The sequence below is a fragment of the Nonomuraea sp. ATR24 genome, from assembly GCF_041950485.1.
GTDB classification, from domain to species: domain Bacteria; phylum Actinomycetota; class Actinomycetes; order Streptosporangiales; family Streptosporangiaceae; genus Nonomuraea; species Nonomuraea ceibae.
In genome coordinates this window covers 139,525-194,652 of sequence record NZ_JBGNUU010000014.1, presented here as the reverse complement: position 1 = coordinate 194,652, position 55,128 = coordinate 139,525, and the positions used below count along the sequence as shown (strand labels likewise).

Here is a 55,128-nt window from a genome sequence, read left to right as displayed (position 1 = left end):
GACCGCCCGGGCGCTCGCCGTCATCCGCGAGGCGGTCGCCGACGCCGAACGGGCCGCCGCCACCGGTGACTGGCACGCGGTCGGCACCGCCAACATCCGCTTCCACCAGGCCCTGGTGACCCTCAACGACAGCCCCAGGCTGGACGAGGCCATGCGGCAACTGCTGGCCGAGCTGCGCCTCGTCTTCCATGTCATGGAGAACCCCCGCGCCTTCCACGAGCCGTTCGTGGCGCGCAACCGCGAGCTGCTCGGCCTCATCGAGGCCGGTGAGCCGGACCGCGCCGCCGCCTGCCTCGACGCCTACCTCGACGACGCCGAACAGCTCCTCGTCCACGCCTACGAGCCCAGCCGATAGCGTTCCGGCATGGAACACGGCAGCGAGTACGGCGGCGCGTACGGCAGCGAGCCCGGCAGGGCGCACGGCGGCGAACGGACCTTCACCCCCGGCGAGGCCCGGGCCCTGATGCCGGCCATCCTGCGCGAGGCCGCCACCCTGGTCGCCGCCCGCGCCGACCTGGCCGAGATCGCCTTCGACCGCCGGACGACCGGCTCCTCACCCCTCGGCGGCGTGCCCGAGCTCAAGGCCGTCGAGGCCCGCATCGAGGAGATCGTCAGCACCTGGACCGGGCGCGGGCTGGAGGTCAAGGGCATCGCGCCCGTCCTGCTCGACTTCCCCGCCGAGCTCGACGGCGTCTCGGTACGGCTGTGCTGGATCGAGGGCGAGCCGGAACTGCGCTGGTACCACCGCACCGACCTGGGCTTCGCCGGGCGGCGCCCGCTGCCGTAGAGGCTGGGCACAGGAACTGTGCAGTCGTGGCCAACGACGTGCCGGGGGGCCGTCCGGCAACCTGATCTCCGTCTGACCCCCGTCTTTCAGGAGAGCAGAACATGTCCTCGATCAGCAGGATCGCCACGATCGCGATGGCCGCCGTGGCGCTGGCCGGCGGCACCGCCCTCACGGCGCCCCCGGCCCAGGCCGCGAGCTGGAACTGCCATGCCTCGTGGAACGAGAAGAGCTTCAACCTCCCCGGCAAGCCGGACATGACCGTGTGGGCGCGCTCGTGCGTCTACAAGGACGGCAACACCCGGCGGGCCCGCATCGAGCTCAGGTGGGACCAGGCCGAACCGGTCTACGGGGAGAGCTTCGACAAGTTCGCCGTCCAGGTGCGCCTCGAACGCGACGACACGGTCATCACCTCAGGGTGGTGCGAGTTCAAGCAGACACTCAACGACAACCCCGACGGCTTCGGCTCGTGCACCTCCCGGTACGTGACCAGCAGCGCCCAGTACGGCTGGACCGGCGACGGCAAGGTCGTCTACAACATCAACAACGACGGCAACGGCGACTACACCTGGAACCTGCACGGCTCCGGGGAGGTCAAGATCGCCCCCAACGGACTGGAGGTCGGTGACGAGCCGGAGCCGGAGCCGCTGCCCGACCCCGCCGACACGCCCGAGCCCGCCGACACGTCCGAGCCCGTGCTGTGACGAGCCCCCCGCCCCGGGCCGGGGACCGCTAAAAGGGGCGCGGGGGATTCCATCGCCCTAGCCAGCTGTGGCGGTTGACCCCGTCAGGCCGCCGCGCTGGTGATGACCGCGAACCGGGCGCCGTGCGGATCGGTCAGGAAGGCCATCCGGCCCACGCCCTCGATGTCCGTCGCCGCCTCCGCCACGGTGCCGCCCAGCTCCTGACACCGGGCGACGGTCGCGTCGCAGTCGGGCACCTCGAAGTAGAGCAGCCAGTGCGGCCGGCCGCCGTCACGCAGCTCGACGAGGCCGGCCATCGCCGTGTCGGCCTGGTCGCCCTCGGCCGGCGAGGCCACCGGGTAGGTGTAGTCGCCCATCGGCATGTCCTCGAACCGCCAGCCGAACACCGTCCGGTAGAAGCCGCGCATGCCCTCGACGTCGGGCGTGTAGAGCTCCACCCAGCCGAGCGAGCCGGGGTCGGTGACCAGGTCGAGCCCGCGCAGGCCGCCCGGCTCCCACAGCGCGAACTCCGCCCCGGACGGGTCGGTGAGCTGGGCGAAGCGGCCCTGCCCGCCGATGTCGCCGGGCCCGGACCGGACCGTGCCGCCCGCCTGCTCGACGGCCTTGACGGCGGCGTCGCAGTCGGTGGTGGCGAAGTAGAGCATCCAGGCGGGCGAGTCGCCCTCGTCGGTCAGCGTGCCGATCGCGGCGACGGTCTTGCCGTCGGCCCGGCACACGCCGTACTCCATGTCGGGTCCGAACGACTCGAACCGCCAGCCGAACAGGCCGGTGTAGAAGGCGGCCGTGGCCTCGAGGGCGGGGCTGCCGTAGTCGATCCAGCACGGGGTGCCCGGCAGGAACTGGGTGGTGAGCATGACGTGCTCCTTCACGCGGTGTGCATGGGTGGCCCCGTCTCCACGGCGACGCCGAATCCGAGCCTCGCACGCCCCGGCCCGCGATGCCGGGCACGACACGCAGTCGAATCTTTGTTTGAACAATAACGTACACTCGACGCCATGAGCGCGGTATTCCAGGCATCTCTGCTCGGCATGGACGAGGAGCTCGGGCTCGGCCCGCTCGGCTCGACGGTCCGCCGCACCGATCTCGGCCGCGGCGCGTGGCTCGACGTGCGTCCCGGCTGGCTGTCGGGGGCCGACCTGCTGTTCGAGCGGCTGGCCGAGCGGGTGCCGTGGCGGGCCGAGCGGCGCCGGATGTACGACCGGGTGGTCGACGTGCCCCGGCTGCTGAAGTTCTACGAGGAGGGCGAGACGCTGCCCGACCCGGTGCTCGCCGACGCCATGCGGGCGCTCGACGAGCACTACGCGGCCGACCCGTTCCGCACCGCCGGCCTGTGCTTCTACCGCGACGGGCGCGACAGCGTGGCCTGGCACGGCGACACGATCGGCCGGGGCGCGACCGAGGACACGATGGTGGCGATCCTCTCGGTCGGCAGCCCGCGGCCGCTGATGCTGCGCCCGCGCGGCGGCGGCCCCTCCCTGCGCCACGACCTCGGCCACGGCGACCTCGTCGTCATGGGCGGCAGCTGCCAGCGCACCTGGGAGCACGCCGTGCCCAAGACCACCCGCGCGACCGGGCCGCGGATCAGCGTCCAGTTCCGCCCGCGCGGCGTCCGCTGACCGGCCGGCTGGCTGCGCCGAGCGGCCGTTGACCGACCGGGGCTAACGGTGGCCGAGTTTGAGCCGGGCGACCCGGCCCTGCTCCCCGGCGGCCCAGCACGACAGGTCGCGGGTGCACGACACCGTGTCGTACGAGCCGGTGTCGAACGTCCGCCACGTCCGCCCGCCGGTGTAGGTGATGTCGCTGCCGGTGGGCCCGACCGCGACGGCCGCGAACGGCAGGTGGGGCAGCCACGTCACCCCCGACCTGTAGGCGGGCGGCGGCGTCGAGGCGGTCCGCCAGGTGCGCCCGCCGTCCCGCGTCACCGCGCCCGCGCTGGGCGAGGGCTCGCCCGGACGGTAGTCGCCGCCCACCGCGAGCCCGTGGCGGGGGTCGCGGAAGGCCAGCGCGAACACGCCGCGCGCCGGGTCGCCCGCCGGGATCGGCGTGTCCGCCACGGTCCAGGTGCGGCCCCGGTCGCGCGAGTGGAAGACGCGCGCCCGCTCGGCCCCGCCGGCGGCCAGCCACACGTCCCGGCCGCCGGCCGTCACCAGGCACTGCCCGCTCGCCGCGAACCCCGCCTCGCCCGGCAGCGCCGGCGGCATCCCGTCGGCGGGCAGCACCTGCCAGCTCCGCCCGCCGTCCTCGGTCGCCAGGATGCGGAACCGGCCGTCGACCGGGTCGCTCATCGCCAGCCCGCGCCGCCGGTCGAAGAACGTCACGCAGTCGTAGAACGCCTGCGGCTCGTCGTTCCTGAACGTCTCGGTCCAGGTACGGCCGCCGTCCTCGGTCCGGTAGATCCGCGAGTCGGCGCCCGCGCCGATCGACAGCACCACGGCCCGGTGCGCGTCGAACGCCTCCACGTCCCGGAACTGCAGCGCGCCGGTGCCGGGCGGTGACACGTTCTCCCAGCTCCGGCCGCCGTCGACGGTGCGCAGCACGGTGCCTTCCGAGCCGGAGGCCCACACCACGTCCCGGCTCACCGGCGCGAGGCCGCGCAGCCGCGCGGTCACGCCGGTCTCCTTCAGCTCCCAGCCCGGCAGCTCCCAGCCCGGCGCTTCCCCGCCCGGCGCTTCCCCACCTGCGGACGGGACCACGGCGTGGACGGGCGCGGGCGCGGCGGCGAGCACGCAGGCGGCGGCCGACAGGGCGCTGATCGCGAAACGAAGCCTCATGCCGCGCAAACTAACCCAAAGGATCACAGCCGTCCATGCCTCGAGTCAGAAAGAACGCGCGCCCCGCCCGCCTCGGCGGTGACGCCGCCGCCATCATCGGACCCGCCCACCGACGGCGGCTGGGTGTGGCCGGGTGTGGCCGGGTGGGCCGGGTGCGGCCCGGTGCGCCCGGGTGTGGCCGGGTGTCGCCGGGTGAGGCCCGGTGTGGCCCGATGCGGCCGGGTGTGGCCGGGTGAGGCCCGGTGTGGCCTAGTGCAGCCTGGGGCGGCCCGGTGCGGCTGGTCAGGCGACGGCCGCCACCAGGTGGCGCAGGACGCGGCGGGTCTTCGACTCCTCACCCGAGCTGATCTCGACGCCGTGGCCCCGGACCAGCTCCTCCAGCGACGCCTGCGCGGCGACGGCGCTCTCCGGGGAGACGCGCAGCGACAGCTCCAGGAAGTCGAGCTCGTCGCCGACCACCCACCGCTCGGCCAGCGCGGTGAGCTTGCGGCCGGACGCGTCGAGCTCCAGCGGCCCCCAGCGGGTAGCCTCGACCGGTGGCAGCAGCCGCAGGGTGCGCAGGTTGACGTGCAGGCCCGCGCACGTCCTGAGGAAGCGTTCCTGCTTGTCGGTGAACAGCCCCTTGATCGACCGGTTGCCCGTGTAGACGGCCTCGATTCGTTCCGGCGACCGGCGCGCGGTGCACGAGGCGGTGAGCACCTTGCGCGGCCCGGACCAGTCGGCCTCCAGCTTGAACTCCCATCCGTCGCCGTCGGTCGCGCCGAGCCAGTAGTCGTTGAGCTGCGAGCGCCGGCAGGGGCGCAGCTTGATGGTGGAGTCGCTCTTGCGGTTGCCGGTGTCGCGCACCCGCAGCACCACGCCGGCGTCGAGCAGCGGGGTGCCGGGGGCGAGCCCGTCGGCGGTGTCCTCGCAGAAGTAGATCTTCAGATCCTGCCCGTCGTCCGGCTCCAGCCCGAACGCGCGCATGGCCGCCCGGACCCGGGGGCCGTCAACCGTTAACTTGATCTCCACTGTGTTGGGTCGCATGCATGCAACAATCCCCCTCCACCGCGCGCTGACACCGCCGTGCGCCTCACTGAGAGGTCCGAAACATCGGAGGTCTGGTCGCTCGCGGCGACGATCCCGCTCCCGGGAGCCCGCATGACCGGGCATGAACATGATGGTGGACGATACTGGGATTGAACCAGTGACCTCTTCCGTGTCAGGGAAGCGCTCTCCCGCTGAGCTAATCGTCCTTGGAGGTGGAGACGGGATTTGAACCCGTGTGGACGGCTTTGCAGGCCGCTGCCTCGCCTCTCGGCCACTCCACCAGGAGAGTAGAACTCCGAGCGGAAGACGGGATTCGAACCCGCGACCCTCACCTTGGCAAGGTGATGCTCTACCACTGAGCCACTTCCGCGTTGCCCGCCCAACTCTAGCGGGTTTTCCGAGCGGATGCTCACCCGTCAGCTCTTGCGGAGCTGACGGGCGACGCTGCGCTCGGTCGCCGGCAGGCTGAGGAAGATCTCCAGGATGCGCGTGAGGCGGTGGACCTCGGTGCGATGGAACGCCGGGCCCTCGGAGCGGGCCAGCATCAGCGTCAGGGCCAGCGGCGGCAGCGGCGCGTGGATGAGGTGCGGGCCGCCGTCGAGCGTGACCGCCGTGGGACGGGCCGGGATGAGCTCCGGGAGCGTGATCTCCTGCGGGGCGCGCCAGCTCGCGTAGACGACGCCGCGCTCGGTGGCCGTCGCCGCCCAGTCGGCGCTGAACAGCACCGGCAGCGAGTCGACGAGCGTGGTCAGCGCCCGGTCGCCCGCCGTGGTGATGTACTTCAGGATCTCCAGCTCGGGATAGGTGCCCGGGGCCTCGCGGGTGGTCCAGACGCCCTCGACCGTCACGTCCGCGACCGACTCCAGGCTCTCACGGAGCTCCGGCTTGGAGATGTCCTCGGGACAGAAGAGGGTCAGGTCGTCGACGGCCATGCCCGCGCCCCTGTCGAGAACCGTCACCTGGGTGATGTCCGCCCCCGCGGAGCCCAGGACCGTGGTGATCTGCGCGAGCGAACCCGGCTTGTCGGGCAGCGCCAGGCGGACTCGAAGAAGCATCCATCACTCCCCACGCGAGATGCCGTGTCACAGACTATCCGCGAATACCGCTCCCGGCCCGACCTGCGCTACAACTGACGGGATGAAGATTGGGCCCATCGGGGTGTGGCCGCCCGTCGTGCTGGCGCCGATGGCGGGCATCACCAACGCGCCGTTCCGGGTGCTCTGCCGCGAGCAGGGCGCCGGGCTGTTCGTGTGCGAGATGATCACGACGCGGGCGCTGGTCGAGCGCAACCCCAAGACGCTGCGCATGATCAGGTTCGCGGAGTCGGAGAAGCCCAGGAGCATCCAGCTGTACGGGGTCGACCCGGCGATCGTCGGCCGGGCGGTCCGGATGATCGCCGAAGAGGACCTGGCCGACCACGTCGACCTCAACTTCGGCTGCCCGGTGCCCAAGGTGACCAGGCGCGGCGGCGGCTCCGCCCTGCCGTACAAGCGCAACCTGCTGCGGCGCATCCTGCGCGAGGCCGTCGCCGGGGCGGGCGCGCTGCCCGTCACGATGAAGATGCGCAAGGGCATCGACGACGACCACCTCACCTACCTCGACGCCGGCCGCATCGCCGTCGAGGAGGGCGTCGCCGCCATCGCCCTGCACGCCCGCACCGCCCGCCAGCACTACGGCGGCGTCGCCGACTGGGACGCCATCGCCCGCCTCAAGGAGGCCGTGCCCGAGATCCCCGTGCTCGGCAACGGCGACATCTGGTGCGCCGACGACGCCCTGCGCATGGTCGCCCGCACCGGCTGCGACGGCGTCGTCGTCGGCCGCGGCTGCCTGGGACGGCCGTGGCTGTTCAAGGACCTGGAGAACGCCTTCCGCGGCAGCGCCGAACGCACCCGGCCCACCCTCGGCGAGGTGGCCGCCGTGATGGCCCGCCACGCCGAAGGGCTCACCACCTGCTTCGACATCGAGCGCTACGCGATCGCCGACTTCCGCAAGCACGTCGGCTGGTATCTCAAGGGCTTCACCGTCGGCGCAGAGCTGCGCCGCGAGCTCGCCACCGCCGAGTCGCTCGACGGGCTGCGCGCGAGCCTCGCCAAGCTCGACCACGACCAGCCGTGGCCGCCCAACACCGACACCCCGCGCGGCAAGTCCGGCGAACGCACCAAGGTCCAGCTGCCCGACGGCTGGCTCGACGACCCCTGGGACACCGTCGTCCCCGAGGACGCCGAGTCCGATCACTCCGGCGGCTGACCCGGCCCCCGGCCGGCCCGGCTCCGACTGGCCCGGCTCCGACTGGCCCTCGCTAGTGCGGGCCCGCGGGCGTGCCCGCCTCGGTGCCGCACGGGCCGCCGCCCGTGGCCGCCTCCAGCGTGACCGGCTCGCCCGACATGGTGAGCGTCGGGTAGTAGGCGGCGATCCGCTCCGCCGAACGGCCGACGTAATGGCAGATGAAGCTGCGGCGGAACCGGTCGGCCGTGCTGTTCGGCTCCGAGCCGTGCACCAGGCTGCCGTTGAAGAACAGCACGTCACCCGGCTCCATGTCGACCGGCACGCGCTCCAGGCCGGGGGGCGGCGGCACGTACTCCCTGGTGAAGGAGACGTCGTGGTCCGCCTCCTCCGGGCAGAACAGGTCCATCAGGTGCGTGCCGGGCACCACCTCCAGGCCGCCGTTCGCGCGGTCCACCCGGTCCAGCGCCACCCACGCCGCCACGCACGTGCCCGGCTCGACCCGCAGATAGAAGTTGTCCTGGTGCAGCGCCTGGCCGCGGGCGCCCGGCGGCTTGAAGTAGAACATGCTCTGGGCTGCTATCGGCTCCTCGCCCAGCAGGTCCGCCAGGATGGCGCCGATGCGCGCGTCCAGCAGGTAGCGCAGCGCCACGTCGTTCACCTGGTGCGGGTGCATCACGCGGGGATAGTCGCGCAGGATGTCGTACGGGCCGCCGGGCTCCTGCGGCGTCGGCGTGAAATGCCCGGGAATGGGGCCCGCGGCGTGCAGCGCCATGAACTCGTCACGCAGCTCCGCCACCTCCTCCGGAGCCAGCAGCGCGGGGACGATGACGAAGCCCCGGTCGTGGAAGTCGTTGAGGTTCATGCCGTTCACGCTAGGCGGCGAGGGCGTGCGAGGGTATGACGGTGACCGCTGACGACATGACTGTTCCTGCTGCCGAGCTGATCGTCCTCGGACACTACGACCAGCCGCCCGGCTACGCCACCCGCCGGGCCTCCGGGGCGCCCAGCTGGCTGCTCATGTGGACCCAGGCGGGGGAGGGGCTCGTCGAGCAGGGCGGCGCGGCGCTGCGTGCCGGGCCCGGGTCGCTGGTGGTGCTCGCGTCGGGGGAGCCGCACCACTACCGGGTGGCGCCCGGGGCCCGGCGGTGGCGCTTCTGGTGGGTGCACTTCCAGCCGCGCCCGTCGTGGACCGGCTGGCTGGCGCCCCACGCCCTCGCGCCGGGCTGCCACCTGGTCGCCGACGTCCCCGAGGCGGTACGCGACCGCATCGACGCCGCCTTCCGTCGCGCCCTGCACGACGCCCGCTGGCTCCCCCCGGCCTCCTACGCGCCGGCCCCTGCTGCGCCCCAGGAAGGACCCCGGAGCCCGTACGACCCCAAGGACCCCGCCCCGACGCTGACGGACGCACCAACGGCGGCCGGCGAGACGGCGCTGCGTGAGGCGATGGGCGGCGGGACGCGCCCGGCCGAAGCGCGGGGGGCGGTGGAGCGCGTGAGCGCCGCTCCCGCTCCGGAGGGCGCACCCGAGGAGAGCGGTGGGACGGCGGCGGGCGCACCCGGGGGGAGCGGTGGGACGGCGGCGGGCGCACCCGGGGGGAGCGGTGGGACGGCGGCCGCTGGCTGGGCGGGCGAGACGGCGGCCGGGGAGGTGGCGGTGGTGGCGGGGGTGGGGGCGGCGCGGGAGTTGGTGATGGGGGCGGTGGAGGAGGTGCTGGTCGTGGCGACCGCGTCGGTGCGGGCCGGGGAGGAGGGCGGCGACGGGCGGGTGCGGCGGGCGCTGGCGTTGATCGCGGCCGAGCCGGGGGCGCCGCACACCGTGGGGTCGCTGGCGCGGGCCGTCGCGCTGTCGCCGTCGCGGTTCGCGCACCTGTTCGCGGAGGAGACGGGGCGGTCGCCGATGCGGGCGGTGCGGGAGGCTCGGCTGCGGCATGCGGCGATGCTGCTGGAGGCGACGGACCTGGACGTGGGCCGGGTGGCGGCGGCGTCGGGCTTCGTCAGCCCGTTCCACTTCAGCCGCGCCTTCCGCAGGGAGCACGGGGTGCCGCCGCGCGCCTACCGGGCCCGCGTGCGGGGATGAGCGGCGCACCGCCGCGCCGACCGGACGGCGTGCGGCGGCCGGCGCCGCGCGCGGGTGGGCGGGTCAGCGGGAGAGGGGGAGGGGGCCGGCCTCGGGGGTGAAGAAGCGGCGTTCGACGTGCTCGACGGCGTAGTCGATGGCGCCGACCACCACGCATTCGTCGCCGAGCGTGGAGGCGCGGATCTCGGGGGTGCGGATGCAGCGGCGTTCGAGGCGGTCGCGGAGGGGGCCGAGGAGGACGTCGGCGGAGCGGGAGAAGCCGCCGCCGAGGACGACGACCTGGGGGTCGAGGAGGAGGACCATGGCGGCGGTGCCGACGGCGAGGTCGTCGAGGTAGCGGCCGACGGCTTCGAGGGCGACGGGGTCGCCGTCGCGGGCGGCGGCGAGGGTGTGGCCGGCGGCGTCCTCGGGCGGGGTGCCGGGCGGCACGGCGGCGCTGGTGTTGAGGTGGTCGGGGGCGTCGAACCAGCGGGCCTCGGGCAGCATGGCGATCTCGCCGGCGGCGGCGCCGAAGCCGCGGTGGACCTTGCCGTCGATGATGAGCCCGGTGCCCATGCGCCTGCCGACGTGCAGGAAGACGACGTCGCGGGCGTCGCGGGCGACGCCGCGGCGGGCTTCGGCCAGGGCGGCGAGGCGGCTGTCGTTCTCGACGAGGATCTCGCACGGGAACATCTCCCGCAGGCGGCCGGCCAGGTCGAGGCCGGTCCAGGCGGGGACGGCGGCCGAGAAGGAGATGCGGCCGTCGGGGCTGATCACGCCGGTGGTGCCGGCGGCGAGGACCCACAGGTCGTCGGGGGTGCGGCGGCTGAGGGTCAGGCAGCCGGAGACGGCGCGTTCGATGGCGTCGAGGCGTTCGTCGAGGGGGGCGTCGGGCTCGACCGGCTGCCGGGTCTCGGCGAGCACGCGGCCGTCGAGGTCGGACAGGGCGGCGCGGACGTTGTGGCCGCCTATGTCGACGCCGACGAGGTGGCCGTTCTCGGCGCGGAAGCGGTAGCGGCGCGCGGGGCGGCCCATGGTGCCGGGGCTGGGCGGCACCTCCTCCACCCAGCCGAGGGAGCTGAGCTCGTCGACGACCTCCTTGGTGGAGGGGCGGGAGAGCCCGGTCCGTTCGGCGAGGGCGGAGAGGGTGAGCGGGCCGGTCTCGCGCAGCGCCCGGATCGCGGTCAGCGAGTTGAGCTGCCTGAGCCGGGACAGGTCGCCGCCGCGTAGGTCTGCCAACGCCCCGTCCTTATGTAGGTCTCCTTTGTATGCGCCGATTATGCCAGCCGCCGGGCAACAGCAAGACCATCAAGAACCCCCACATGACCCGGTAATCCACCATTGACCCACAGAACTCAACACTGCTACTAATGAAGCGCTCCTTCGTAAGTGAGATGAGGTTCGAGTGTCTTTCGCAGACATCGGCGAGGTCGCGTGCGCGCCGGAGAAGGCCCGGGTGTTCGAGCACGGCTGGCAGTCGTGGAGCCCCACCGGCGCGTACCGGCTGGACGACACCCCTCCCCGCCCGGCCGACGGCAACATCCAGACCCTCTGTTACCGCCCCGGGACGCCGGTCCCCGCCGGCTCGTTCCAGGGCGAGGGCCTGCTCGCCGTCGACCCGGGCGACGGCGGCCCGGTCGAGCTGTGGTCGGCGCCCGGCCCGCTCGCCGTGCCCTCCATCCGGGCGCGGCCGGTGGACGGCCGGCTGGTGATCTCCGCCGACGGACCCGTACGGCACGAACGCGTCGAGGGCGGCCTGGACCGCGCGCTGCGCCACTGGGCCGACAGCCTGGCCCCGGGCCGCGCCTTCCCGGCGGTGCCGCCGATGTGGTGCACCTGGTACGGCTACTTCGACAAGGTCACCGAGGCCGACGTGCTGGAGAACCTGGCGCTGGCCGCCGAGCACGAGCTCGGCGCGGACATGTTCCTCATCGACGACGGCTACGAGGCGGGCATCGGCGACTGGCTCGACCCCAGGCCGGGCTTCGGCTCGCTGGAGCGGGCCGTCGGCGAGATCACCGCGACCGGCGCCCGCGCCGGGATCTGGACCGCGCCGTTCCTCGCCGGGCACGACAGCCGCCTGTTCCGCGAGCACCCCGACTGGCTCGTCGGCGGAGCGCACGCCGGGCACATGTGGGACCAGGACCTGGCCGTGCTCGACGTCACCCACCCCGACGCGGCCGCGTACCTGGTGGGGGTCTTCGCGCGGTTCGCGGAGATCGGCATCAGCCACTTCAAGCTCGACTACCTCTACGCCGGCGCGCTCGCCGGCCGCAGACACGACGCCGGCCTCGACCCGATCGCCGCCTACCGGCGCGGCCTGGAGCTCGTCCGCGAGGGCGCCGGCCCGGACGCCACCCTGCACGGGTGCGGCGCGCCGATGCTGCCGAGCATCGGCCTGGTCGACATCATGCGCGTCAGCCCCGACATCGCGCCCACGCTGCATCCGAGGAAGGGCGACATCAGCCAGCCGTCGCAGCTCGGCGCCAGGCTGACCGGCGCGGCCCGCGAGTTCCTGCACGCCCGCTGGTGGGTCAACGACCCCGACTGCCTCATCGTCCGCCCCGAGGTGGAGGCGCGCGAGGAGTGGGCCGCGCACGTCGGCGCGACCGGCGGGCTGCGCGGCTCCAGCGACCCGATCGCCGCCCTGGACGCGTGGGGCCTGGAGACCACCCGGCGGATCATGAGGCCCACCAGCACGGAGCCGTCGTGAGGCGCCGCGGCTCCTGGTACGCCTACCTGTTCGTCGGGCCGAGCCTGCTGGGCGTGGTGGCGTTCCTGCTGCTGCCCGTGGTCATCGTCCTGGTCCTCAGCTTCTTCGACTGGGAGCTGCTGTCGGACCCGTCGTTCGCGGGCCTGGACAACTACGCCCGGCTGCTCGGCGACGGCGAGGCGTGGCACTCGCTCTGGGTGACGGTGCTGTACGTGGCGCTGTGCGTGCCGTTGCAGACGGTGATCGCCCTGGGCGCCGCCATGCTGCTCAACCAGCGGGTCAAGGGCGTGCGGTTCTACCGGTCGCTGTTCGTGGTGCCGTGGATGGCCACCCCGATCGTGCTCGGCCTGGTCTGGAACTGGATCTTCGACCCGCGTGACGGCGCCATCAACCGGGCGCTGTCGATGGTGGGGATCACCGGGCCCGACTGGCTGTCGGACTCGGCGTGGGCGCTGCCGGCCGTCGCCCTGGTCACCGTGTGGCAGTACAGCGGATACAACATGCTGTTCTTCCTCGCCGGGCTGCAGGGCATCCCGCAGGAGCTGTACGACGCGGCGGCCACCGACGGCGCCACCCCGCGCCAGCGGTTCTGGCGGCTGACGCTGCCGCTGCTCAACCCCACGATGTTCTTCGTCATGGTGACGAACATGATCGGCGCCTTCCAGGTGTTCGACACCGTCTACGTGATGACGAACGGCGGCCCCTCGGGCAGCACCGCCGTCCTCAACTTCACGATCTTCGAGACCGCCTTCCGGCAGTTCGACTTCGGCTACGCCTCCACGCTGTCGATGCTGCTCTTCGTGATCATCCTGGTGGTCACGCTGGTGCAGGTCAGGTTCTTCGGCAAGCGCACCACCTACGACCTGAGCTGAGAGACAGATGACGAAGCGGATCCTGCTCTACGCCGCGCTCGTGGCGGGCGCGTTCATCTCGGTCTTCCCCTACCTGCTGGTGGTGCTGACCGCGTTCAAGACCAAGGCGCAGCTCAACTCCACCGAGCCGTGGCTGCCCGGACTGCCGCCGACGCTGGACAACCTGGGCCAGATCCTCGGCGGCGACTTCCCCCGCTACATCCTCAACACGCTCGTCATGACCGTGCTGCTGACGCTGGGCCAGCTCGCGTTCACCACGTTCGCCGCCTACGCCTTCGCCCGGCTGAACTTCCGCGGCAGGGACGTGCTCTTCTGGCTGTACGTGGCCACGATGATGGTGCCGAGCGCGGTGACGATGATCCCGCTGTTCCTCATCATGCGCGAGCTCGACCTGGTCAACACCTGGTACGGGCTGCTGGCCCCGTACATCCTGGGCACCCCGTACGGCATCTTCCTGATGCGGCAGTTCTTCAAGGGGCTGCCCGCCGGGCTGGAGGAGGCCGCGCGGATCGACGGCGCGGGGCCGCTGACGGTGCTGGTGCGCATCCTGCTGCCGCTGTGCAAGCCCGCGATCGGCACGCTGACGATCATCACGGTGATCTCGTCGTGGAACAGCTTCCTGTGGCCCCTGATCATCACCAGCGGCGACGGCACCAAGGTCATCACGGTGGCCATCGCCGCGCTCAAGGTCGGCATCGGCGTCGACCACAACCTCATGATGGCCGGCGGCCTGATCGCTCTCGTCCCCATGGTGGCGATCTTCATTTTCTTCCAGAAGTACATCGTCCGGTCGGTCGTCCTCACCGGCCTCAAGTAGGAGAGCCCCATCATGCGAACCCCCCGAACCCGCCAGGCCGCCCTGCTGGCCGCCGCCGCCCTGCTCACCCTGACCGCCTGCGGCTCCGGCGACGCCGGTGGCGGCGACGGCGGCGGCGGCGAGAAGGTCACGCTCACCTACCGGCTCTGGGACGAGCAGCAGAAGGCCGGCTACGAGAAGGTCATGGCCGCCTTCGAGAAGGCCAACCCGACCATCGACGTGCAGATCGAGCTGCTGCCCTACGACCAGTACTGGACCAAGCTGACCGCCGACGCCGTGGCGGGCAGCGCGCCCGACGTGTTCTGGATGACCCCCACCCAGTTCCCCGAGTACGTCACCAAGGGCGTGCTCGCCGAGGTCAAGGTCGACGCCTCCAAGTACCACCCGACCGTCGTCGGCTCCTTCACCTACGAGGGCAAGCTGTACGGCGTCCCGAAGGACTGGGGCACCGTCGGCCTGCTCTACAACAAGGACCTGTTCAAGAAGGCCGGCGTCGAGATGCCGGACAAGCTCACCTGGAGCCCCGACGGCGGCGGCACCCTCCTGGAGGTCGCCCGCAAGCTGACCGTCGACGAGGCCGGCAAGCACCCCGGCGAGGACGGCTTCGACCCGGGCAAGGTCAAGACGTACGGGTTCGGCTCCTGGAACCACTACCAGACCCAGTGGATGAACTGGGTGAACTCCAACGGCGGCAAGCTCCTGGAAAAGCCGTTCGGCAAGTACACCTTCAACGACGAGGCGTCGGTCCAGGCCCTGCAGTGGGGCGTCGACCTGGTCAACAAGCACCACGTGTCGCCGCCCGCCAGCCAGACGAACCCGCCCACCGGCAAGATCACCGACATGTTCACCGCCGGTGAGGTGGCGATGTTCCCGGCCAACAACGCGCTGCTGCCGTTCGTCGCGCCGGGCGCCGGGTTCGAGATGGGCGTCGCGCTCATGCCGGAGGGCCCGCAGGGCCGCTCGGTCAACCTCAACGGCCTGTCGGAGGCCGTCTACGCCAAGAGCGAGCACCCCAAGGAGGCCATGAAGCTGGCCGCCTACCTCGGCACCGAGGAGCCGCAGAAGCTCATGGCCGACGGCGGCTACGTCTTCCCCGCGATCAACGGCCTCGCCCAGGGCTACGTCGACTACTGGAAGGCCAAGGGCCTGGACGTCTCCCCGTTCCTGGAGGAGGCCGAGGGCACGACCTTCCCGCTGCCGGTCACGACCGGCTTCACCGGGTTCGAGACCAAGCTGAACCAGATCTTCAACGAGATGTACCTCGGCAAGCTCACCCCCAAGCAGGCCGCGGACCAGGCGGTCGCCGAGGGCAACGCCACCATCGAGTAGGGAGCCCCCCACCCCATGATCACCCGGCGTGCGTTGTTCGCCGGGGGCGCGAGCGTGGGCCTCGCCGCCGCACTGGGCCCCGGCCCGGTGCGCGCGGCGGCCGCTCGCACCCCCCTGTCCGACCCCTTCCAGCTCGGCGTCGCCTCCGGCGAGCCCGCCTCCGACGGCGTGGTGCTCTGGACGCGGCTCGCCCCCGATCCCCTCGCCCTCGACGGCTTCGGCGGCATGCCGTCCCGTCCCGTCCCCGTCCAGTGGCAGGTCGCCAAGGACGAGAACTTCAAGCACGTGGTGCGGCACGGCGTCGAGATCGCCCGCCGCGAGGAGGCGCACAGCGTCCACGTGGAGCTCGACGGCCTCGACTCCGGCGCCGAGTACTTCTACCGCTTCCGCACCGGCGGCGAGATCTCCGAGACCGGCCGCACCGTCACCGCCCCGGCCCCCGGCGGGCGCAGCCGCGACCTGAACCTGTCGTTCACCTCCTGCGCCGACTACCAGAGCGGCTGGTTCACCCCGTACCGCAGGATGGCCGAGGACCAGCCCGACCTGATCGCCTTCCTCGGCGACTACATCTACGAGTACGGCGACTACAAGTACCCCGTCCGCGACCAGGCCGGCGGCGAGTGCCTGGACCTGGCCGGCTACCGGCTGCGCCACGCCCAGCACAAGGCCGACCCGGAGCTGCGCATGGCCCACGCGATCGCCCCCTGGGTGGTGGTGTGGGACGACCACGACATCGAGAACGGCTGGGCCGGCGACGTCCCCGAGCAGCCCGACCCGCCCTTCCTCAAGCGCCGCGCCGAGGCCTTCCAGGCGTACTACGAGAACATGCCGCTGCGGCGCGCCCAGCGGCCGGACGGGTCGTCGCTGCGCCTGCACCGCTCGATCCGCTGGGGCGCCGTGGCCAACCTGCACCTGCTCGACACCCGCCAGTACCGCGACCTGTACGCGTGCACCGGCCGCAGCGGCACCGTCGGCCCCGACTGCGCGGAACGTTTCGCGCCCAACCGCACCATCCTCGGGCAGGAGCAGGAGGCCTGGCTCGACGGCGAGCTGAAGGGCTCGCGGGCCACCTGGGACCTGCTCGGCCAGCAGGTCTTCATGATGGAGATGGACTGGACGAACGGCGAGGGGAAGGGCTACTCCAACGAGGGCTGGGACGGCTACGTCGCCTCCCGCGACCGCCTGGCCGCCGCCGTCGACACGTACGGGCGCAACGCCGTCGTGCTCACCGGCGACGTGCACTCCCACTGGGCGGGCGAGATCAAGCGCGACTACCGCGACCCGGAGTCGAAGTCCGTCGCCGTCGAGCTCGTCACCACGTCGGTCACCAGCGCGGGCAACGGCATGGACGAGTATCCCGACACGCGGAACCTGCTCGCCGAGAACCCGCACGTCAAGTTCTTCAACGGCCGCCGCGGCTACGTCCGCACCCGCATCAGCGAGCGCGAGATGAAGGTCGACTTCCGCTCGCTGTCGCGCGTGACCGAGCCGTACGCCCCGGCCTACACCTCCGGCTCCTTCGTCATCGAGCCGGGCACCCCCGCACTCAACCCGACCTGACGGGACCCCCATGCGCACCGCACCGGCCGCCCTCGCGGCGGTCCTCCTCACCATGCTCTCCGTCCCCTTACCCGCCGCCGCCCAGGCCCCCGCGGCGGGGCCGCCGATGGGCTGGAGCAGCCGCTCGCTCGGCTGCTCGGTCTCCGAGACGTCCGTCAGGGCCGCCGCCGACGCGCTCGCCCCGCTCGCGCCGCTCGGCTACCGGTACGTCATCCTCGACGGCTGCTGGCTGGCCCCGCAGCGCTCCGGCGGCGCGCTGGCCGCCGACCCGGCCCGCTTCCCCTCCGGGATCGAGGCCCTGGCCGCGTACGTGCGCGGCAAGGGGCTCGACCTGGGCGTGAGCCTGTCGGCGGGCGCCAAGGCGTGCGCCGGCGGCGGCCCGGGCTCCTACGGCTCCGAGGCCGCCGACGCCGCCCAGGTCAAGGCGTGGGGCGTCGGCTACGTCAAGTACGACTGGTGCGACATCCCCAAGGCCGACTTCCCCGGCCAGAACGTCGAGCGGATCGCCCGGACGCTCTACCCGCGCATGCGCCAGGCGCTCGGCGACGGCGTCGTGTTCGCGATGAACAACGAGGACGGCAGCACCGTCCCGTGGCTGTGGGGCAAGGAGGCCGGGGCCACCACCTGGCGGACCAACGTCTTCAACCGGCCCATCGCCGACAGCTACGCGACCATGGTCGACATCTGGGAGTTCAACCAGCTGCGCGCCGAGTACGCGGGCGCGGGAAGCTGGGCCGACCCCGACCTCATCCAGGCCGGGCTCGGCGGCATGACCGCCACCGAGTACCGCGCCCAGTTCTCCCTGTGGGCGATCGGCGCTGCCCCGCTGATCCTCCAGGCCGACCCGGCCAGGGCGCCGCGCGAGATCGTCGCCGACCCTGAGGTGATCACCGTCGCCCGGGACCCGCTCGGCGCGCACGGCGCCCTGGCCCGCTCCGACGGCTGGTACCACGTGCTGGTCAAGCCGCTGGCGGGCGGCGACCGGGCGATCGTGCTGTTCAACGAGAGCGACCGGGCCGCGACGATCTCCACGGACCTCGGCCCCGGCCGCCACCGGATCGAGGACCTGTGGACCGGCGCGGTGACCGGCAGCACCGGCGAGCTGGCCGCCCAGGTCCCCGCGCACGGCGCCGCCATGTACCGGGTGTCGGACGGCCGCGCCGGTACGCCGCTGGTCACGTTCGAGGTCGACCCAGCCGCGCTCGGCGACGACCGGCCCTCCGTGCTGGAGCCCGGCGCGACCGGCGAGATCGTCACCCGGGTGGTCAACACCGGCGCCACCGGCGCGCTGCGCGACCTGACCGTGACGCTGGCCGTACCCGAGGGGTGGCGGGCCGAGGCGCGCACGCCCGCCGCCACCGGCAGGCTGCGCGGCGGCGAGACGTTCGCCGTCACCTGGGCCGTCACCCCGCCCGGCGGCGCGGCGCTCACCGAGCACCGGCTCGCCGCCGTCGCCGCCTTCGCCGGCGGCCGGGTGCCGGGCGAGGCGGTCGTCAGGGTCGCGCGCGCTCCGGGCGCCGGCACCACCCACCTCAGCGACCTGACCTGGACGGCGGCCAAGAACCACTTCGGCCCCGTCGAGAAGGACGCCAGCAACGGCGAGCGCGCCGCCGGCGACGGCCGCCCGCTCACCATCGAGGGCGTCCGGTACGCCAAGGGGCTCGGCGCGCACGCGCCCGCCGAGATCGAGTACTACACCGCGGGCCGCTGCGCCACGGTCCGGTTCCTGGGCGGCGTCGACGACGAGGTCGGCCAGGCCGGCTCGGCCCGCTTCGAGGTGTGGGCCGACGGCGGGCGCGTCGCCGCCTCCGAGCTCGTCACCGGCGCCGACCCGGCCGTCGAGGTCACCGCCTCCGTCGAGGGCGCCCGCCACGTGCGGCTGGTCGCCACCAACGGCGGCGACAACGCCTACTCCGACCACGTCGACTTCGCCGACGCCACCGTCACCTGTCACTAGGGGGAAACCGTTCATGATCGTGCCCAAGCCCGTCCACTGCCAGGTCCTGCCGGGACGCTTCGTCCTCGGCCCGGACACCGCGCTCGCCGCCGATCCGGCGCTGCGCGCGGCGGCCGCCTGGCTGCGGAGCGAGATCGGCCCCGTGACCGGCGGCGACCTGCCGCCCGCCGCTCCGGGGCCGGGCACGATCACGCTCGCCCTGGCCGACCTGCCGCCCGAGGCGTACCGGCTGACCGTCGGCGAGGACGGCGTCCGGATCGCCGCGGGCGGCCCCGCCGGGGCGTTCTACGCGGCGCAGACGCTCAGGCAGCTCATGCCCCCGGCCGCCTTCCGCAAGGCCGGGCCCGGCGGCGAGCTGGAGATCAGGGCCGCCCACGTCGAGGACGAGCCGCGCTTCGGCTGGCGCGGCTGCCTCCTCGACGTGGCCCGGCATTTCATGACCAAGCAGGACCTGCTGAGGTTCGTCGACCTGATGGCCCTGCACAAGCTCAACGTGCTCCACCTGCACCTGACCGACGACCAGGGCTGGCGGGTGGAGATCCGCCGCCACCCCCGGCTCACCGAGGTCGGCGCCTGGCGCACGCAGAGCCAGACCGGCTGGAACGGGCCGTTCGACGGCCGCCCGCACGGCGGCTACTACACCCAGGACGACATCAGGGAGATCGTCGCCTACGCCGGGCAGCGCAACATCACCGTCGTCCCCGAGATCGACCTGCCCGGACACACCCAGGCCGCCATCGCCGCCTACCCCGAGCTCGGCAACCTGGACACGCCGCTGGAGGTGCGCACCGGCTGGGGCATCGGCACGAACGTGCTCAACGCCGAGGAGAGCACGATCCGGTTCTTCGAGGACGTCTTCGACGAGGTCCTGGAGCTGTTCCCGAGCCCGTACGTGTGCGTCGGCGGCGACGAGTGCCCCAAGCAGCAGTGGCGTGACAGCCCCGCCGCCCAGGCCCGCATCCGCGAGCTCGGCCTGGCCGGGGAGGAGGAGCTGCAGAGCTGGTACATCCACCGCTTCGACACCTACCTGAGCGCCCGCGGGCGGCGGCTCGTCGGCTGGGACGAGATCCTCGAAGGCGGGCTCGCGCCCGGCGCGGTCGTCGCCTCCTGGCGCGGCGACCTCGGCGCGGTCACCGCCGCCAGGAACGGCCACGACGTGATCAGCACCCCCAACACGTCGGTCTACTTCGACTACCGGCAGGGGCCGGGCGAGGACGAGCCGGTCCCGTTCGGCACCGTGCTCACGCTGGAGGACGTCTACGCCTTCGAGCCGATCCCCGCCGAGCTGCGCGGCGAGCCCGCCGCCGAGCGGGTGCTGGGCTCGCAGTGCGCCGTGTGGACCGAGCTCATCGACTCGCCGCGGCAGGTCGACTACATGGCCTTCCCGAGGCTGGCGGCCTTCGCCGAGACCGTGTGGAGCCCCGCCGACCGGGACCTGCCGGACTTCCGCCAGAGGCTGGCCGCCCACCTGGAACGGCTGGACGCGATCGGCGTGGAGTACAGGCGCGAGAGCGGGCCGCTGCCCTGGCAGACCCGCCCCGGCGTGCCGGGCAGGCCGGAGACCGTCGACGGCTGGCAGTCGCAGCTCGACGCCTGGACGGCCAACCTGCGCCGCTAGACGTCAGGCGTTCGTACAATCTTGCCTCATGGTCTCCATTGTGGCGTTAACCGCCGCCCTCGCCCTGGGCATCCCCGGCGGCTTCATGCTGTACGAGAAGGACGCGGCCAAGCACGACCCGAACCCCGAGCACAGCTGGCAGGTCAGCGGCAGGACGAGCGCCCGGCTGGTCGTCAACCCGTGCCAGAAGGCCACGCTCGGCCGCGCCGGGCGCACCGCCGCCAAGACGCTCACCTACACGGCCGTGCCCGACTACTCCAAGTCCGAGCAGGTCATCCTCTACGGCTCGGCGGGGGCGGCGAAGAAGGCCGTGCGCGACCTGCGCGCGGCCGTGCGCGCCTGCGGCACCGCCGACTACCGCTACTCCTACCGTCCCGTACGGCTCGGAGACGAGGGCGTCTCGATCACCGGCCAGGCGTACCAGAGCAAGAAGCCGGCCATCGGCGGCGAGCGGGCCGTCGTGACGCGCCGCGCCAACGCGCTGATCGTCTACACGGTGTCGGGGGAGTGGGGCAAGCCCGCCGCCGCCGACTTCAAGCAGCAGACGAAGGACGCCAAGCGGATGCTCGGGAAGATTTGCCGCATCGCCGCCTGCTGACGGGAAATGTCCCGATCTTGAGACATTGTCATGACGCGTTGCCGAAGTACGCGACCGGAGAATAAGAGAACAGGCGTGTGCCGGAGCGCCCTTGCCAGTCCGTTCCGGCACACGGCTATCTCCCCTAGAGCCGGTTGAGCCCCGTCACGTGGACGACCGCGCGCCCCTCCTCGTCGGAGGCGGCCAGGTCGATCTGCGCGTCGATGCCCCAGTCTCCGTCGCCCGCCGGGTCCTTGATCGTCTGGCGCACCGTCCACAGCCCGCTCTCCTCCTCGATGCGCAGCAGCGCGGGCCCGCGCGCGTCGGCGTCGGTGAGGATCTCCTCGTGGTCGGCGTAGTAGGCGTCGAGCGCGGCCCCCCAGTCGACGTCGGGAGCCAGCTCCTCCAGCTCCTCCTCCTTCTCCAGCGCGCACAGCTCCACCAGCCGGAACATCGCGTTGCGCACCAGCACCCGGAACGCCCGGGTGTTGCCCGTCACCGGCCGCACCTTCGTCTCCAGCGCCTCGCGCTCCTCCAGCGCCAGATCCGGGTTGGCCAGCTTCTCCCACTCGTCGATCAGGCTGGAGTCGACCTGGCGGACCAGCTCGCCCAGCCACTCGATGAGGTCGGTCAGGTCCTCGGTCTTCAGGTGCTCGGGCACCGTGCGCGACAGCGTCCGGTAGGCGTCGGCCAGGTAGCGCAGCACCGTGCCCTCCGACCGGGCCAGCTCGTAGAACTGGATGTACTCGCCGAACGTCATCGCCCGCTCGAACATGTCGCGCACCACGGCCTTCGGGCTGACCGTGTAGTCGCCCACCCACGGGTGGCCGCGCCGGTAGGTCTCGTACGCGCCGAGCAGCAGGTCGTCCAGCGGCATCGGGTACATGACCTCGGCCAGCGCCTCCATGCGCTCCTCGTACTCCATGCCGTCGGCCTTCATCTGCGCGACCGCCTCGCCCCTGGCCTTCTTCAGCTGGGCCGACAGGATCTGGCGCGGGTCGTCGAGGATCGACTCCACGATCGACACCATGTCGAGCGCGTAGCTCGGCGACTCGCGGTCGAGCAGGTCGAAGGCGGCCAGCGCGAACGTCGACAGCGCCTGGTTGAGCGCGAAGTCGTCCTGGAGCTGGATCGTCAGCCGGGCCCTGCGGCCCTGCTCGTCGGGCTCGGCGAGCTGCTCGACCACGCCGCCCGCCAGCAGCGACCGGTAGATGGCGATGGCCTGGCTGATGTGCCGCCGCTGCCACTTGCGGTCCTCGTGGTTGTCGGTCAGCAGGTGCTTCATCGCCTGGAAGCAGTCGCCCGGCCGGTTGATCACCGCCAGCAGCATCGCGTTGCTCACCTTGAAGCGCGAGTTGAGCGGCTCGGGCTCGGCCTGCTGGAGCTTCTCGAACGTCTCCTCGCTCCAGCCGACGAACCCCTCCGGCGGCTTCTTGCGGGCATAGCCGCGCCGCCGCTTCGGGTCGTCGCCGATCTTGGCGAGGGCCTTGGCGTTCTCGATGTCGTGCTCGGGCGCCTGGCAGGCCACGTAGCCGATCGTGTCGAACCCGGCCCGGCCCGCCCGGCCGGCGATCTGGTGGAACTCGCGGGCGCGCAGCCGGCGCACCTTGTTGCCGTCGTACTTCGACAGCGCCGTGAACAGCACCGTGCGGATCGGCACGTTGACGCCGACGCCCAGCGTGTCGGTGCCGCAGATGACCTTGAGCAGCCCGGCCTGCGCCAGCCGCTCCACCAGCCGCCGGTACTTCGGCAGCATGCCGGCGTGGTGCACGCCGATGCCGTGGCGCACCAGCCGCGACAGCGCCCGGCCGAAGCGGGTGGTGAAGCGGAAGTCGCCGATCATCGCGGCGATGGCCTCCTTCTCCGCCTTGGAGGCCATGTTGATGCTCATCAGCGCCTGGGCCCGCTCCATCGCCGCCGCCTGCGTGAAGTGCACCACGTAGACGGGAGCCTGGCCGGTGGAGAGCATCTCCTCCAGCGACTCGTGCAGCGGCGTCATCCGGTAGGAGTAGACCAGCGGGACCGGCCGCTCGGCGTGCTTGACCACGGCCGTCGGCCGCCCGGTGCGCCGGGTCAGGTCGCGCTCGAACATCGACACGTCGCCGAGCGTCGCCGACATCAGGATGAACTGCACGTTCGGCAGCTCCAGCAGCGGCACCTGCCAGGCCCAGCCCCGGTCGGGCTCGGCGTAGAAGTGGAACTCGTCCATCACCACCTGGCCGATGTCGGCCGCCGCGCCGTCGCGCAGCGCCACGTTGGCCAGGATCTCGGCGGTGCAGCAGATGATCGGCGCGCCCGCGTTGACGCTCGCGTCGCCGGTCATCATGCCGACGTTCTCGGTGCCGAAGATCGCGCACAGGTCGAAGAACTTCTCCGACACCAGCGCCTTGATCGGCGCGGTGTAGAAGGTGCGCACGTCCCGGGTCAGGGCGGCGAAGTGGGCCCCGGCGGCCACCAGGCTCTTGCCCGAGCCGGTCGGCGTGGCCAGGATCAGGTTGCTGCCCGACACCACCTCGATCAGCGCCTCCTCCTGGGCGGGATAGAGGGTGAGCCCCCGTTCGGAGTTCCAGGACGCGAAGGCGTCGAAAATGGCGTCGGGATCGGCGTCGATCTCTTCCGGCAGGCGGTCAACGAGAAGGCTCACACCCCTATCCTGCCGAAGTTCACCGCGTGGTCGAACCGGCGCCCTCACATCCGGGTGCGCGGCCCGGTCAGGAGCAGCCCGCCGAGGACCGCGATGACGCCCAGGAACGGCACCCCGCCGGGCGCGAACCCGGCGACCGTGAGCGCCAGCAGCCCGCCGCCCGTCAGCGCCGCCGACGTGAGCGCCGTCGCCCAGGTGGCTCGCCCGTACGGCAGCGCGGGCGGCTCCTCGAACCGGGAGAACCAGCGCAGCAGCGGCCACAGCAGCAGGCACAGCGCGCCGAACCACACCGGCCATCCGGCCAGCCAGAACGCGCTGCCCGGCGTGGGCGTCTGGACCCGCATCGCCACCACGACCACGCCCGTCACCGCGAACAGCGCCGGCATGTGCCACAGGTAGGCGGTCATGATGCGCGGCCCGGCCCAGGCCAGCACCCGCGTCAGCGGCAGCCGCACGATCCACGGCCGCAGCAGCGCCGCCAGCCCCACCTGCCCGAACGAGACGGCCAGCATCGCCAGCGTGGGCGGCGCCATGTTCGACATCTCCGCGCCGGGCAGCCCGATCATGCTGCCGGGGTAGGGCCCGTACGCCACCAGGAGCGCCGCCGCGCCGAAGCCGCCCGCCGCCATGAGCACGGGCAGCCGCAGCCGGCCGCCGGCGTACAGGAAGCCGAGCTGGTGCACCGCCAGCCACACGAACACGATGTTCGCGTAGCCCAGCGCGTCCACGCCGGTCGAGAAGCGCACCACGTCGGTCAGCACCGCGGCCGCCGCCAGCACGGCCACCACCCGCCACCCGTGCGCGGCGTGCAGCCGCAGCAGGTACGGCGTCGCCGTCACCGCGATCAGGTAGACCGCCAGGAACCACAGGAGCTGCCCGGTGAGGCGAGCCCCCACCTCCAGCGGCTGCTCCGGCACGCCCAGCGTCATCAGCACGTGGGGCAGCGGCAGCCACACCGCCGCCAGCGGCAGCAGCGGCCACGCCAGCCTGCGCACCCGCGTGACGATCCACTGCGGCCCGCCGTGCGCCGCCCGCCCGAAGCTGATCGCGTTGGCCGCCCCGCCCGCGAAGAACACCAGCGGCATCACCTGGCTGATCCACGTGACCACCCACACGCCCGGCTCGGCCAGCGCGTTGCCGGTGGTCAGCCGCGCCCCGTCGTAGTCCAGGACCGGGATCGTCCAGTGCTGCAGCACGACCAGCGCCATCCCGAACACCCGCAGGATGTCGATGAACGGGTCCCTGGCCCGGCGCGGGGAACCGGTGCGCGCCGGCTGCTCGCGCAGGGCGGGCCGCTCCAGCAGGACGGTCATGGAAGCCTCGTTTCATCGGGGGTGGGGCGATGTCCCAAGGCTTCCGTCCGGGCGGCTCGCGCACATTGCCGCGAACCACCGTCTTGCGGTCGTCCCGCCACCACCCCGGGGGTGGGGCTGGCCCTACCATCGCAAGACCGGCGCACCGGTTCGAAAACGGCTTTCCGGGGCTCTAGCGTGGAGGCATGCGCTCCCTGATTCGGCGGGTCATGCTCGACACCCGCTACACCCTGGTGGGGTTCCCCACCACGCTGATCGGCTTCGCCGTCACCCTGGTCGGCCTGTCCGCCGGCGTCGGCACCGCCGTGGTGTGGATCGGCGTGCCGGTGCTCGCGGCCACCCTTTTGGCTGCCAGGGGATTCGCCGACGCGGAGCGCGGCTGGCTGTCCGACGTGCTCAAGCGGCCCCCGGTGCGGCCCCGCTACAAGCCGGCCCCGCCCGGGGCGGGCCGCTTCCGGCGGATCGTCAACCCGCTCACCAGCGGGCAGTCCTGGCTCGACCTGCTGCACTCCATCGTGAACTTCCCGCCCGCGCTGATCGCGTTCGTGCTCACCGTGGTCTGCTGGGCGCTGCCGCTGGCCGGCCTGACCTACCCGATCTACGGGCTCATCACCTCGCGCATCGAGGACAACGTGGAGCTGCCCGAGCTGCTCGGCCTGGGCGACGGCTACCTGATCAACTCGATCTTCTACGTGGCGCTGGGGCTGCTGTTCCTGCTCATCCTGCCCTTCACCGTGCGCGGGGCGGCGCTGGTGCGCGCCGGGCTCGGCCGGGCCCTGCTCACCGGCGTCGCCGAGCTGCAGGAGCGCATCGACGACCTGGCCCAGGGCCGCGCCGCCGCCGTGTCGGCCGAGGCCAACGCGCTGCGCAAGCTGGAGCGCGACATCCACGACGGGCCGCAGCAGCGCCTGGTGTCGCTGGCCATGGAGCTCTCGCGGGCCCAGCGGCAGCTGAAGAAGGACCCCGAGGCCGCCCAGGCCACGCTCACCTCCGCGATCTCCGCCACCCGCGAGACGCTCGACGAGCTGCGCGCGCTCTCGCGCGGCATCGCCCCGCCCATCCTGTCCGACCGCGGCCTGGCCCCGGCGCTCGCCGCCCTGGCCGGGCGCTCGATCGTCCCCGTCGAGCTGGACGTGCGCGCCACCGGCCGGTACGAGGCCGCGGTGGAGAACGCCGTCTACTTCGTCGTCGCCGAGACCCTCACCAACGTCGCCAAGCACAGCCAGGCGAGCGTGTGCACCATCCGCCTCACCCACACCGACGACGCCCTCGTGCTGACGATCGTGGATGATGGGGTCGGCGGCGCCCACGTCGCCAAGGGACATGGTCTCGCCGGGCTGGCCGACCGGCTCCGCGCGGTCGACGGGGAGCTGGAGGTGCACTCGCCCGACGGCGGGCCGACGGTGATAGCAGCGGAGGTACCGTGCGCGTAGTCGTGGCCGATGACGCGGTTCTGATCAGGGAGGGCCTGGTCAGGCTGCTCGAGGAGTTCGGCTGCGAGGTGGTCGCGACCGTCGGTGACGGCGACGGCCTCGTCGAGGCGGTGGCCGAGCACCGGCCCGACGTGTCGGTGGTGGACGTGCGCATGCCGCCGTCGTTCACCGACGAGGGGCTGCGCGCCGCCGTGGAGGCGCGCCGCCGGGTGCCGGGCGCGCCGGTGCTCATCCTGTCGCAGTACGTCGAGGTCTCCTACGCCGACGACCTGCTCGCCGACGCCCGGGGCGCGGTGGGCTACCTGCTGAAGGACCGGGTCGTCGACGTGGACGAGTTCATGGAGGGCCTGCGGCGGGTCGCCGCGGGCGGGACCGTGTTCGATCCGCAGGTGGTGTCGCAGTTGATGGTGCGCAGGCGCAAGGACGACCCGCTGGCCCAGCTCACACCGCGGGAGCGTGAGGTGCTCGGCCTGATGGCGGAGGGCAAGTCCAACCCCGCGATCGGCCGCCAGCTCGTGATCAGCGACGGGGCCGTGGAGAAGCACATCAGGAGCATCTTCAGCAAGCTCGGCCTCTACGCCGACGACAGCGACCAGCATCGGCGCGTGCTCGCGGTGCTGGCCTACCTGCGCAGCTGAGCGCCCGGCCCTCCCGGGGGTGGCACCGGGGAGGTCCCTGGCGGGGGCGTCGCGGATCTCTCCGGGAGGCGGCCGGTGATGCGGAGGGGTGTGCCGGTCTCCTGGAGCGTTGCCGGCCGGTCCGCGCGGCGCTGCGCGCGGACCTGGCCGCCCGGCCGGTTTAGCCGAGCGCGTCGACCAGCTTCTTGCGCTGCTGGGCGCCCAGGCCGCCGAGGCGGCGCTTCTCGTCGACGCCCGCCTCCTCCATGAGCGCGGTGGCCTTGGCCGGGCCGACGCCCTTCACGGCGCGCAGGGCCTGCGACACCTTGATCTTCTTGGCGATGTCGTCATCGCGCTCCAGCAGCTGCGAGAACGACAGCTCGCCGGTCTTGACCTTGGCGAGCAGGGCGGTGCGGGCGGCGCGAGCCTCCGCGGCCTTCTCCAGCGCGGCCTTGCGCTGCTCTGGGGTAAGAGTGGGAAGTGCCATCTGCTGTTCTCTCCTCGGGGAGTTGACGATCGGGGTTTCTGTTACCCGTAGTGCAGTGGCTAATCATGGCGGATACCAGCGGTTCGTGTTGCCCAAAGCGCCCGGTCAACGTGTCCGCCACACCGAGGCGGCCGCTTCGGCGCACGCCTGGTCCTGCTCCGGGGTGCCGCCGCTGACCCCCACGCCGCCGGCCACGCACCCGCTCCGGCCGCGGCCGGACCACAGCGGCAGACCGCCCGGAGTGCGCTCCCACTGCCCGGCTCCCGGGCCGCCCGTCCCCGACAGCTCGGCCGTCGGCCTGCGGTGGGCCGCGGCGGCGCTCGCCCGGCCGGGCGCGAGCGTGGTGCCGGCGAACCCCGCACCCGCCATACGCTGGAAAGACACCAGATGTCCGCCCGCGTCGACCACCGCCACGGAGATCGCCGAACCCTCCCGGGAAGCCTGCCGCAACGCCGCCTCGCACATGCGCAACGCGATCTCCAGATCCATCGGCCGTCCCCCTCGCGTCAGGTCACCTGCCTGCTCGACGCCTCACCGCCGCCGCCGGTGCACAGACCCGCCGGGATCGCCGTACGGATCACGTACGGGATGGTCGTTTTGAGCCTTAAAGCGTGCTTTCTAGCGATATTTCGTGGTATGCATCACACTGTGCTCCCGGGCGTGTCGCGGGCGAGCCAGCCGGCCAGGCCCTCCGGGGTCAGGAACGCGTCGAAGACCGACTCCATCGCGCCCACCAGCGAGGCGCGCCGGCCCAGCGCGGCCGGGGTGACGAGCGGCGGGCGCTCGCGGCGGATCGTCATCAGCCCGCCCGTCAGCGACTCCGCCAGCACCGCGCCGGCCTGTCCGTGCAGGTCGGCGGCCAGCCCGGAGAGCGTCACCACCTCCGGGTCGTGCGCGTTGACCAGGGCGGCCGCGCCCCGGCCGAGCGCCCGCGCGGCGGCCGCCACCGCGCGCGCCGCGGCCGGCTCGCCCGCCCGCGCCGCGGCCATCACCCGCTCGGCCTGCTCGCGGCCCCGGCCGCCGCCGTGGGCCAGGCCCATGTGACGCAGCAGCGCGTTCGCGCCCACGTCGAGCGCCCAGCAGCCCGTCGCGCCGCACGCGCACGGCAGCGAGCCACCGGTCAGCGGCATGTGGCCGAACTCGGCGCCCATCCCGCCGGCGCCCTCCAGCGGCCGGCCGCCGACGACGAGCACCCCGCCCAGGTCGAAGTCCACGTGCAGGTGCAGGCCGACGCCGACGCCGCGCAGCAGCCCGCGCCTGGCCTCGGCCAGCCCGGCCAGCGCGGTGTCGTTGCCGACCCGGACCCAGCCGGGTGGCAGCCCCAGCAGGGCGGGCACGTCGACCGCGCGCCAGCCCAGGTGCGGCACGTCCGCCCGGCCGCCGGGGCCGATCGGGCCCGCCACCGCCACGCCGGCGCCCACGGCCCGTCCGCGAAGGCGCGCCCGGTGCTCGCGCAGCGCGGCCCCCAGCGGCTCCAGCGCGCCGCGCGGGGTGCCGTCGTGGCCGCGCACCTCCAGCACGGCCGTCCGGCCGCCCAGCTCGCACGCCGCCAGCTCCCAGGCGTCCTCCCGCAGGTCGGCGGCCAGCACGACGGGACCTCGCGGATGTGGCCCCGGCACCATCGTCGGGCGGCCCCTGGCCTGCTCCGGGGCCGGCTCCTCGTGCAGCAGCGCGTCCTCGGCCAGACCGCCGACCAGCACCGACGCGGTGCCCCTGGCCAGCTCCAGATCGCGGGTGAGCCGCGACCGGGTCAGCGTGGCCCCGCCGTCGTGCACGGCGCGCAGCAGCCGCACCCGGTTGTGCGCGCGCAGCTCGCCGGTCGTCGTCGCTCCACTGTTCCCAGACATCGTGACTCTCATTATGCTCTAGACGTGAACAAAAGACGCGATGACGCTCGACGTGCCCGTATCGGGGTGTTCGGCTTCTTCTTCCTGGCGGGACTCGTCATGGGCCTGTGGGCGGCCGGGCTGCCGTCGCTGAACGACCGGCTGGACCTCGGCCCGGCCCGGCTGGGCAGCGTGCTGCTGCTCATCTCGGGCGGCGCGCTGGTGTCGATGCTCGTGGCCGGGCCGCTGGTCGACCGGTGGTCCAGCCGGGCGGTGTGCTGGTTCGCCGGGCCGGCGTCGGCCGTGGTGCTGCTCGGGCCCGCGCTCGCGCCCGACTACCTGTGGCTGGCGGTGCTGGCGGTGCTGTTCGGCCTGGGGCTGGGCGTCACCGAGGTGGCCATGAACGCCCACTCGGTCGAGGTCGAGCGGCGTTACGCGCGGCCGATCATCTCGGCGTTCCACGGCACCTGGAGCCTCGGCGGGGCGGCCGGCGGCGCGATCACCGCCCTGGTGCTGCAGGCCGGGCTGGACGCCCAGGCGCTGCTCGTCGTGGCGGGCGTGGTGGTGCCGTTCCTGTACCTGCCGGCGGCGCGGCTGCTGCTGCCCGACCCGCCCGCGCACGCCGCCGAGCAGCAGGCCGCCCGGTCCGGGTCGCCGCTGAAGTGGGGGCTGATCGCGCTGCTCGGCGTCGCCGCCTTCGCCGGGCACCTGGCCGAGGGCGCCGCGATCGACTGGGCCGCGCTGCACGCCCGCTGGGTCCTCGACGCCGACCCGGCAGCCGCGCCGCTGGCCTACACGGTCTTCGCCGTCGCCATGACCACCATCCGCCTGCTGGGCGACCCGATCCGGGCCCGCCTCGGCTCGATCCGCACCATCCAGCTTGCCGGGCTGCTCGCCACCTGCGGCTACGTGCTCGTGCTCGCCGCCCCGGCGACCGGCTCGCTCGCGCTGGCCTGCGCCTGGACCGGCTGGGCCCTGGCGGGCGTCGGCCTCGCCACCGTCGTGCCGGTGATCTTCAGCGCGGTCGGCGCCGCGGGCGGGCCCGTCGGCAAGGCGCTGTCGCTGGTGACGGCCTTCGGCTACAGCGGGCTCCTGGTCGGCCCCGCCGTGCTCGGCTACGTGGCGGAGGCGTCCTCGCTGCCGGTCGCGCTGATCGTGCCCGCCGTCCTGTCGGCCGTCGTGGCGCTCACCGGGGCCCCGTCCATCCGTTCGCTCGACCGGCTGACGCCGGCCCCCGACCCGGTGCCCGCCTCGGCCCGCGACTGACGCTCCGTAGCCGTCCGCCTGGCCCCGATTTGGGAAACAGCCCCCTGACCTGGTGTTATGGGATCGTGACTTGACCCTGCGGTTACGGGGGCTGTTTCATGTGCCAAACACCGTAAACGTTTACAGCAGGTGTCTGAAATCGTTTACGAATCTGGAAGGACAGCCTTGGCCGACGGACCCACGATCACCACGATCGCCGAGCGCGCCGGTGTCTCCATCGCCTCGGTGTCGCGGGTGCTCAACGGCCTGCCGACCAGGCAGGAGACCGTGCGCAAGGTGATGGCCGCCGCCGACGAGCTCGGCTACGTGCGCAACGCCGTGGCCCGCTCGCTCAAGTCGCGCCGCACCCACCAGGTCGCCTTCGCCATGGCCGACGTCGGCAACCCCGCCTACCTCGCCATGCTGCGGCAGATCCAGCCCGTGCTCAAGGCGGCCGGCTACCGGCTCGTGCTGCACTCCACCGACGCCGTGGCCGCCGACGAGATCGACGTGCTGCACAGCCTCGGCGAACGCTACGTCGACGGGCTCATCATGAGCCCGCTGCGCGTCACCGAACAGCACCTGCAGATGCTGCGCGCCGCCCGCGCCCCCGTCGTGATCATCGGATCGGTGCCGGAGGGCACCCCGGTCGACAACGTGCGCGCCGACTCGCGCACCGGCGTCAAGCTGGCCGTCGACCACCTGCACGCGCTCGGGCGGCGGCGCATCGGCATGGTCAACGGCCCGCTCGACACCGTGCCCGGCGCGGCCCGCGGCGCCGCCTACCGCGAGGCGCTGGAGACGCTCGGGCTGCCCTACGACGAGAACCTGGTCGAGATCGGCGACTTCTACCGCGCCGAAGGCGCCCGGGCCGTCGCCGAGCTGCTGCTCCGCGAGCCCGGGGTCGACGCGCTCATGTGCGCCAACGACCTCATCGCGCTCGGCGCGCTCGACGTGCTGCGCGCCGCCGGCCGGCGGGTGCCCGAGGACGTGGCCGTGGTCGGCATGGACGACACCGACCTGGCCGCGGCCTCCTGGCCGTCGCTGACCAGCGTCTCGCTCGGCTCGGCCGAACGCGGCAAGGCCGCGGCCGAGCTGCTGCTGGACCGGCTGCAGCACGGCGACCGCGAGCCCCGCCTGGTGACGGTCCCGCCCCGCCTGGCGGTGCGCGCCTCGACGACGGGGGAGGAGCCCTACCCGGCTTCCCGGGCGGCGGGCCGTACACGAGCTGACAAGAGGGAGGGGGGCAGGTCATGACGGCCACCGCGACGAAGCCGGCGCCGCCGGCCCGGCACGCGCGCGGCCGGCAGCGGCCGAGGCAGACCCGCGAGATGTGGGTGCTGATGCTGCCGGCGCTGGTGCCGGTGGTGCTGTTCAGCGTGGGCCCGCTGCTGTACGGGATCGGGCTGGCGTTCACCGACGCCGAGGCCGGGCGCAACCACGAGACGAGCTTCGTCGGCCTGGAGAACTTCGCCGACCTGCTCGGCGACGGCGACTTCTGGTCGTCCATGCGGATCGGCCTGATCTGGTCGGTCACCGTGACCGTGCTGCAGTTCCTCGCCTCGCTGGGGCTGGCGCTGCTGCTCAACCAGAAGCTGTTCCTGCGCGGCCTGGCCCGGGTGCTCGCCGTCGTGCCGTGGGCGATGCCGCCCGTGGTCATCGGCCTGATGTGGCGGCTCGTCTACCATCCCGACGCCGGCATCGTGAACAGCACGCTCGGCACCGACATCAACTGGCTGGCCGACTTCTCCTGGGCGCTGCCCGCCATCATCGTCATGGGCATCTGGAGCGGCATGCCGCAGACCACCGTGGTGCTGCTGGCCGGCCTGCAGAACGTGCCCAGGGAGCTGTACGAGGCCGGCGCGATGGACGGCGCGGGCACCTGGCGCAAGTTCTGGAGCATCACGCTGCCCCAGCTGCGCCCGATCATCGTCACCATCACCTCGCTCGACTTCGTGTGGAACGTCAACCAGTTCAGCCTGGTCTACGTGCTCACCCAGGGCGGGCCCGGCGGGCAGACGCGGCTGCCGATGCTGTTCGCCTACGAGGAGGCGTTCCGCTACGGCTTCTTCGGCTACGCGGCCGCGCTCGGCGTCAGCATCGTCATCGTCGTGCTCGGCCTGCTCGGCGTCTATCTGTGGCGGCAACTGAGGGAGGCGTCATGAAGAAGATCCCCCAGTACGTCGCGCTGCTGGCGTACATGGTGTTCCTGGCCTTCCCGCTGGTGTGGCTGCTGTCGACGGCGCTGAAGACGCCGCAGGAGATGGCGAGCCTCGACCCCACGTGGATCCCGCGCAGCCCGACGCTGGCCAACTTCTCCGACGCGTTCAGCGAGCAGGACCTCGTCGGGGCCGGGCTGCGCAGCCTGGTCGTGGCCCTGGCCAGCTCGGCGCTGACGGTGGCCGTGGCGCTGCCCGCCTCCTACGCGCTGGCCCGCTACCAGGGCGCGCTCAAGCGGGTCGCGCTCGGCTGGGTGCTCGTCAGCCAGGTGTTCCCGTTCATCCTGATCATCATCCCGCTGTTCATGGTGCTGCGGCAGCTCGACCTGGTGAACACCCTGCCGGGACTCGTCGTCGTGCACGTGACGTTCACGCTGCCGTTCGCGCTGTGGATGCTCCAGGGCTACGTCCGCTCGGTGCCGCGCGAGCTGGAGGAGGCCGCCTCCGTCGACGGGGCGACCCGGCTGCGCGCGATCGTCAGCGTCGTCGCGCCGCTGCTCGCGCCCGGCGTGGTGGCGACACTGCTGTTCTCGTTCATCTCCTCGTGGAACGAGTTCCTGTTCGCGCTCGTGGTCCTGAAGGACCCGGACGTGATGACGCTCCCCCTGACGCTGGTGAGGTTCACCGGCCCGGAGGGCGTGTCGAGGCTCGGCCCGCTCGCCGCGGCGTCGCTCATGGCGACGATCCCGAGCCTGATCTTTTTCGCAATCATCCAGCGCAGGCTGAGGTCAGGTCTGATGGCCGGCGCTGTGAAGGGCTAGGAGGGCTCACATGCGTATCAAATCCGCGTTGGCTGCGGCGGCGGTCGTCGCGCTGGCCGCCGGGTGCGGCGGCAGCGGCGGGGACAGCGGGTCCTCCGGCACCCCGAACGAGCCGGTCAAGCTCGACTTCCTCAGCCTCGCCTGGCAGAAGGAGTCGGTCGCGGCCAACAAGGCGCTCGTCGAGGAGTGGAACAAGGCCAACCCGAACATCCAGGTCACCTACGTCCAGGGCAGCTGGGACAACGTCAACGACCAGCTCGTCACCTCCTTCGAGGGCGGCGACGCGCCGGACGTCATCCACGACGACTCCCCGGCGCTGTCCGGCTTCGCCTCCAAGGGCTACCTGCTCGACCTGACCGGCAAGGTGCCGGCCGAGCTCAAGTCCGACATCCCGCAGGCCGCCTGGGACACCGTCACCTTCGACGACGGCAAGGGCAACCAGGGCGTCTACGGCGTGCCGTTCCTGCAGGAGTCGCAGGTCATCATCGCCAACAAGAAGCTCCTGGACGCCGCCAAGGTGCGCATCCCCACCGCCGGCGAGCCGTGGACGTGGGACGAGTTCGCCGAGGTCAGCAAGAAGCTCACCAAGGGCGACACGTTCGGCGTCGCCTGGCCGATGAAGTCGCCCGTCAACAAGACGCTCAACCTGGCGCTCAACTTCGGCGGCACCTTCTTCCAGACCGGCGCCGACGGCAAGACCACCGTCAAGGTCGGCGCGGAGGAGAAGGAAGTTCTCCAGCGCATCCACGACCAGCTCTACAAGGACAAGACGGCCGACACCTCGGCGCTCGGCATGGGCACCGCCGACCCGCTGCCCGGCTTCTTCGCCGACAAGTACGCGATGCTGCCCGTCGGCGTCTACCTGCGCCAGCAGGTCGCCGAGCAGGCGCCCGACGGCTTCGAGTGGGTGACGCTGCCGCCGCTCAAGGGCACCACCACCGAGCAGGGCGCGGTCTCCCAGACGCTGTCCATCGCCGCCGACAGCAAGCACCCGGAGGAGGCCATGAAGTTCATGGCGTTCTTCCTCAACGGCCCCAACCAGGCCAAGCTCGCCAAGGGCGACTGGCTGCTGCCGACCTCGCAGAAGGCCGCCGCCGACCCCGCCATCACCACCGAGGAGAACGGCTGGGACGTGGCCACCGCCTCCGCCAAGAGCCTCGTCGTCGCGCCGTTCCTCAAGGTGAACGGGTTCGACGAGTGGAAGAGCAAGGTCGCCACGCCGGTGCTGCAGGAGTTCTTCGCCAACAAGATCACCCTGGACGAGGCGGCCAAGCGGCTCGTCGAGGAGGGCAACGAGGTGCTGGAGCGGTACCAGCGGTGACGTATCGCGACAGGGCCCGGGGGTGTCTGCTCGGCCTGGCGGCCGGCGACGCCCTCGGGGCGCCCGCCGAGAACCTGACCCCCGCCGAGATCCGCCGCCGCTGGGGGCGGCTCACCGAGATCGAGGGCGGCGGCACCGACGACACCGAGTACGCCATCTTCGCCGCGTCGCTGCTGGTGGCGCACGGGCACGACCTGACCCCGGCCGACGTGGCCGCCGCCTACCGGGAGCGGATCATCCCGCTGGTGACCGGGCCGATGCGCGGCGCCGGGTTCTCCGAGCTCGGCACCATCGAGGCGCTGCGCCGCGGGCTGGAGCCGCCGCTGACCGGGATGGTGCACCAGCACGGCTGGTCCGACGGGCTGGCCATGCGGGCCGCGCCGTACGGGATCTTCTGTCCCGGCGACCCGGCGGAGGCGGCGCGGCTGGTCGAACAGGACGGCCTCGTCAGCCAGTCGGGCGAGGGCATTCTCGGCGGCCGCGCGGTCGCCGGGGCGGTCGCCGCCGCCATGGGCGGCGCCGCGCCGGGCGACGCGGTCGGCGCGGCGCTCGCGGTGGTGCCCGCCGATTCCTGGACGGCGCGGGCGATCGGCCGCGCTGTCGCGGTGCTGGAACGGTCCGGCCCGCCGACCCCGGACGGCGACGACGGGCCGCTGGTCGAGGCGCTGCACGAGGCCGTCGTCGTCCGCCACTACCCGTGGACCGACGTGGCGCCGGAGGCCGTCGCGCTGGCGCTGGCCGCCTACCTGGCGGGCGGCGGCCGGGTGGAGGCGTCGGTGACGTTCGGGGTCTCCCTGGGCCGCGACGCCGACACCATCGGCGCCATCGCCGGAGCCGTCGCGGGCGCGACCTCTGGAGAGGGCGGCGTGCCCGGGCGGTGGGCGGCCCGCATCGGCCCGGTCACCGGGAAATGCCTGCCCGTCGTGGCCGGGAAGCACGTGCTGGACGTCGCCGACGAGCTGGCCGGGGCCGTGGCAGACACGAGAGGACGCTGAGGACGATGTCGGGGGACAGGATCACGGGGGCCTTCGCCGGGCTCGCCGTGGGCGACGCCGCGGGCTGGCCCGCGAGCAGGCACCGGGCGGCGCTGCACGCGCCGTGGAGCCGGCGCCTGCACCGCGAGCTCGACGCGTTCGCCGAGGAGCACCAGGTCACCACGCTGCCGGTGCCGTTCGCGCTCAACCAGCCGATCGCGCCGCTGGCCGTCGGCCCGTCCGACGACGCCGAATGGCTCGCCTGGACGGCGCTTACCATCGACCGGCCCCGCGCCGAGGCGTTCCGCGCCCTGGCCGGCCGCGACGACATCCGGACGCGCGTGTCCGTGGCCACCGCGCTGGACAACCTCGCCCGGGGCGTCGAGCCGCCCGCGAGCGGCCACGACAACCCGCACCACTTCGACGACGCCGCCGCCGTCCGGGCGGTCGCCTTCGGCGCGCTCGGCCGCGACCCCGGCGACGACGCCCGGGTCACCAACGCGGGCGACGGCGTCCTCGGCGCGCTCGCGATGGCGGCGGCCGTGGCCGAGGCGGTCGCCACCGGCTCGGCCACCCGCGCGGTGGCCGCCGCGCTGGACGTCCTGCCCGAGGACACCGCCATCGGGCACAACGCCCGCGTGGCGCTGGCGGCGGCCCGCGCGGCGGGCGACCCGTTCGCGGCGGTGCCCGCGCTCGACGCCGCGCTGCTCGACCACGTCTACAGCTACGGGGTGGGCGCCGCGCAGACGGTGCCCGTGGCGCTGGCCCTGACCGAGGCCGCCCAGGGGGCGCTCGTCCGGGCCGTGCCGGCCGCGGCCTGCCTGGCCGCGCTCGCCGACTCCGCGCCGGCGCTGACCGGCGCGATCACCGGCGCCTGCGGGGGGTACGGTGCGATCCCGGAGGGGTGGACCGCATCGGCCCGCAGGCTGGCCGGCTGCTGCCTGCCCGAAACGGCAGGCCAGGATCTCATCGACATTGTGGAGGGACTTTCATGACGCCGCTTGACGACAGGGCGATCGGCTGCGTGGCGGGGGCGGCGGTCGGTGACGCGCTGGGCGGCGCCACCGAGGGGTGGACCCCCGAGCAGATCGTCGAACGCTACGGCGGCCAGGTCGAGGGCATCGTGCCGCCGTTCAACGAGGACTGGCGCAACGCCCGGCCCATCGCCCCGTACCACAAGGGCGACGGCCACATCACCGACGACACCCTGATGACGCACGCGCTGATCCGCGTCTACGAGAAGGTCGGCGGCCACCTCGGCGCGTACGCGATGGCCGAGCACCTGGTGCCCGAGCTCATGGGGCAGCGCCAGTGGATCCCCGAGCTGGAGGCCGAGGCGCTGCCGCTGCAGCGGATCTTCCTGGCCGAGAAGTGGATCGTGGCCCGGCTGCACTACGGGCACGTCGACCCTCGCGAGGCGGGCGTCGGCAACATCGTCAACTGCGGCGCCGCCATGTACGTCGCCCCGGTCGGCATCGTCAACGCCGCCGACCCCGACGCCGCCTACGCCGAGGCCATCGACCTGACCGGCGCCCACCAGTCCAGCTACGGCCGCGAGGCCGCCGGCGTCATGGCCGCCGCCGTCGCCGAGGCCATGCGGCCCGGCGCCACCCCCGACTCCGTCGTCGCCGCCTGCCTGCGCCTGGCCAAGGACGGCACCCGCGCCGCCATCGAGGCCGTGTGCGAGGCGGCCCGCGGCCTCGGCCACTGGGACGGCTCGTTCGCCACGCTGCGCGCCGCCATGCGCCCGTACGACACCGTCGCCGACACCTACCGCGACCAGGGCCTCGGCGCCCGCCGCCCGAGCCGCACGCACAGCATCGAGGAGCTGCCGCTGGCGCTGGCCTTCCTCGTCATCGCCAAGGGCGACTACCGCGACACCGTGCTCGGCGGCGTCAACTACGGCCGCGACGCCGACTCCATCGCCTCGATGGGCGGCGCGATCGCGGGCGCGCTCGGCGGCCTGGCCGCCGTCCCCGCCGAGTGGGTCGAGCAGGTGGGCACGGCCAGCCGCACCGACATCGTCGGGCCCGGCCGCGTCATCGCCGAGGTGGCGCGCCGCGTCCACGCCGGCGACCTGGCCCGCCGCCGCGCCCACGAGGCGGCCTTCGCCGGTCTCCTGGAGGACTGACATGATCCGGCTGACCTGGGTGCAGCCCGAGGACCTGGTGGGGCACGAGCTCCGCCAGGCCGCCGAGGACGGCCGTGACGCGAGCGCCGTCGCGGCGCGCTGGCACGCCGCCGGGGGGCACGACGCGCCGCCGCGCGCCGGCGCCTCCGAGCCCGGGGCGCAGCGGCTGCGCGGCCTGGCCGAGGAGCTGCTGGACGAGCTTGCCGCCGTCCCGTCCCCGCTCGACGAGCCCGGCGACCTGGCCGCCGTCATCGACGCCTGCCCCGGCTGGCCGGCGGCCAAGCCCGGCGCCGCCGTACCCCCGGAGCGGGTGCTGGGCGCCTGGCAGGGCCGGGCGGCGGGCTGCGTGCTCGGCAAGCCGGTGGAGAAGATCCCCCGCGCGGGCATCAGGGAGATCGCCGAGGCCACCGGCAACTGGCCGATCCGCGGCTGGTTCACCGCCGAGGGCCTGCCCGCCGACGTGGCCGCGCGCTGGCCGTGGAACCGGCGCAGCGCCGTCAACTCCCTGGCCGAGAACATCGACGGCATCCCCGAGGACGACGACCTCAACTACCCGCTGCTCGCCCTGTCCCTGCTCGAACGGCACGGGCGAGACTTCACCACCGGCGACGTGGCCAAGCTGTGGCTCGACGAGCTGCCCGCCGGGCGCACGTTCACCGCCGAGCGCGTCGCCTACCGCAACCTGCTCGCCGGGATCGAGCCGCCCGCGACCGCCACCTACCGCAACCCGTTCCGGGAGTGGATCGGCGCGCTGATCAGGGCCGACGTGTACGGGTGGGTCAACCCGGGCGACCCGGGCGCGGCGGCCGGGCTGGCCTGGCGCGACGCCCGGCTCACCCACACCGCCAACGGCGTCTACGGCGCCATGTTCGTGGCGGCCATGTGCGCCTCCTCGATGGTCGCCGGCAGCGTGGAGGAGGTCGTCGAGGCCGGGCTGTCCGTGGTGCCGCCGCGCTCCCGGCTGCACCGGGCCGTCCGCCAGGCGGTCGACGACGCCGGACGCGAGAGCGACTTCGAACGCGTCGTCGACCGGCTGCACGAGCGGCACGGCGGCCTGCACTGGGTGCACACGATCAACAACGCCGCCCTCGTCGCCGCCACGCTCGTGCACGGCCGGGGCGACTTCACCGCCACCATCGCCGGGGCGGTCGCCGGAGGCTGGGACACCGACTCGGCCGGCGCCACCGCGGGCTCCGTCGTGGGCGCGCTCAACGGCGGCGTCCCCGCCCGGTGGCGGATGCGCGACAGCCTGGCCAGCAGCCTGACCGGCTTCGACGGCATCACGCTGGAGGAGTTGGCCCGCCGCACGCAGGAGATGATGACCTCATGATCTCGGTATTCGGCAGCGCGAACATGGACCTCGTGGCGTACGTCTCCCAGGCTCCCAAACGGGGCGAGACGGTGACGGGCCGGGAGTTCCGCACCATCCCCGGCGGCAAGGGCGCCAACCAGGCCATCGCCGCCGCCCGCGCGGGAGCCCGGGTGGCCTTCCTCGGCGCGGTCGGCGACGACGCCTTCGGCGCGGAGATGCGCGACACGCTCGCCGGGGCCGGCGTGGACGTCGCCCTGCTGCGCCAGGTGTCCGGCAGGTCCGGCATCGCGCACATCGTGGTCGACGACGACGGCGGCAACTCGATCATCGTGGTGCCGGGCGCCAACGGCACCGTCGTGGGGCCGACCGAGGAGGAACGCGCCGTCATCGCCGCCTCCCAGGCGCTGCTGCTGCAGCTCGAACTGCCCATGGAGGCCGTCGTCGCCGCCGCCGGGGCCGCCCGCGAGGCCGGGGTGCCCGTCATCCTGACCCCGGCGCCGTCCCAGCCGCTGCCCGCCGCCCTGCTCGACGCGGTCACGCTGCTGCTGCCCAACGAGCACGAGGCCGCCGACATCACCGGCGCCGCCGACCCGGAGGCGGCGATGGACGCGCTGCTGCAACGGGTCGACGAGGCCGTCATCACGCTCGGCTCCGAGGGCGCCCTGTACGGCGGGCGCACGGGGGAGCGGCTGCGCGTGCCGGCCGTCAAGGTCAGGGCGGTCGACACCACGGCCGCCGGCGACACCTTCGCCGGGGCGTTCGCGGTGGCCCGCGCCGAGGGGCGGGAGGCGGCCGGCGCGCTGCGGTTCGCCTCGGCGGCGGCGGCGCTGTCGGTGCAGCGGGAGGGCGCCAGCACCTCGATGCCCACCCGCGCCGAGATCGACGCCGCCCTGGCCTGAGCTCGGCGCCCTGGCCCGGGAGGGACGCCGCCCTGGCCTGACCGCTGGCGGGTCACTGGCCGGTGCGGCCGTCGATGCGTTCGCGCAGCAGGTCGGCGTGGCCGCAGTGGCGCGCGTACTCGGCGATCTGCGCCACCAGCATGTCGCGCAGCTGCAGGTTCGCGCCGTCGGGGCCGAGGTCGGAGGCTCCCGCGTTCCAGGCGCCGAGGTCGTCGACCCCGGCCACGTACCGGTCGGTGGCCGCCGACTCGGCCCGCCACCGCCGCCAGGCGTCCGCGACGACCTCCGGGTCGGCGACCGCGCCGTTCCAGTCGCCGTCGCGGTCCTGCTCGGTGCGGTAGAGCGGGGGAGCGTCCTCGCCGGCCATCACCCGGCGCAGGTGCCGCTCACCCTCGGCCAGGTGCCGCACCAGCCCGAGCAGCGACATGGTGGACGGCGGCGCGGAGCGCCGGGCGAGCTGCTCGGCGTCCAGGTCCGCGCACTTCATCTCCAGGGTGAGCCGGTAGTGGCGCAGGTAGTCGAGCAGGATGCCGCGTTCGCCGGTGGGCGCGGCGTCGCTCTCGCGGGGGTCGTCGTCCGGGTCGACCCACATGTCGGGGTAGACGGTCGCCCGCGTCCATCGCGCGGGTACGGGTTCGCTCGCGTCCGAGGTCGTCATCCCGGCATCGTCGGCCATCCGTCCCCCGGCCGCCACCGAATAACCGGCGCCGCCGCCCGCGCCCGGGGCATCAGCCGAGGTCAGGAGGGAAGAGAGGGGGCATGAGCGACAGAACGGACGAGTTGCCGGAGGCCGTCTCCGGTCTGGGCGGGGAGAGCGACGTGGTCGCCGAGCGGTCCGGGTCGACCACGCCCAGGCTCCGCCGGCCCGTCCCCGTGGACCCGCCGGAGGCCAGGGACGAGCCCGCGGACGATGATGAGGCCGAGGGCAGGGCCGAGGGTGAGGAGCGGGACGACGACGAGGACGACGTGACCCGCCCGGACGCGGGCCCCACCGGATAGGCGCCGGGCAGCTCCTACGTCTTCCGGAGCAGGGCCAGGGTCTGGTCCAGTTCCGTCTGGAGGACGGTTTCCGCGGTGTCGGGGTCGCCCGCCTCGACGGCCTCGACCAGGCGGGCGTGCGCGTCGTCGCCGGGGTTGGCGTCGTCGTGCCGCAGCCCCAGCAGCTCCACCAGGTCGATCAGCCGCTCGCGCAGCGCGGGCGCGAACTCGGCGAAAAGACCGGTCAGCACCGGGTTGCCCGCCGCCGCGACGACGGCCGCGTGCAGGGCGATGTCGGCGTCCACGAAGGCCGCGTCGCCGCCGCCGGCCGCCGCCCGCCGGGCCGCCAGCGCCGCCCGGAGCGCCCTCACGTCGTCGTCGGTACGGCGGGCCGCCGCCAGCCGCGCGGCCCGGGTCTCGACGATCACGCGGACCTCGTACACGTCGGTGATGGCGGCGCGGCGCAGGCGGGCGGGCCAGTCCTCGGCCGGTTCGGCGGCGATGACGAAGACGCCGCTGCCCTGGCGCGGCTGGACCAGGCCGGCGCCGGTGAGGGCGCGCAGCGCCTCGCGCACGGTGGAGCGGCCGACGCCGAGGGTCTGGGCCAGCGCGTTCTCGCTGGGCAGGCGGGTGCCGACTGGCCAGTGGCCGCCGGTGATCTGCTCGCGCAGGCGGGCGGTGGCCTGCTCGACCAGCGGGCTGGGACGCAGCGCTCCGAGCGCCATCGGAATCCACCTCTCAGCTTGTCTGAGGACCTGAGTTGTGGCTATCGTACCCGGCATGACGTACCGCGGTCTCCTTCTCGGCCGCCGCGGCGGGGCCTGACCCAGGGCCGGCACCCCGCCGCGGCGGGGTCGAGTGCTGCCGGTCCGCGTTCTTGACCAGAGAAGGAGACGACCATGCGGTGGAATCCGCAACAGCCCAGCGTCATGCCCTCGCACCGCTACCGGCCCGCGCACGAGCGGGTCAGCGTGCCCCTCACCGACCGGCAGTGGCCGGCGAACCGGACCACGCGGGCCCCGCTCTGGGTGCCCGTCGACCTGCGCGACGGCAACCAGGCGCTGGCCGAGCCGATGGACCCCGCGCGCAAACGGCGCATGTTCGAGCTGCTGGTGCGCATGGGCTACAAGGAGATCGAGGTCGGCTACCCGTCGGCCAGCCGGACGGACTTCGACTTCGTCCGGCAGCTCGCCACCTCCGGGACGGTGCCCGACGACGTGACCGTCGTGGTGTTCACCCCGGCCAGGGCCGACCTGATCGAGCGCACCTACGCCGCCGCCGAAGGGCTGCCCCGCGTCGTCGTGCACCTCTACACCGCCACCGCCCCCGTCTGGCGCGACGTGGTGCTCGGGCGCGACCGCGACGAGCTGCGCGCGCTCATCGTGGACGCCGCCGCGCTCGTCGCCAGGCTGGGCGACGCCCGCGACGGCGTGCGCTACCAGTTCTCGCCCGAGGTGTTCAACCTCACCGAGCCCGACTACGTGCTGGAGGTGTGCGACGAGCTGACCGCGCTGTGGGACGCGAGCCCCGACCGGCCGGTGATCCACAACCTGCCCGCGACCGTCGAGATCGCCACCCCCAACGTGTACGCCGACCAGATCGAGTACATGCACCGCCACCTGGCCCGGCGCGACTCGGTCATCCTGTCGGTGCACCCGCACAACGACCGCGGCACCGGCGTCGCCTGCGCCGAGCTGGCCGTGCTGGCCGGGGCGCAGCGGGTGGAGGGCTGCCTGTTCGGCAACGGCGAGCGCACCGGCAACGTCGACCTCGTCACGCTCGCGCTCAACCTGCACGCCCAGGGCGTCGACCCGATGATCGACCTGTCCGACATCGACGAGGTCAGGCGCACCGTCGAGCACTGCAACCGGCTGCCCGTGCCCGAGCGCCACCCCTACGCGGGCGACCTCGTCCACACGGCCTTCTCCGGCACCCACCAGGACGCGATCAAGAAGGGCCTGGCCCACCACGCCCGGCGGGCCGCCGAGCTCGGCGTGCCGGAGTCACAGGCGCCCTGGGAGGTGCCCTACCTGCCGATCGACCCGGCCGACGTGGGCCGCGGCTACCAGGCGGTCATCCGCGTCAACAGCCAGTCGGGCAAGGGCGGCATCGCCTACCTGCTCGGCGCCCGCCACGGGCTGGAGCTGCCACGCAGGCTGCAGATCGACTTCTCCGCCGTGGTGCAGCGCGACGCCGACGGCAGCGGCGAGGAGATCACCGCCGAGCGGCTGTGGACGCTGTTCAGGCGGACGTACCTGGACGTGGCGGGGCCGCTCGCGGTGACCGGCTGGCGCACCGCCGAGACCGCGCCGGGGACCCACGAGTTCACCGGCACGCTGGACGACGGCACGCCGCTGCGCGGCACCGGCAACGGGCCGCTGGCCGCGCTCGCCGCCGCGCTGGCCGGGGCCGGCGTCGAGGCCGACATCCTGCACTACGCCGAGCACGCCACCGGCACGGGCAGCGGCAGCCAGGCCGTCGCCTACGTCGAGGCGCGCGCCGGCGGCGTCACCCGCTGGGGCGCGGGCCGCGACTCGTCGGTCCTCACCGCGTCGGTGCACGCCGTGCTCGCCGCCGTCAACCGGGCCCTTCAGAGCGACAGCGCCTTGGCGCACTCGTCCCGGTAACGCTCGGTACGGGCGCGCAGCCGCGCCGGGTCGTCCAGCACCGCCCGGGACACCGACGGCACCACCGCGTGCCGTACCGAGGCGAACCGCCGGCCCACGTCGGCGGGCGAGGCGCCCTGCGCGCCGAGCCCCGGCGCCAGCACCGGCCCGTTGAGCCGGTCGAGCGCGTAGCCCGGCGAGGCGACGGTCGCGCCGACGACCACGCCGACCGAGCCGAGCGGCCGCACCCCCTCGTTGGCCGCCCGCACCCCCTCGTACACCTCCCCGGCGACCGCGCTCTGCAGCGCGGCCGCCTCGGGGTTGGAGGTGCGGGCGAGCACGAACACGCCCGCGTCGCCGGCGAGCGCGGAGGTGATCGCGCCGCTCAGGCTGCCGAAGCCCAGGTACGGGCTGAGCGTCACCGCGTCGGCGGCCAGCGGGCTGCCCCGGTCGAGGTACGCCTCGGCGTAGGCGGCCATCGTGCTGCCGATGTCGCCGCGTTTGACGTCGAGCAGCACCAGCGTGCCCGCGTCGCGCAGGTCGGCGATCGTGCGCTCCAGCACCGCGATGCCGCGGCTGCCCCAGCGCTCGTAGAAGGCCGACTGCGGCTTCATCACGGCGACCAGGTCGCCCACCGAGTCGGCGACCGTGCGGCTGAAGCGCTCCAGCCCCATCGGCGAGTCGTCGAGGCCCCACGCCCCGAGCAGCTCCGGGCTCGGATCGATGCCCACGCACAGCGGTCCGTACTTGTCCATCCTCGCCCGCAACCGTGTTCCGAACGGCTCATCCATCCCCAGGCCCCCTCACGACCGGTAGGAAGACTATGGGGCGGGAGCCGCACACCAGTAGTCCGGGCGGCGGATCCGTGGGCTCCCGCCCCCCACAGCATCCGATATGTCCGGCATGTCGGCCAGAGTCCCGCGCTCTGACAGTCTTTCCGGGTATGAGTCATGGGTAGATCAGCCAGCATGTACGAGATCGCCCGACGGACGCTGACGTTGCGCACCGAGCCGCCGGGGGAGGTGGTCGCGGCGGTCGGGATGCCGTACGAGGAGCCCACGGGGGAGTGGTCGTGCCCGTACCGGATCGACGGGCTGGCCGGATGGGAGCACGAGCGGAAGGTCACCGCCGACGACTCGCTGCGCGCCGTCGAGCGCGCCCTCGTCACCGTGCGGGCGGCGCTCGCAGGCTCCCACGAGGCCAAGGAGGGCCTGCTCGCCTCGGACGACGAGCCCGGCGGCAGGCGCCCGCTGACCGTGTACGTCGACTGGGACGCCGGGCACGACGTCGCCTACGTCGCGATGAGGCCCGAGGCGGCGCCCGGCGAGGTGACCCGCCACGTCGTCGCCGAGGACGTCGTGCTCGGCTACGGCGACTCCGGCGAGCTCCTCGGCCTGGAGATCGCCCAGGCCGGCGTCCGGCTGCCCCCGGAGCTGCGGATCTAGCGCCGCAGCAGCCACCGCCAGCGCGGCAGCTCCAGCACCGCCGTCACCGCCGCCAGCGCCGACACGACCCCGGCGGCCACCGGATGCCAGGCCGCCCACGACGCCGCCACCGCCACCACGAGCTGCAGCAGCACCAGCGCGATCGTCACCGGCCCCGGCACCGCCATGAGCACCTGCCGCTTGTCGCCCGGCGTCGCGAACACCGTCGGCAGCCCGATCAGCACCACCACCGACAGCACCGCCAGCGGCACCGAGAACGAGGCCAGCGCCCACGGCGCCGCCACCCACGCGACCAGCTCGGTCGCGAACCGGAACACCGAGGCGACCCGATCATCAGGCCGGCCGCCGGCGCGGCCGTCCGGCCGGGCATGGGCCCGGTCGTCCGCACGGTCGTCCGCACGGTCGTCCGCACGGTCGTCCGCACGGTCGCCTGCCCGGTCGTTTGTCCGGTCGTCTGCGTGCTCGGGGGAGGTCACGCGGCGCACCCTACCGCCGGGCGGCCCGGCCCGGAAGGCGGCCGGCGCCCATAATCGGGTACGTGAACCCTCCGCGCATCGTCGCCACCGACCTCGACGGAACCCTCCTGCGCTCCGACGGCACCGTCTCCCCCCGCACCCGGGACGCGCTGCGGCTGGCCCGCGACGCCGGGGCCGAGATCGTGTTCGTCACCGCCCGCCCGCCCCGCTCCATGGCCCCCATCGCCCGCCGGGCCGGCGCGCTCGGCACCGCCGTGTGCAGCAACGGCGCCATCGTGTACGACGTGACCGCCGACGAGATCGTCACCATGCACGCCCTCGACCCGGCGGCGGCCAGGAAGGTCGTCGGCGCGCTGACCGAGGCGCTGCCCGGCATCGCGTTCGGCGCCGAGACCGGCCACGCCGTGCTGTGCCAGCCCGGCTACGGCCGCAGCCACCCCGGCGACGAGGCCTGGCGCCGCTCGGTGCCCGACGTGTGCGCGGCGGGCGAGCCCATCGTGAAGCTGCTCGCCTGGCTGCCCGAGCACCCGCTGGACGACCTGTTCACCGCGGCGACCGCGGCCGTCGAGGGGCAGGCCGAGGTCACCCACTCCGGCGTGCCCGGCCTCCTGGAGATCAGCGCCCCCGGGGTGACCAAGGCCGGCACCCTGGCCGCCTTCTGCGACCGGCTCGGAGCCGGGCCTGACGACGTGGTGGCCTTCGGCGACATGCCCAACGACCTCGCCGTGCTGGCCTACGCCGGAGCCGGTTACGCCATGGCCAACTCCCACCCCATGGTGCTGCGGGCCGCCGGGCGGCGCACGCTGTCCAACGACGAGGACGGGGTGGCCGTCGTCCTGGAACAGCTCTTCACCCGCTGACCGGCTGCCCGGGGCTCGCGTCCTGGGCGGCCATCACCTCCTCGGCGTGCTCGAAGGCCCACTCGCCCAGCACGCCGATCGGCCCCAGCAGGCTCCGGCCCAGCGCCGTCAGCTCGTACTCCACCCGGGGCGGCGCCTCCGCGTACGCCCGCCGCGTCACCAGGCCGTTGAACTCCAGCCGGCGCAGCGTCTCCGTCAGCACCTTGGCGCTGATGCCGCCGATGCCCGGCCGCAGGTCCGCCGGCCGGCGCGGGCCGTCGCGCAGCGACCACAGGACGACCGCGTTCCACGTGTTGGAGATCAGGTCGAAGGCCAGCCGCGCCTGGCAGTCGGCGAGAAACACGAGCCCTCCCGATAGGCACCGTCCGGTGCGTATTGGCATTCCTAGAGTCCCCATGCAAGCAGACGTCCTCGGAAGGATGAGCATGAGGATCGGCATTCTCGGCGCCGGCGGCATGGCCGACGCCCTCGGCACGCAGTGGGCCCGTGCGGGCCACGCCCTGATGGTCAGCGGCCGCGACCCCGGCCGCGCCGCGGCGACCGCCGCCACCCTGACCGCCGCCGCCCGGGCCGCCGACGCCCCGCACGGCCTGCCCGCCACGGCGGGCACGTTCGAGGAGGCCGCCGCGTTCGGCGACGTGGTCGTGGTGGCCGTGCTGGAGGAGGCGGCCGACCAGGTGGTACGGGCCGCCGGACCGGCGCTGCGCGGCAAGCCGCTGATCGACGTGACCAACGCCGTCGGGCCCGGCGCGTACGACGTGACACGCTCCGTCGCCGAACGGATCGCCGCCCTCACCGGCGGGCACGTGGTGAAGGCGTTCAACCTCTGCCACGTGGACGTGTGGCGCATGACGCCCCCGGTGTTCGACGGCCGGCCGCTCGCCGTGCCCCTCTGCGGCGACGACGACCACGCCCTCGGCCTCGCCCGCACCCTCGTCACCGACCTGGGCTGCACCCCCGTCCACGGCGGCGGCCTCGACCGGGCCAAACTCCTGGAAGCCACGGCCGCCTTCATGATCGGCCTCTGGATCAGCGGCGCCGACGCCCAGGCAGTCCTCCCACCCCTCCCCCACTCCGGCCCCCACCCGGACGAGCCTTAGGAACCCCTGGGGGAAGGGCCCCGCTCCTTGGGGTGCGTCCCCTTCGGGCCCGCTCGGGTGCGTCCCCTCGGGGTCGCCCCACGGGCGCGGCTCCCCTCGGGTGCGGCCCCTCGGGGGTGGCCTACCTCGGGCACCCCGGCCGCCGGACCGCTCCCGGCTCCCCGAGGCCCAGGCCCTTGGGTACGGGCCTCTTGGGGGCTCACCTCAGGTGCGGCGGCCGCCGGGCCACACCCTTCCGGGCATCCGCTCCCGGGCTTCCTCGAGGTCCCGGCCCTCCGGGCGCGGCCCCTCCGGGGGTGGGCCCTCTGGGGTGGGCCCTCTGGGGTGGGCCCCCGGCGTGGCCCTCCGGCGTGGCCCCCGGCGTGACCCCCGGGGGGTGGGCCCCCTCGGGGGGTGGTTCCCTTGGGGCGTCGCGGCTGTCGGGCCGCCCTGCCCCTCCACCCGCGGTCCCGGCCCCCGGGTGTGGGAGGTCGTGGGGTGGGGGCGGTAGGGGTGTACGACCGGGGGTGTAGGGCGGATGACGACGTGGGGTGGATGTACGGGCGCCGCGGCGCCGGGATGCTGGGGGCCCGCACCGAGCGAAGGAGAGTCGCGTGGTCACCGAGGTCGCCCCCAGGACGAGCGGATATCTGACCGCCTTCAAAGCGGTCGCGCTGCTGAACGCCGCCGCCGTGCTGCTCCAGGCCGTGACGGCCGGGCAGCTGATGGAGGGTGCGGGCCGGGCGCTGCACGGCGCGGGCGCGGGCGCCGTCCACCTGCTGGGGCTGGCGCTGGTCGTCAGCGCGGTGCTCGTGTGGCGGCCGGGCCGGGGCCCGCTCTGGCCGTCGCTGGTCGGCCTGGCGGTGCTGCTGCTGGGCCTGGTCCAGTCCATGGTGGGCGGTTCGGGCGCGGTCGCCGTGCACGTGCCGCTGGGCATGGTGCTGTTCGGGCTCAGCGTGTGGCTGCTGGCCTGGACGTTCCGCCGCTGACACGGGGGCTGGCAAGCCCGCAAGCGCCGCAGGGGGTCAGGTGCCGTGGCGGGCCAGGTGGTCGGCCTGGCGTACGGGCTCGGGCAGCCGGTAGCGGGGCGACAGGCGCAGCACCTGGCCGGTGACGGTGTCGAGGCTGACGCGGTGCCCCTGGGACACGTACACCGGCTTGGTGCCGGTCCGGGTGCGCAGCGCCCGTCCCACGGGGACGCCGTCGAGGACGATGGGCGACCAGGAGCCGCGCGCGGCCCCGGGCGGTTCGTGGGCGCCGACGAACGGCGTCTTGCCGACCCCGAGCGACGGCAGCCCGGTGAGGACGCCCAGGTGGCAGGCCAGGCCGAAGCCGCGCGGGTGCGCGAGCCCGTAGCCGTCGCAGACGAGCAGGTCCGGCGTGACGGTGAGCCGTTCGAGCGCCTCGACGAGCGCGGGCAGCTCGCGGAAGGCGAACAGGCCGGGCACGTACGGGAAGGCCGCCCGCCCGTGGACGACCACCCGTTCCACGACGTCGAGCGTCTCGGCGTCGAGCACGACGACGGCGGCCGACAGCGCGTCGTGGTCGTCGCCCCGCCCGTGGTAGTGCACGTCGAGGCCCGCGACCGTGGTGAACGTGCCGGGCCCGTCCAGCTCGATGTGAGGCCGGAGCCGCTCCTGGATCGCCTCCGCCTCGGCGACACTGTCAGGCCACGGGTGAAGCTGCTTTACACGCACCCGACCCAACTTACGACCTTTCAACTAGGCCGCGGCACGCCTTCCGGAAGACCGGAATTCGATCTCCATCCCGATACCAGCACGAACGTGGGCTTGCTGGGAGGAAGTTCTGTAGTGTCGGGATTCGTGAGCGATGTCTTGGTGCTGATCGGGCCGGGAGCGGCGATCGACGAAGCTCTGCTGGGCGAGATCGCCGAAGGCGAGTTCACGGCGCTGGGCGTGCGCGGGGTGATCACGTACGCGCGTGACGCCGCCGCCGTCCGGGCCCGCACCGCCAGGCGCCGGGGCGGCTCCGAACGGGCGGTCGTGATCATCCCGGGCCCGGACGAGGGCATCAGGAGCCTGATGCGCGAGCCGCTCGGCCTGGTCGTCTGGCTGGACGTCTGGCGGGCCGACGGCGTCGAGACCGGCGAGGGCGCCACGCACATCCACGGGCGCGGGCTCGACGGCCTGTCGTGGGCGATCCGCCACGCCGTGCACCGCCTGCGCCACCCGCGCCGCCGTGTCGCGTACGGGGAGCACCGGCAGCAGTGGGGCGAGCTGTACCTGCCCGAACGGCTGCCCGGGGACGGCGGGCTGCCGGTGGTGGCGCTGGTGCACGGCGGGTACTGGCGGTCGGTGTGGCAGGCCGACCTCATGGAGGCGCTCTGCGCCGACCTCACCGGCAGCGGCCACGCGGTCTGGAACCTGGAGTACCGGCCGCCGGACCTGCACGGGTGGGAGGCGACCACGGCCGACGTGGCGGCCGGGCTGAAGGCGCTGACCGGCCTGGACGCGCCGCTCGACCTGGACCGGGTCGCCGTGGCGGGCCACTCGGCGGGCGCGCAGCTCGCCCTGCGCGCCGTCGCTGACGGCGCCCCCGCCAAGGTCGCGGTGTCGCTCGCGGGCGTGCTCGACCTGGTCGAAGGCGGCAGGCGCTGGATCGGCCAGGGCGCCGTGGCCGACGCGCTCGGCGCCCCCGCCCCGCCCCCCGGACCGCCGGGGCAGCCCGAGCCGGGCGGCCCCGCGGACCTGTACGCGCAGGCCGCCCCGCTCGCCAGGCTGCCGCTGAAGGTCAGGCAGGTCGTCGTCCAGGGCACCGGGGACGACCCTGACCTGCGCGACTTCGCGCGACGCTACGCGCGGGCCGCCGCCACGGCGGGGGACCGGGTGACGTACGTGGAGATGCCCGGCGACCACTTCGACGTGATCGATCCGCGTTCGCCGATCTGGCAGGCCACGGTCCGCGCCGTCGACGCCGCGCTCGGATAGCTGGACATTCCCCGCCGCCCGCCGTACGAAGGAAGGATGGAGGTCACGATCGTCGGCGCCGGCCTCGTCGGCTGCCTGCTCGCCTGCTTCCTGGCCCGCCGCTCGCACCGGGTGACGCTGTACGAACGCCGCCAGGACCCGCGCGAGCGCGGCGCGGACCGGGGCAGGTCGATCAACCTGGCGATCTCCGAGCGGGGCATCGACGCGCTGCGCCGGGTCGGGCTCGACCGGGAGGTGCTCAAGGACGCGATCCCGATGCCGGGCCGGATGATGCACGCGCTCGACGGCGGCCTGACCTTCCAGCCCTACAGCGCCGACCACCGGCAGGCGATCAACTCCATCGGCCGCGCCGAGCTGAACATGAAGCTGCTGGACGCCGCCACGGCGCTGCCCGGCGTCGAGGTCCGCTTCGGCCACCGGCTCACCGGGCTGGACGAGCGGACGGGGCGGCTGACGTTCGAGACGGAGAGCGGACCGGGCGAGGCGCGGGCGCGGGTGGTGATCGGCGCCGACGGCGCGTTCAGCGCGGTGCGCGCCCGGCTGCAGGCGCTGCCCGGCGTGAGCTTCAGCCAGAGCTACCTCGACTACGGCTACAAGGAGCTCACGATCCCGGCCAGGGGCGGCGCGTTCGCGCTGGAGCGGGGCGCGCTGCACATCTGGCCGCGCGGCGCGTCGATGATGATCGCGCTGCCGAACCCCGACGGCTCCTTCACCTGCACGCTCTTCTGGCCGCACCGCGCGTTCGCCGAGCTCGGCGACCCGGCGCGGGTGCGGGAGCACTTCGCCGAGCACTACCCCGACGCCTCCGCGCTGATGCCGGACCTGGCCGCGGACTTCGCGGCGAACCCGGTCGGCCACCTCGTCACCATGCGCTGCGCCCCGTGGCACGTGACCACCGATGCTGCCGTGGTCGGCCTGATGGGCGACGCCGCGCACGCCATCGTGCCGTTCTACGGCCAGGGCGCCAACTGCGGTTTCGAGGACTGCGTCGAGCTGGACCGGTGCCTGGACGAGACGGGCGACGACTTCGCCGGGGCGCTGGCGCTGTTCGAGCGCCGCCGGGCCGACACGGACGTGATCGCCCGGCTGGCGCTGGCGAACTTCGTCGAGATGCGGGACAAGGTCGGCTCCCGGATGTTCCTGGCGGGCAAGCGGCTGGAGCACGCGCTGGAGCGGGCGCTGCCGGGACGGTACGCCTCCCGCTACGAGCTGGTGTCGTTCTCCACGACTCCGTACGCCGAGGTGGAGCGCCGGGTGGCCCGCCAGCGCGGGTGGGCGGCGGGCGGGCTGCTCCTCGGCGCGGCAGGGCTGGCGGGGCTCGGGATGATGGCACGCGGACGCCGGGCCGGTGGGCTGGACAAAACGGACAAGCCCTAGCATGTCTGGGTGATCGTCGGCGAGGTTCTCGGGCTGCTCGGAGTCGGGCTGGCGGCCGGAGTGGTCAGCACCGTGGTGAGCCTCGCCTCGATCGTCTCCTACCCGGCGCTGCTGGCGTTCGGCCTGCCGCCGCTCACCGCGAACGTCACCAACACCGTCGCGCTGCTGTTCACCGGCCTCGGCGCGGCCCTCGGCTCACGGCCCGAGCTGGCCGGACAGGGGCCCCGGGTGCTCCGGCTCGGCTGGCTGACCGCGCTCGGCGGGGCCACGGGCGCGTACCTGCTGCTGGTGACGCCGTCGCGGACGTTCGAGCAGATCGCCCCGTGGCTCATCGGCCTGGCGTCGCTGCTGCTGATCCGGCCGCCGAAAGGGGAGCGGCACAGCGAGCACGGGCTGCTCACCCGGTGCGCGCTGTTCGCCGTGGCGATCTACGTCGGCTACTTCGGGGCGGCGGGCGGCATCCTCATGTTCGCGGTGCTGTCGTCGATGCTGGCGGGCACCCCGGCCAAGCTCAACGCGTTGAAGAACGTGCTGTCCGGGCTGGCCAACGCGGTGGCGGCGACCGGGTTCGCGCTGTTCGGGCCGGTCGACTGGGGGGCGGCGGCGCCGCTGGCGGCGGGCTTCCTGGCCGGCGGCTGGCTCGGCCCCAAGATCGCCCGCCGCCTGCCCGGTCACAGCCTGCGCTACCTGGCCGCCGCCTGCGGCCTGGCCGTCGCCGTCAAGCTCGGCTGGGGCGCCTACACGGGCTGAGCGCCTCGCCCGCCACTCGTCAGACGAGCTTGGCGAAGCGGGCGGCCACCTCGCGCCAGATCGGCGTGGAGACCGGCTCGTCGGCGACCGCGCGGGCGTAGACCTCGTCGGGGTCGAAGCCGTCCACCTCCCACTGGCGGATGCGCTCCGGCAGCACCTCGGGGTGGAACTGCACGCCCCACGCCTGCTCGCCCACGCGGAACGCCTGGTAGGGGCAGCGTTCGGTCTCGGCCAGCCACACCGCGCCGGGCGGCAGCGCGGTGATCGCGTCCTTGTGGTGCTCGATGGCGGGCACCACCGGAGGCAGGTCCTGGAAGAGGGCGTCGGCGGCGGCCTCGGGCCTGATCGTGACCGGGACGCTGCCGTTCTCGGGCGCGCCCGCGTCGCCGGTGACCTCGCCGCCGGCCACCTCGGCGAGCATCTGGCCGCCCAGGCAGATGCCGAACAGCGGGACGCCGCGCTCGATCGCCTCGCCCACCAGCCGCCTGGCCGGGGCCAGCCACGGGGCCCGGTCGTCCTCGCTCGGCAGGTAGCCGCCGCCCAGCATGATCATGGCGTCGTGGGTGAGCCGGTCGGGCACCGGGGCGCCCTCGTGCGCGTGGACCACGTCCAGCCGCAGCCCCGCCTCCTCCAGCCAGCCGCCGAACCGGCCCGGGCCGCCGCTCCGGCTGTTCTGGATGATCAGGACGTCACGCATGGAAGAGCCTTTCGGAAAGGTACGGCCGGGGGTTCACGGCAGGTTCGCCGCGCGGGCGGTGTGGCGCAGCAGCAGGGCGGTGGTGACGGGGCCGACGCCGCCGGGGACCGGGGTGAGGGCCGAGGCCCGCTCCGCGACCGCGTCGAAGTCGACGTCGCCGGTCAGGCCGCCGTCGTCGGTGGGGTTGGTGCCGACGTCGATCACCACCGCGCCGGGGGCGACGTGGCCGGCGCCGATCAGCCCGGCCCGCCCCACGGCGGCCACCAGGATCTCGCCGGTCGCGGTCACGGACGCCAGGTCGCGGGTGCGCGAGTGGCAGACGGTGACCGTGGCGTGCCGGTCGAGCAGCAGGTGCGCCAGCGGCTTGCCGACGACCGTCGAGCGTCCCACCACCACGGCCCGCCGGCCCGTGAGCTCGACCCCGTAGTGGTCGAGCAGCGCCATCACGGCCGCCGCCGTCGCCGGCACGAACGCGGGCAGCCCGGCGGCCAGCCGGCCCAGCGACAGCGGGTTGGCCCCGTCGACGTCCTTGCGCGGGTCGATCGCGCCGGCCAGCTCCTGCGCGACGGCGCCCTCGGGCAGCGGCGTCTGCAGCATCACGCCGTGCACGCCAGCGTCGGCGCTGAGCCGGGCCAGCGTCTCGCGGATCTGCTCCGGCCGCGCCTCGGGCCCCAGGTCGACGACGTCGGCGGCGATGCCCACGCCCTCGGCGGCCTTGGCGATGGACCGCACGTACCACAGGCTCGCCTCGTCGCCGGTGGCGACGACCACGGCGAGCCTCGGCTGCGGCCCGGCGGCCACCTCGGCCGCCGTCTGCGCCCTGATGGCCGCCGCCAGCTCCTTGCCCGTCAGCTTGCGCGCGGTCATCGCGTGATCTCCTTCAGTACGGCGGCCGTCACGGCGTCGGCGCGGGCCACGGCCCCGGCCACGACGGCCAGCCGGTCGCGCAGCCGCTCGCGGGCGGCCGGGTCGGTGAGGCCGGAGACGTTGACCTCGACGTTGACGCGGGCCGTGGTGAGCGCGGCGCGGGCGGCCTCGGCGGCGGCGGCCACGTCGGTGACCAGGTTGCGGTTGCCGATCGGCAGCAGCAGCTCGCAGAGCTCCACCAGGCGCGCGGCGGTCTCGGCCACCCGGGCGGGCGGCTCGGCGGCTCCGGCCAGCGCGGCGGCGATCGCGGCGGTGCGCGCCTCGCCCTTGGGCAGCCGGTAGGCGTCGGTGACGGCGGTGAACGCAGCCGCGTCGGCCTCGGCCAGGTCCAGCGCGCCGGCGCGCAGCGTGTCGGTCTCCGCGATCACGGCCTCGACGGCCCGGGCGTGCTCGGCGTACTTCTCGCCGGTGGTGTAGCGGGCGACCATGCCGAGGAGCGCGGCGGCCTGCGCCGCGTGGAGCGCGGCGGTCGCGCCGCCGCCCGGCGCGGGGACCCGGTCGGCCAGCGTGGTCAGGAAGTCGTCGATCGTGGAGTCGCGCATGGCGGCATTCTGCCAGGCGGCGCCGGGCTCACTCGCGGTGCATCGGCCGGGTGGTGTCCTCGGGACGGGACTCGGCGCCGTAGGACGGCTCCGGCGGGTACGGCCGCGCCTGGTAGGGGTCCTGGTAAGGGGCCTGGTCGGCGGGACCCGGGTAGGCGGGAGGCGGGTAGCCCGGGTAGGCGGGCGCGGCGTCGGCCCTGGCCCGGCCCCGCCAGCGCGACGGGAACGCCGAGGCCGCCAGCAGCATCA

At 73.7% G+C, this 55,128-nt stretch carries 56 protein-coding genes and 3 tRNA genes (2 of these 59 cut by a window edge); 35 read left to right on the top strand and 24 right to left on the bottom strand.

What is annotated here, in order from left to right; genetic code table 11:
• From ACBI99_RS30520 to ACBI99_RS30510, 3 genes are all read left to right on the top strand, one after another.
• Positions 1–355 carry the 3' portion of a GntR family transcriptional regulator gene (locus ACBI99_RS30520; protein ID WP_375074079.1) on the top strand. Its footprint begins 326 nt before the window's first position, so the window shows 355 of its 681 coding nt (coding positions 327–681); its start codon lies beyond the left edge, outside the window; the stop codon is at positions 353–355.
• A gap of 9 nt (positions 356–364) precedes the next feature.
• Positions 365–787 carry a DUF2203 domain-containing protein gene (locus ACBI99_RS30515; RefSeq protein ID WP_219509767.1) on the top strand — a complete coding sequence of 141 codons (423 nt, stop codon included), beginning with the start codon at positions 365–367 and terminating at the stop codon, positions 785–787.
• 101 nt (positions 788–888) lie between these two features.
• Positions 889–1,488, top strand: coding sequence for a hypothetical protein (locus tag ACBI99_RS30510; protein ID WP_375074078.1), 600 nt, complete (start codon positions 889–891; stop codon positions 1,486–1,488).
• A gap of 83 nt (positions 1,489–1,571) precedes the next feature.
• Here the strand turns inward: ACBI99_RS30510 and ACBI99_RS30505 are convergent, their stop codons facing one another.
• A complete protein-coding gene (locus tag ACBI99_RS30505) occupies positions 1,572–2,342 on the bottom strand; it encodes a VOC family protein (protein ID WP_357587627.1) in 771 nt (256 codons plus the stop codon).
• A gap of 141 nt (positions 2,343–2,483) precedes the next feature.
• Here ACBI99_RS30505 and ACBI99_RS30500 point away from each other — a divergent pair, with 141 nt between their 5' ends.
• Positions 2,484–3,104 (top strand): alpha-ketoglutarate-dependent dioxygenase AlkB, encoded by a 621-nt coding sequence (locus ACBI99_RS30500; RefSeq protein ID WP_375074077.1) that lies wholly within the window; start codon positions 2,484–2,486, stop codon positions 3,102–3,104.
• Between the two features lie 42 nt (positions 3,105–3,146).
• Here ACBI99_RS30500 and ACBI99_RS30495 read toward each other — a convergent pair whose 3' ends face one another.
• From ACBI99_RS30495 to ACBI99_RS30470, 6 genes are all read right to left on the bottom strand, one after another.
• Positions 3,147–4,259 (bottom strand): WD40/YVTN/BNR-like repeat-containing protein, encoded by a 1,113-nt coding sequence (locus ACBI99_RS30495; RefSeq protein WP_375074076.1) that lies wholly within the window; start codon positions 4,257–4,259, stop codon positions 3,147–3,149.
• Between the two features lie 282 nt (positions 4,260–4,541).
• The gene (locus tag ACBI99_RS30490) at positions 4,542–5,285 is read right to left on the bottom strand and encodes a hypothetical protein (RefSeq protein ID WP_357587623.1); all 744 of its coding nucleotides are present in this window, start codon (positions 5,283–5,285) and stop codon (positions 4,542–4,544) included.
• Positions 5,286–5,419: 134 nt separating this feature from the next.
• Positions 5,420–5,494: transfer RNA gene (locus tag ACBI99_RS30485), tRNA-Val, on the bottom strand.
• A gap of 1 nt (position 5,495) precedes the next feature.
• A tRNA-Cys gene (locus ACBI99_RS30480) sits at positions 5,496–5,569 on the bottom strand.
• A 17-nt stretch (positions 5,570–5,586) separates the two neighbouring features.
• A tRNA-Gly gene (locus ACBI99_RS30475) sits at positions 5,587–5,658 on the bottom strand.
• Positions 5,659–5,704: 46 nt separating this feature from the next.
• Entirely contained in the window at positions 5,705–6,343 is a 639-nt protein-coding gene (locus ACBI99_RS30470; protein WP_357587621.1) for an ACT domain-containing protein, read from the bottom strand.
• Positions 6,344–6,425: 82 nt separating this feature from the next.
• On the opposite strand from ACBI99_RS30470, the gene dusB reads away from it, so the two are divergent.
• Entirely contained in the window at positions 6,426–7,535 is a 1,110-nt protein-coding gene (gene dusB, locus ACBI99_RS30465; protein ID WP_364168575.1) for a tRNA dihydrouridine synthase DusB, read from the top strand.
• 52 nt (positions 7,536–7,587) lie between these two features.
• Here dusB and ACBI99_RS30460 read toward each other — a convergent pair whose 3' ends face one another.
• Entirely contained in the window at positions 7,588–8,376 is a 789-nt protein-coding gene (locus ACBI99_RS30460) for a phytanoyl-CoA dioxygenase family protein (RefSeq protein WP_375074075.1), read from the bottom strand.
• 41 nt (positions 8,377–8,417) lie between these two features.
• Between ACBI99_RS30460 and ACBI99_RS30455 the strand changes: the two genes are divergently transcribed.
• On the top strand, positions 8,418–9,590 hold the full coding sequence (locus tag ACBI99_RS30455) for a helix-turn-helix domain-containing protein (protein WP_375074074.1): 1,173 nt from the start codon (positions 8,418–8,420) through the stop codon (positions 9,588–9,590).
• Between the two features lie 63 nt (positions 9,591–9,653).
• Here the strand turns inward: ACBI99_RS30455 and ACBI99_RS30450 are convergent, their stop codons facing one another.
• Entirely contained in the window at positions 9,654–10,808 is a 1,155-nt protein-coding gene (locus tag ACBI99_RS30450) for an ROK family transcriptional regulator (protein WP_219519355.1), read from the bottom strand.
• Between the two features lie 166 nt (positions 10,809–10,974).
• Between ACBI99_RS30450 and ACBI99_RS30445 the strand changes: the two genes are divergently transcribed.
• From ACBI99_RS30445 to ACBI99_RS30410, 8 genes are read left to right on the top strand one after another with little or no spacing between them, the layout of a single operon-like run.
• A complete protein-coding gene (locus tag ACBI99_RS30445; protein WP_375074073.1) occupies positions 10,975–12,282 on the top strand; it encodes a glycoside hydrolase family 36 protein in 1,308 nt (435 codons plus the stop codon).
• Positions 12,279–13,154 (top strand): carbohydrate ABC transporter permease, encoded by an 876-nt coding sequence (locus tag ACBI99_RS30440; protein WP_375074072.1) that lies wholly within the window; start codon positions 12,279–12,281, stop codon positions 13,152–13,154. The genes ACBI99_RS30445 and ACBI99_RS30440 overlap by 4 nt, the downstream gene beginning before the upstream one ends.
• Before the next feature lie 7 nt (positions 13,155–13,161).
• A complete protein-coding gene (locus tag ACBI99_RS30435; RefSeq protein ID WP_375074071.1) occupies positions 13,162–13,971 on the top strand; it encodes a carbohydrate ABC transporter permease in 810 nt (269 codons plus the stop codon).
• A 12-nt stretch (positions 13,972–13,983) separates the two neighbouring features.
• Positions 13,984–15,300 (top strand): ABC transporter substrate-binding protein, encoded by a 1,317-nt coding sequence (locus tag ACBI99_RS30430; RefSeq protein ID WP_375074070.1) that lies wholly within the window; start codon positions 13,984–13,986, stop codon positions 15,298–15,300.
• A gap of 15 nt (positions 15,301–15,315) precedes the next feature.
• Entirely contained in the window at positions 15,316–16,860 is a 1,545-nt protein-coding gene (locus tag ACBI99_RS30425; protein ID WP_219519367.1) for an alkaline phosphatase, read from the top strand.
• A 10-nt stretch (positions 16,861–16,870) separates the two neighbouring features.
• Positions 16,871–18,817 carry an NPCBM/NEW2 domain-containing protein gene (locus ACBI99_RS30420; RefSeq protein WP_375074069.1) on the top strand — a complete coding sequence of 649 codons (1,947 nt, stop codon included), beginning with the start codon at positions 16,871–16,873 and terminating at the stop codon, positions 18,815–18,817.
• 13 nt (positions 18,818–18,830) lie between these two features.
• Positions 18,831–20,435: a beta-N-acetylhexosaminidase gene (locus tag ACBI99_RS30415; RefSeq protein WP_375074068.1), complete on the top strand. Its 1,605-nt coding sequence runs from the start codon at positions 18,831–18,833 to the stop codon at positions 20,433–20,435.
• A 28-nt stretch (positions 20,436–20,463) separates the two neighbouring features.
• On the top strand, positions 20,464–21,033 hold the full coding sequence (locus ACBI99_RS30410; RefSeq protein WP_219519214.1) for a hypothetical protein: 570 nt from the start codon (positions 20,464–20,466) through the stop codon (positions 21,031–21,033).
• 124 nt (positions 21,034–21,157) lie between these two features.
• Here ACBI99_RS30410 and ACBI99_RS30405 read toward each other — a convergent pair whose 3' ends face one another.
• On the bottom strand, positions 21,158–23,656 hold the full coding sequence (locus tag ACBI99_RS30405) for a DEAD/DEAH box helicase (RefSeq protein WP_375074067.1): 2,499 nt from the start codon (positions 23,654–23,656) through the stop codon (positions 21,158–21,160).
• Between the two features lie 44 nt (positions 23,657–23,700).
• A complete protein-coding gene (locus tag ACBI99_RS30400; protein WP_375074066.1) occupies positions 23,701–24,969 on the bottom strand; it encodes an acyltransferase in 1,269 nt (422 codons plus the stop codon).
• Between the two features lie 185 nt (positions 24,970–25,154).
• Here ACBI99_RS30400 and ACBI99_RS30395 point away from each other — a divergent pair, with 185 nt between their 5' ends.
• The gene (locus ACBI99_RS30395; RefSeq protein ID WP_357587599.1) at positions 25,155–26,402 is read left to right on the top strand and encodes a sensor domain-containing protein; all 1,248 of its coding nucleotides are present in this window, start codon (positions 25,155–25,157) and stop codon (positions 26,400–26,402) included.
• On the top strand, positions 26,393–27,040 hold the full coding sequence (locus ACBI99_RS30390; protein ID WP_219519206.1) for a response regulator transcription factor: 648 nt from the start codon (positions 26,393–26,395) through the stop codon (positions 27,038–27,040). Before ACBI99_RS30395 ends, ACBI99_RS30390 begins: the two co-directional genes overlap by 10 nt.
• 160 nt (positions 27,041–27,200) lie before the next feature.
• Here ACBI99_RS30390 and mihF read toward each other — a convergent pair whose 3' ends face one another.
• From mihF to ACBI99_RS30375, 3 genes are all read right to left on the bottom strand, one after another.
• A complete protein-coding gene (mihF, locus tag ACBI99_RS30385) occupies positions 27,201–27,506 on the bottom strand; it encodes an integration host factor, actinobacterial type (protein WP_049567253.1) in 306 nt (101 codons plus the stop codon).
• Between the two features lie 105 nt (positions 27,507–27,611).
• On the bottom strand, positions 27,612–27,995 hold the full coding sequence (locus ACBI99_RS30380; protein WP_375074065.1) for a heme-binding protein: 384 nt from the start codon (positions 27,993–27,995) through the stop codon (positions 27,612–27,614).
• 152 nt (positions 27,996–28,147) lie between these two features.
• Complete coding sequence (locus ACBI99_RS30375) at positions 28,148–29,353, bottom strand: ROK family protein (RefSeq protein ID WP_357587597.1); 1,206 nt, start codon at positions 29,351–29,353, stop codon at positions 28,148–28,150.
• A 24-nt stretch (positions 29,354–29,377) separates the two neighbouring features.
• Here ACBI99_RS30375 and ACBI99_RS30370 point away from each other — a divergent pair, with 24 nt between their 5' ends.
• The 10 genes from ACBI99_RS30370 to rbsK all read left to right on the top strand — a co-directional run bounded on the left by ACBI99_RS30370 (position 29,378) and on the right by rbsK (position 40,194).
• A complete protein-coding gene (locus tag ACBI99_RS30370; RefSeq protein ID WP_375074064.1) occupies positions 29,378–30,598 on the top strand; it encodes an MFS transporter in 1,221 nt (406 codons plus the stop codon).
• A 165-nt stretch (positions 30,599–30,763) separates the two neighbouring features.
• Entirely contained in the window at positions 30,764–31,834 is a 1,071-nt protein-coding gene (locus ACBI99_RS30365) for a LacI family DNA-binding transcriptional regulator (RefSeq protein ID WP_219519719.1), read from the top strand.
• The gene (locus tag ACBI99_RS30360) at positions 31,831–32,742 is read left to right on the top strand and encodes a carbohydrate ABC transporter permease (protein WP_219519717.1); all 912 of its coding nucleotides are present in this window, start codon (positions 31,831–31,833) and stop codon (positions 32,740–32,742) included. The genes ACBI99_RS30365 and ACBI99_RS30360 overlap by 4 nt, the downstream gene beginning before the upstream one ends.
• Complete coding sequence (locus ACBI99_RS30355; protein ID WP_219519715.1) at positions 32,739–33,557, top strand: carbohydrate ABC transporter permease; 819 nt, start codon at positions 32,739–32,741, stop codon at positions 33,555–33,557. Before ACBI99_RS30360 ends, ACBI99_RS30355 begins: the two co-directional genes overlap by 4 nt.
• Positions 33,558–33,567: 10 nt before the next feature.
• Entirely contained in the window at positions 33,568–34,878 is a 1,311-nt protein-coding gene (locus tag ACBI99_RS30350) for an ABC transporter substrate-binding protein (RefSeq protein WP_375074063.1), read from the top strand.
• Positions 34,875–35,873 (top strand): ADP-ribosylglycohydrolase family protein, encoded by a 999-nt coding sequence (locus ACBI99_RS30345; RefSeq protein ID WP_375074062.1) that lies wholly within the window; start codon positions 34,875–34,877, stop codon positions 35,871–35,873. Before ACBI99_RS30350 ends, ACBI99_RS30345 begins: the two co-directional genes overlap by 4 nt.
• A gap of 5 nt (positions 35,874–35,878) precedes the next feature.
• Positions 35,879–36,847: an ADP-ribosylglycohydrolase family protein gene (locus ACBI99_RS30340; protein ID WP_357587589.1), complete on the top strand. Its 969-nt coding sequence runs from the start codon at positions 35,879–35,881 to the stop codon at positions 36,845–36,847.
• On the top strand, positions 36,844–37,983 hold the full coding sequence (locus ACBI99_RS30335; protein WP_219501974.1) for an ADP-ribosylglycohydrolase family protein: 1,140 nt from the start codon (positions 36,844–36,846) through the stop codon (positions 37,981–37,983). The genes ACBI99_RS30340 and ACBI99_RS30335 overlap by 4 nt, the downstream gene beginning before the upstream one ends.
• A gap of 1 nt (position 37,984) precedes the next feature.
• Positions 37,985–39,313, top strand: a complete 1,329-nt coding sequence (locus ACBI99_RS30330; protein WP_375074061.1) for an ADP-ribosylglycohydrolase family protein — start codon at positions 37,985–37,987, stop codon at positions 39,311–39,313.
• Complete coding sequence (rbsK, locus tag ACBI99_RS30325; protein WP_219501978.1) at positions 39,310–40,194, top strand: ribokinase; 885 nt, start codon at positions 39,310–39,312, stop codon at positions 40,192–40,194. The genes ACBI99_RS30330 and rbsK overlap by 4 nt, the downstream gene beginning before the upstream one ends.
• Positions 40,195–40,246: 52 nt before the next feature.
• Here rbsK and ACBI99_RS30320 read toward each other — a convergent pair whose 3' ends face one another.
• Positions 40,247–40,852, bottom strand: coding sequence for a DinB family protein (locus ACBI99_RS30320; protein ID WP_364181831.1), 606 nt, complete (start codon positions 40,850–40,852; stop codon positions 40,247–40,249).
• Positions 40,853–40,953: 101 nt separating this feature from the next.
• Here ACBI99_RS30320 and ACBI99_RS30315 point away from each other — a divergent pair, with 101 nt between their 5' ends.
• On the top strand, positions 40,954–41,193 hold the full coding sequence (locus tag ACBI99_RS30315; protein ID WP_219501980.1) for a hypothetical protein: 240 nt from the start codon (positions 40,954–40,956) through the stop codon (positions 41,191–41,193).
• Positions 41,194–41,207: 14 nt separating this feature from the next.
• Here the strand turns inward: ACBI99_RS30315 and ACBI99_RS30310 are convergent, their stop codons facing one another.
• Complete coding sequence (locus ACBI99_RS30310) at positions 41,208–41,897, bottom strand: FadR/GntR family transcriptional regulator (protein ID WP_375074060.1); 690 nt, start codon at positions 41,895–41,897, stop codon at positions 41,208–41,210.
• A 174-nt stretch (positions 41,898–42,071) separates the two neighbouring features.
• Here ACBI99_RS30310 and leuA point away from each other — a divergent pair, with 174 nt between their 5' ends.
• Positions 42,072–43,799, top strand: coding sequence for a 2-isopropylmalate synthase (leuA, locus tag ACBI99_RS30305; RefSeq protein ID WP_357587582.1), 1,728 nt, complete (start codon positions 42,072–42,074; stop codon positions 43,797–43,799).
• Here leuA and pyrF read toward each other — a convergent pair.
• Positions 43,763–44,569 (bottom strand): orotidine-5'-phosphate decarboxylase, encoded by an 807-nt coding sequence (gene pyrF / locus ACBI99_RS30300; protein WP_364181823.1) that lies wholly within the window; start codon positions 44,567–44,569, stop codon positions 43,763–43,765. The genes leuA and pyrF overlap by 37 nt on opposite strands.
• 177 nt (positions 44,570–44,746) lie before the next feature.
• Between pyrF and ACBI99_RS30295 the strand changes: the two genes are divergently transcribed.
• The gene (locus ACBI99_RS30295) at positions 44,747–45,223 is read left to right on the top strand and encodes a DUF6968 family protein (RefSeq protein WP_375074059.1); all 477 of its coding nucleotides are present in this window, start codon (positions 44,747–44,749) and stop codon (positions 45,221–45,223) included.
• On the opposite strand, the gene ACBI99_RS30290 is transcribed toward ACBI99_RS30295, so the two are convergent.
• The gene (locus ACBI99_RS30290) at positions 45,220–45,699 is read right to left on the bottom strand and encodes a hypothetical protein (RefSeq protein WP_375074058.1); all 480 of its coding nucleotides are present in this window, start codon (positions 45,697–45,699) and stop codon (positions 45,220–45,222) included. The two genes, ACBI99_RS30295 and ACBI99_RS30290, sit on opposite strands and share 4 nt — an antisense overlap.
• A 62-nt stretch (positions 45,700–45,761) precedes the next feature.
• Between ACBI99_RS30290 and ACBI99_RS30285 the strand changes: the two genes are divergently transcribed.
• A complete protein-coding gene (locus ACBI99_RS30285; protein WP_219501990.1) occupies positions 45,762–46,559 on the top strand; it encodes an HAD family hydrolase in 798 nt (265 codons plus the stop codon).
• On the opposite strand, the gene ACBI99_RS30280 is transcribed toward ACBI99_RS30285, so the two are convergent.
• Positions 46,549–46,902 (bottom strand): winged helix-turn-helix transcriptional regulator, encoded by a 354-nt coding sequence (locus ACBI99_RS30280; protein ID WP_375074057.1) that lies wholly within the window; start codon positions 46,900–46,902, stop codon positions 46,549–46,551. The genes ACBI99_RS30285 and ACBI99_RS30280 overlap by 11 nt on opposite strands.
• An 82-nt stretch (positions 46,903–46,984) precedes the next feature.
• Between ACBI99_RS30280 and ACBI99_RS30275 the strand changes: the two genes are divergently transcribed.
• Together ACBI99_RS30275 and ACBI99_RS30270 are read left to right on the top strand one after the other, a co-directional pair.
• Positions 46,985–47,659: an NADPH-dependent F420 reductase gene (locus tag ACBI99_RS30275; RefSeq protein ID WP_375074056.1), complete on the top strand. Its 675-nt coding sequence runs from the start codon at positions 46,985–46,987 to the stop codon at positions 47,657–47,659.
• Positions 47,660–48,252: 593 nt separating this feature from the next.
• On the top strand, positions 48,253–48,627 hold the full coding sequence (locus ACBI99_RS30270) for a hypothetical protein (RefSeq protein WP_219501997.1): 375 nt from the start codon (positions 48,253–48,255) through the stop codon (positions 48,625–48,627).
• 36 nt (positions 48,628–48,663) lie between these two features.
• Here ACBI99_RS30270 and ACBI99_RS30265 read toward each other — a convergent pair whose 3' ends face one another.
• A complete protein-coding gene (locus ACBI99_RS30265; protein ID WP_219501999.1) occupies positions 48,664–49,335 on the bottom strand; it encodes an endonuclease V in 672 nt (223 codons plus the stop codon).
• 126 nt (positions 49,336–49,461) lie between these two features.
• Between ACBI99_RS30265 and ACBI99_RS30260 the strand changes: the two genes are divergently transcribed.
• Genes ACBI99_RS30260 through ACBI99_RS30250 form a run of 3 tightly spaced genes read left to right on the top strand, consistent with a single transcriptional unit; the run spans position 49,462 to position 52,713 of the window.
• The gene (locus ACBI99_RS30260; RefSeq protein WP_375074055.1) at positions 49,462–50,586 is read left to right on the top strand and encodes an alpha/beta hydrolase; all 1,125 of its coding nucleotides are present in this window, start codon (positions 49,462–49,464) and stop codon (positions 50,584–50,586) included.
• Positions 50,587–50,622: 36 nt separating this feature from the next.
• Positions 50,623–51,963, top strand: coding sequence for an FAD-dependent oxidoreductase (locus ACBI99_RS30255; RefSeq protein WP_375074054.1), 1,341 nt, complete (start codon positions 50,623–50,625; stop codon positions 51,961–51,963).
• A 9-nt stretch (positions 51,964–51,972) separates the two neighbouring features.
• Positions 51,973–52,713, top strand: coding sequence for a sulfite exporter TauE/SafE family protein (locus ACBI99_RS30250; protein WP_375074053.1), 741 nt, complete (start codon positions 51,973–51,975; stop codon positions 52,711–52,713).
• A gap of 19 nt (positions 52,714–52,732) precedes the next feature.
• On the opposite strand, the gene ACBI99_RS30245 is transcribed toward ACBI99_RS30250, so the two are convergent.
• The 4 genes in view from ACBI99_RS30245 to ACBI99_RS30230 are tightly spaced (at most 33 nt apart) and all read right to left on the bottom strand, a layout consistent with a single transcriptional unit that may run on beyond the window.
• The gene (locus tag ACBI99_RS30245) at positions 52,733–53,410 is read right to left on the bottom strand and encodes a type 1 glutamine amidotransferase (protein ID WP_364181798.1); all 678 of its coding nucleotides are present in this window, start codon (positions 53,408–53,410) and stop codon (positions 52,733–52,735) included.
• A gap of 33 nt (positions 53,411–53,443) precedes the next feature.
• Complete coding sequence (locus ACBI99_RS30240) at positions 53,444–54,277, bottom strand: bifunctional 5,10-methylenetetrahydrofolate dehydrogenase/5,10-methenyltetrahydrofolate cyclohydrolase (RefSeq protein ID WP_375074052.1); 834 nt, start codon at positions 54,275–54,277, stop codon at positions 53,444–53,446.
• Positions 54,274–54,879: a cyclodeaminase/cyclohydrolase family protein gene (locus ACBI99_RS30235; protein WP_357587562.1), complete on the bottom strand. Its 606-nt coding sequence runs from the start codon at positions 54,877–54,879 to the stop codon at positions 54,274–54,276. The genes ACBI99_RS30240 and ACBI99_RS30235 overlap by 4 nt, the downstream gene beginning before the upstream one ends.
• 28 nt (positions 54,880–54,907) lie before the next feature.
• On the bottom strand, positions 54,908–55,128 hold the end of the coding sequence (locus ACBI99_RS30230; RefSeq protein WP_357587560.1) for a hypothetical protein. The gene runs 277 nt beyond the window's last position; the window shows 221 of its 498 coding nt (coding positions 278–498); the start codon falls outside the window, past its right edge; the stop codon is at positions 54,908–54,910.

Excerpts from the sequence above, each read along its gene's own strand:
- mihF (WP_049567253.1), bottom strand. The coding sequence starts at position 27,506 with ATGGCACTTCCCACTCTTACCCCAGAGCAGCGCAAGGCCGCGCTGGAG.
- ACBI99_RS30315 (WP_219501980.1), top strand. The coding sequence starts at position 40,954 with ATGAGCGACAGAACGGACGAGTTGCCGGAGGCCGTCTCCGGTCTGGGC.
- ACBI99_RS30240 (WP_375074052.1), bottom strand. The coding sequence starts at position 54,277 with ATGACCGCGCGCAAGCTGACGGGCAAGGAGCTGGCGGCGGCCATCAGG.
- ACBI99_RS30375 (WP_357587597.1), bottom strand. The coding sequence starts at position 29,353 with ATGTCTGGGAACAGTGGAGCGACGACGACCGGCGAGCTGCGCGCGCAC.
- ACBI99_RS30430 (WP_375074070.1), top strand. The coding sequence starts at position 13,984 with ATGCGAACCCCCCGAACCCGCCAGGCCGCCCTGCTGGCCGCCGCCGCC.
- ACBI99_RS30360 (WP_219519717.1), top strand. The coding sequence starts at position 31,831 with ATGACGGCCACCGCGACGAAGCCGGCGCCGCCGGCCCGGCACGCGCGC.
- ACBI99_RS30320 (WP_364181831.1), bottom strand. The coding sequence starts at position 40,852 with ATGACGACCTCGGACGCGAGCGAACCCGTACCCGCGCGATGGACGCGG.
- ACBI99_RS30400 (WP_375074066.1), bottom strand. The coding sequence starts at position 24,969 with ATGACCGTCCTGCTGGAGCGGCCCGCCCTGCGCGAGCAGCCGGCGCGC.
- ACBI99_RS30355 (WP_219519715.1), top strand. The coding sequence starts at position 32,739 with ATGAAGAAGATCCCCCAGTACGTCGCGCTGCTGGCGTACATGGTGTTC.
- dusB (WP_364168575.1), top strand. The coding sequence starts at position 6,426 with ATGAAGATTGGGCCCATCGGGGTGTGGCCGCCCGTCGTGCTGGCGCCG.
- ACBI99_RS30415 (WP_375074068.1), top strand. The coding sequence starts at position 18,831 with ATGATCGTGCCCAAGCCCGTCCACTGCCAGGTCCTGCCGGGACGCTTC.
- rbsK (WP_219501978.1), top strand. The coding sequence starts at position 39,310 with ATGATCTCGGTATTCGGCAGCGCGAACATGGACCTCGTGGCGTACGTC.
- ACBI99_RS30310 (WP_375074060.1), bottom strand. The coding sequence starts at position 41,897 with ATGGCGCTCGGAGCGCTGCGTCCCAGCCCGCTGGTCGAGCAGGCCACC.
- ACBI99_RS30350 (WP_375074063.1), top strand. The coding sequence starts at position 33,568 with ATGCGTATCAAATCCGCGTTGGCTGCGGCGGCGGTCGTCGCGCTGGCC.
- ACBI99_RS30435 (WP_375074071.1), top strand. The coding sequence starts at position 13,162 with ATGACGAAGCGGATCCTGCTCTACGCCGCGCTCGTGGCGGGCGCGTTC.
- pyrF (WP_364181823.1), bottom strand. The coding sequence starts at position 44,569 with ATGGATGAGCCGTTCGGAACACGGTTGCGGGCGAGGATGGACAAGTAC.
- ACBI99_RS30380 (WP_375074065.1), bottom strand. The coding sequence starts at position 27,995 with ATGGATCTGGAGATCGCGTTGCGCATGTGCGAGGCGGCGTTGCGGCAG.
- ACBI99_RS30495 (WP_375074076.1), bottom strand. The coding sequence starts at position 4,259 with ATGAGGCTTCGTTTCGCGATCAGCGCCCTGTCGGCCGCCGCCTGCGTG.
- ACBI99_RS30490 (WP_357587623.1), bottom strand. The coding sequence starts at position 5,285 with ATGCGACCCAACACAGTGGAGATCAAGTTAACGGTTGACGGCCCCCGG.
- ACBI99_RS30330 (WP_375074061.1), top strand. The coding sequence starts at position 37,985 with ATGATCCGGCTGACCTGGGTGCAGCCCGAGGACCTGGTGGGGCACGAG.
- ACBI99_RS30255 (WP_375074054.1), top strand. The coding sequence starts at position 50,623 with ATGGAGGTCACGATCGTCGGCGCCGGCCTCGTCGGCTGCCTGCTCGCC.
- leuA (WP_357587582.1), top strand. The coding sequence starts at position 42,072 with ATGCGGTGGAATCCGCAACAGCCCAGCGTCATGCCCTCGCACCGCTAC.
- ACBI99_RS30395 (WP_357587599.1), top strand. The coding sequence starts at position 25,155 with ATGCGCTCCCTGATTCGGCGGGTCATGCTCGACACCCGCTACACCCTG.
- ACBI99_RS30505 (WP_357587627.1), bottom strand. The coding sequence starts at position 2,342 with ATGCTCACCACCCAGTTCCTGCCGGGCACCCCGTGCTGGATCGACTAC.
- ACBI99_RS30460 (WP_375074075.1), bottom strand. The coding sequence starts at position 8,376 with ATGAACCTCAACGACTTCCACGACCGGGGCTTCGTCATCGTCCCCGCG.
- ACBI99_RS30275 (WP_375074056.1), top strand. The coding sequence starts at position 46,985 with ATGAGGATCGGCATTCTCGGCGCCGGCGGCATGGCCGACGCCCTCGGC.
- ACBI99_RS30245 (WP_364181798.1), bottom strand. The coding sequence starts at position 53,410 with ATGCGTGACGTCCTGATCATCCAGAACAGCCGGAGCGGCGGCCCGGGC.
- ACBI99_RS30340 (WP_357587589.1), top strand. The coding sequence starts at position 35,879 with ATGTCGGGGGACAGGATCACGGGGGCCTTCGCCGGGCTCGCCGTGGGC.
- ACBI99_RS30235 (WP_357587562.1), bottom strand. The coding sequence starts at position 54,879 with ATGCGCGACTCCACGATCGACGACTTCCTGACCACGCTGGCCGACCGG.
- ACBI99_RS30335 (WP_219501974.1), top strand. The coding sequence starts at position 36,844 with ATGACGCCGCTTGACGACAGGGCGATCGGCTGCGTGGCGGGGGCGGCG.
- ACBI99_RS30420 (WP_375074069.1), top strand. The coding sequence starts at position 16,871 with ATGCGCACCGCACCGGCCGCCCTCGCGGCGGTCCTCCTCACCATGCTC.
- ACBI99_RS30515 (WP_219509767.1), top strand. The coding sequence starts at position 365 with ATGGAACACGGCAGCGAGTACGGCGGCGCGTACGGCAGCGAGCCCGGC.
- ACBI99_RS30500 (WP_375074077.1), top strand. The coding sequence starts at position 2,484 with ATGAGCGCGGTATTCCAGGCATCTCTGCTCGGCATGGACGAGGAGCTC.
- ACBI99_RS30470 (WP_357587621.1), bottom strand. The coding sequence starts at position 6,343 with ATGCTTCTTCGAGTCCGCCTGGCGCTGCCCGACAAGCCGGGTTCGCTC.
- ACBI99_RS30510 (WP_375074078.1), top strand. The coding sequence starts at position 889 with ATGTCCTCGATCAGCAGGATCGCCACGATCGCGATGGCCGCCGTGGCG.
- ACBI99_RS30410 (WP_219519214.1), top strand. The coding sequence starts at position 20,464 with ATGGTCTCCATTGTGGCGTTAACCGCCGCCCTCGCCCTGGGCATCCCC.
- ACBI99_RS30295 (WP_375074059.1), top strand. The coding sequence starts at position 44,747 with ATGTACGAGATCGCCCGACGGACGCTGACGTTGCGCACCGAGCCGCCG.
- ACBI99_RS30425 (WP_219519367.1), top strand. The coding sequence starts at position 15,316 with ATGATCACCCGGCGTGCGTTGTTCGCCGGGGGCGCGAGCGTGGGCCTC.